General features: G+C 64.6%; 44 protein-coding genes, 1 tRNA gene and 1 CRISPR repeat array (1 of these 46 running past the window's edge). Of the genes, 16 read left to right on the top strand and 29 right to left on the bottom strand.

From position 1 onward, the window contains the following. The 3 genes in view from EPD81_RS06920 to EPD81_RS06910 are tightly spaced (each overlapping or abutting the next) and all read right to left on the bottom strand, a layout consistent with a single transcriptional unit that may run on beyond the window. A protein-coding gene (locus EPD81_RS06920; protein WP_142804730.1) for a DUF3488 and DUF4129 domain-containing transglutaminase family protein crosses the window boundary here: on the bottom strand, window positions 1-1,015 show its 5' portion. The gene continues 1,013 nt to the left of window position 1, outside the view; the window shows 1,015 of its 2,028 coding nt (coding positions 1-1,015); its start codon is at window positions 1,013-1,015; the stop codon falls past the left edge of the window. Beyond that, window positions 1,012-1,995, bottom strand: coding sequence for a DUF58 domain-containing protein (locus EPD81_RS06915; protein WP_142804729.1), 984 nt, complete (start codon window positions 1,993-1,995; stop codon window positions 1,012-1,014). Before EPD81_RS06915 ends, EPD81_RS06920 begins: the two co-directional genes overlap by 4 nt. Next, on the bottom strand, window positions 1,992-2,927 hold the full coding sequence (locus EPD81_RS06910) for an AAA family ATPase (RefSeq protein ID WP_142804728.1): 936 nt from the start codon (window positions 2,925-2,927) through the stop codon (window positions 1,992-1,994). Before EPD81_RS06910 ends, EPD81_RS06915 begins: the two co-directional genes overlap by 4 nt. 110 nt (window positions 2,928-3,037) lie before the next feature. On the opposite strand from EPD81_RS06910, the gene EPD81_RS06905 reads away from it, so the two are divergent. From EPD81_RS06905 to EPD81_RS06880, 6 genes are read left to right on the top strand one after another with little or no spacing between them, the layout of a single operon-like run. Further along, window positions 3,038-3,964, top strand: coding sequence for a histone deacetylase family protein (locus tag EPD81_RS06905; protein ID WP_142804727.1), 927 nt, complete (start codon window positions 3,038-3,040; stop codon window positions 3,962-3,964). A 52-nt stretch (window positions 3,965-4,016) separates the two neighbouring features. Then, a complete protein-coding gene (dapA, locus tag EPD81_RS06900; RefSeq protein ID WP_142804726.1) occupies window positions 4,017-4,907 on the top strand; it encodes a 4-hydroxy-tetrahydrodipicolinate synthase in 891 nt (296 codons plus the stop codon). A 17-nt stretch (window positions 4,908-4,924) separates the two neighbouring features. Further along, window positions 4,925-6,067: an outer membrane protein assembly factor BamC gene (gene bamC / locus EPD81_RS06895; RefSeq protein WP_142804725.1), complete on the top strand. Its 1,143-nt coding sequence runs from the start codon at window positions 4,925-4,927 to the stop codon at window positions 6,065-6,067. Between the two features lie 5 nt (window positions 6,068-6,072). Then, a complete protein-coding gene (rlmD, locus tag EPD81_RS06890; RefSeq protein WP_142804724.1) occupies window positions 6,073-7,380 on the top strand; it encodes a 23S rRNA (uracil(1939)-C(5))-methyltransferase RlmD in 1,308 nt (435 codons plus the stop codon). Window positions 7,381-7,389: 9 nt separating this feature from the next. After that, window positions 7,390-7,782 carry a diacylglycerol kinase gene (locus EPD81_RS06885; RefSeq protein WP_142804723.1) on the top strand — a complete coding sequence of 131 codons (393 nt, stop codon included), beginning with the start codon at window positions 7,390-7,392 and terminating at the stop codon, window positions 7,780-7,782. Window positions 7,783-7,797: 15 nt separating this feature from the next. Beyond that, a complete protein-coding gene (locus EPD81_RS06880; protein ID WP_142804722.1) occupies window positions 7,798-8,598 on the top strand; it encodes an undecaprenyl-diphosphate phosphatase in 801 nt (266 codons plus the stop codon). On the opposite strand, the gene EPD81_RS06875 is transcribed toward EPD81_RS06880, so the two are convergent. From EPD81_RS06875 to EPD81_RS06855, 5 genes are all read right to left on the bottom strand, one after another. Beyond that, window positions 8,583-11,177 carry a [protein-PII] uridylyltransferase gene (locus tag EPD81_RS06875; protein WP_142804721.1) on the bottom strand — a complete coding sequence of 865 codons (2,595 nt, stop codon included), beginning with the start codon at window positions 11,175-11,177 and terminating at the stop codon, window positions 8,583-8,585. The genes EPD81_RS06880 and EPD81_RS06875 overlap by 16 nt on opposite strands. Beyond that, window positions 11,161-11,988 carry a type I methionyl aminopeptidase gene (gene map, locus EPD81_RS06870; protein ID WP_142804720.1) on the bottom strand — a complete coding sequence of 276 codons (828 nt, stop codon included), beginning with the start codon at window positions 11,986-11,988 and terminating at the stop codon, window positions 11,161-11,163. The genes EPD81_RS06875 and map overlap by 17 nt, the downstream gene beginning before the upstream one ends. 17 nt (window positions 11,989-12,005) lie before the next feature. Continuing rightward, a protein-coding gene (gene prfB, locus EPD81_RS06865) for a peptide chain release factor 2 (RefSeq protein WP_142804719.1) occupies window positions 12,006-13,110 on the bottom strand; the annotation gives its coding sequence in 2 pieces (ribosomal slippage) (window positions 12,006-13,028 and window positions 13,030-13,110; 1,104 coding nt in all). 39 nt (window positions 13,111-13,149) lie between these two features. Then, complete coding sequence (recJ, locus tag EPD81_RS06860; protein ID WP_142804718.1) at window positions 13,150-14,868, bottom strand: single-stranded-DNA-specific exonuclease RecJ; 1,719 nt, start codon at window positions 14,866-14,868, stop codon at window positions 13,150-13,152. Then, the gene (locus EPD81_RS06855; RefSeq protein WP_142804717.1) at window positions 14,865-15,893 is read right to left on the bottom strand and encodes a hypothetical protein; all 1,029 of its coding nucleotides are present in this window, start codon (window positions 15,891-15,893) and stop codon (window positions 14,865-14,867) included. The genes recJ and EPD81_RS06855 overlap by 4 nt, the downstream gene beginning before the upstream one ends. A 51-nt stretch (window positions 15,894-15,944) precedes the next feature. Between EPD81_RS06855 and EPD81_RS06850 the strand changes: the two genes are divergently transcribed. After that, the gene (locus tag EPD81_RS06850) at window positions 15,945-17,195 is read left to right on the top strand and encodes a lipoprotein-releasing ABC transporter permease subunit (RefSeq protein ID WP_142804716.1); all 1,251 of its coding nucleotides are present in this window, start codon (window positions 15,945-15,947) and stop codon (window positions 17,193-17,195) included. After that, complete coding sequence (locus EPD81_RS06845) at window positions 17,188-17,889, top strand: ABC transporter ATP-binding protein (protein ID WP_142804715.1); 702 nt, start codon at window positions 17,188-17,190, stop codon at window positions 17,887-17,889. Before EPD81_RS06850 ends, EPD81_RS06845 begins: the two co-directional genes overlap by 8 nt. Before the next feature lie 10 nt (window positions 17,890-17,899). Here the strand turns inward: EPD81_RS06845 and EPD81_RS06840 are convergent, their stop codons facing one another. The 5 genes from EPD81_RS06840 to EPD81_RS06820 are packed head-to-tail and all read right to left on the bottom strand — an operon-like array spanning window position 17,900 to window position 23,987. Beyond that, window positions 17,900-18,493, bottom strand: a complete 594-nt coding sequence (locus tag EPD81_RS06840) for a DUF2062 domain-containing protein (protein WP_142804714.1) — start codon at window positions 18,491-18,493, stop codon at window positions 17,900-17,902. A gap of 7 nt (window positions 18,494-18,500) precedes the next feature. Next, complete coding sequence (locus EPD81_RS06835) at window positions 18,501-19,469, bottom strand: alpha/beta fold hydrolase (protein WP_142804713.1); 969 nt, start codon at window positions 19,467-19,469, stop codon at window positions 18,501-18,503. Next, window positions 19,466-21,904, bottom strand: a complete 2,439-nt coding sequence (locus tag EPD81_RS06830; protein ID WP_142804712.1) for a DNA internalization-related competence protein ComEC/Rec2 — start codon at window positions 21,902-21,904, stop codon at window positions 19,466-19,468. Before EPD81_RS06830 ends, EPD81_RS06835 begins: the two co-directional genes overlap by 4 nt. A 21-nt stretch (window positions 21,905-21,925) precedes the next feature. Next, entirely contained in the window at window positions 21,926-23,125 is a 1,200-nt protein-coding gene (locus tag EPD81_RS06825; protein ID WP_142804711.1) for a DUF2863 family protein, read from the bottom strand. Window positions 23,126-23,147: 22 nt separating this feature from the next. Continuing rightward, window positions 23,148-23,987, bottom strand: coding sequence for a pyruvate, water dikinase regulatory protein (locus EPD81_RS06820; protein ID WP_142804710.1), 840 nt, complete (start codon window positions 23,985-23,987; stop codon window positions 23,148-23,150). A 107-nt stretch (window positions 23,988-24,094) separates the two neighbouring features. Between EPD81_RS06820 and ppsA the strand changes: the two genes are divergently transcribed. Next, a complete protein-coding gene (ppsA, locus tag EPD81_RS06815; RefSeq protein ID WP_142804709.1) occupies window positions 24,095-26,479 on the top strand; it encodes a phosphoenolpyruvate synthase in 2,385 nt (794 codons plus the stop codon). 11 nt (window positions 26,480-26,490) lie between these two features. Here the strand turns inward: ppsA and EPD81_RS06810 are convergent, their stop codons facing one another. Continuing rightward, window positions 26,491-29,673, bottom strand: a complete 3,183-nt coding sequence (locus EPD81_RS06810; protein ID WP_142804708.1) for a translocation/assembly module TamB domain-containing protein — start codon at window positions 29,671-29,673, stop codon at window positions 26,491-26,493. Then, entirely contained in the window at window positions 29,673-31,424 is a 1,752-nt protein-coding gene (locus EPD81_RS06805) for an autotransporter assembly complex family protein (protein ID WP_142804707.1), read from the bottom strand. Before EPD81_RS06805 ends, EPD81_RS06810 begins: the two co-directional genes overlap by 1 nt. A 153-nt stretch (window positions 31,425-31,577) precedes the next feature. Between EPD81_RS06805 and EPD81_RS06800 the strand changes: the two genes are divergently transcribed. Continuing rightward, window positions 31,578-31,654, top strand: a tRNA-Arg gene (locus EPD81_RS06800). Between the two features lie 45 nt (window positions 31,655-31,699). Here the strand turns inward: EPD81_RS06800 and EPD81_RS06795 are convergent. Further along, complete coding sequence (locus EPD81_RS06795) at window positions 31,700-32,548, bottom strand: co-chaperone YbbN (protein WP_142804706.1); 849 nt, start codon at window positions 32,546-32,548, stop codon at window positions 31,700-31,702. 345 nt (window positions 32,549-32,893) lie between these two features. On the opposite strand from EPD81_RS06795, the gene EPD81_RS06790 reads away from it, so the two are divergent. Further along, a complete protein-coding gene (locus EPD81_RS06790) occupies window positions 32,894-34,204 on the top strand; it encodes an AmpG family muropeptide MFS transporter (protein ID WP_142804705.1) in 1,311 nt (436 codons plus the stop codon). Between the two features lie 14 nt (window positions 34,205-34,218). On the opposite strand, the gene cas6 is transcribed toward EPD81_RS06790, so the two are convergent. The 13 genes from cas6 to EPD81_RS06725 form a co-directional block, all read right to left on the bottom strand. Further along, window positions 34,219-35,094 (bottom strand): CRISPR system precrRNA processing endoribonuclease RAMP protein Cas6, encoded by an 876-nt coding sequence (gene cas6 / locus EPD81_RS06785; protein ID WP_142804704.1) that lies wholly within the window; start codon window positions 35,092-35,094, stop codon window positions 34,219-34,221. Further along, the gene (gene cmr6 / locus EPD81_RS06780) at window positions 35,091-36,347 is read right to left on the bottom strand and encodes a type III-B CRISPR module RAMP protein Cmr6 (RefSeq protein WP_142804703.1); all 1,257 of its coding nucleotides are present in this window, start codon (window positions 36,345-36,347) and stop codon (window positions 35,091-35,093) included. Before cmr6 ends, cas6 begins: the two co-directional genes overlap by 4 nt. 2 nt (window positions 36,348-36,349) lie before the next feature. Next, window positions 36,350-36,706 carry a type III-B CRISPR module-associated protein Cmr5 gene (cmr5, locus tag EPD81_RS06775; protein WP_142804702.1) on the bottom strand — a complete coding sequence of 119 codons (357 nt, stop codon included), beginning with the start codon at window positions 36,704-36,706 and terminating at the stop codon, window positions 36,350-36,352. Continuing rightward, window positions 36,703-37,638: a type III-B CRISPR module RAMP protein Cmr4 gene (gene cmr4 / locus EPD81_RS06770; RefSeq protein ID WP_142804701.1), complete on the bottom strand. Its 936-nt coding sequence runs from the start codon at window positions 37,636-37,638 to the stop codon at window positions 36,703-36,705. Before cmr4 ends, cmr5 begins: the two co-directional genes overlap by 4 nt. Before the next feature lie 19 nt (window positions 37,639-37,657). Beyond that, a complete protein-coding gene (locus EPD81_RS06765) occupies window positions 37,658-38,815 on the bottom strand; it encodes a type III-B CRISPR module-associated Cmr3 family protein (RefSeq protein WP_142804700.1) in 1,158 nt (385 codons plus the stop codon). Then, complete coding sequence (gene cas10, locus EPD81_RS06760; RefSeq protein WP_142804699.1) at window positions 38,812-41,895, bottom strand: type III-B CRISPR-associated protein Cas10/Cmr2; 3,084 nt, start codon at window positions 41,893-41,895, stop codon at window positions 38,812-38,814. Before cas10 ends, EPD81_RS06765 begins: the two co-directional genes overlap by 4 nt. Before the next feature lie 3 nt (window positions 41,896-41,898). Continuing rightward, complete coding sequence (locus EPD81_RS06755; RefSeq protein WP_142804698.1) at window positions 41,899-43,077, bottom strand: hypothetical protein; 1,179 nt, start codon at window positions 43,075-43,077, stop codon at window positions 41,899-41,901. Between the two features lie 67 nt (window positions 43,078-43,144). Beyond that, entirely contained in the window at window positions 43,145-44,356 is a 1,212-nt protein-coding gene (gene csx2, locus EPD81_RS06750) for a TIGR02221 family CRISPR-associated protein (protein WP_142804697.1), read from the bottom strand. Beyond that, window positions 44,353-45,516, bottom strand: coding sequence for a CRISPR-associated ring nuclease Csm6 (csm6, locus tag EPD81_RS06745; protein ID WP_142804696.1), 1,164 nt, complete (start codon window positions 45,514-45,516; stop codon window positions 44,353-44,355). The genes csx2 and csm6 overlap by 4 nt, the downstream gene beginning before the upstream one ends. 173 nt (window positions 45,517-45,689) lie before the next feature. Next, a CRISPR array of direct repeats spans window positions 45,690-48,596; the repeat unit is 37 nt; unit sequence GTCTTAATCCCCTATATCTCGGGGCTATCTTTCAGGC. Window positions 48,597-48,814: 218 nt separating this feature from the next. Then, entirely contained in the window at window positions 48,815-49,195 is a 381-nt protein-coding gene (gene cas2, locus EPD81_RS06740) for a CRISPR-associated endonuclease Cas2 (RefSeq protein WP_142804695.1), read from the bottom strand. After that, a complete protein-coding gene (locus tag EPD81_RS06735) occupies window positions 49,192-49,998 on the bottom strand; it encodes a CRISPR-associated endonuclease Cas1 (protein WP_142804694.1) in 807 nt (268 codons plus the stop codon). The genes cas2 and EPD81_RS06735 overlap by 4 nt, the downstream gene beginning before the upstream one ends. Then, window positions 49,995-50,981, bottom strand: coding sequence for a CRISPR-associated endonuclease Cas1 (cas1, locus tag EPD81_RS06730; protein WP_185955382.1), 987 nt, complete (start codon window positions 50,979-50,981; stop codon window positions 49,995-49,997). The genes EPD81_RS06735 and cas1 overlap by 4 nt, the downstream gene beginning before the upstream one ends. Before the next feature lie 10 nt (window positions 50,982-50,991). After that, window positions 50,992-51,276, bottom strand: a complete 285-nt coding sequence (locus EPD81_RS06725; protein WP_142804692.1) for a CRISPR-associated endonuclease Cas2 — start codon at window positions 51,274-51,276, stop codon at window positions 50,992-50,994. 126 nt (window positions 51,277-51,402) lie between these two features. On the opposite strand from EPD81_RS06725, the gene EPD81_RS06720 reads away from it, so the two are divergent. The 5 genes from EPD81_RS06720 (at window position 51,403) to EPD81_RS06700 (ending at window position 57,450) form a co-directional block, all read left to right on the top strand. Continuing rightward, window positions 51,403-52,557, top strand: a complete 1,155-nt coding sequence (locus tag EPD81_RS06720; RefSeq protein ID WP_142804691.1) for an exonuclease SbcCD subunit D — start codon at window positions 51,403-51,405, stop codon at window positions 52,555-52,557. Then, the gene (locus EPD81_RS06715) at window positions 52,554-55,610 is read left to right on the top strand and encodes an AAA family ATPase (protein ID WP_142804690.1); all 3,057 of its coding nucleotides are present in this window, start codon (window positions 52,554-52,556) and stop codon (window positions 55,608-55,610) included. Before EPD81_RS06720 ends, EPD81_RS06715 begins: the two co-directional genes overlap by 4 nt. A 451-nt stretch (window positions 55,611-56,061) precedes the next feature. Beyond that, window positions 56,062-56,271 carry a hypothetical protein gene (locus EPD81_RS06710; protein ID WP_142804689.1) on the top strand — a complete coding sequence of 70 codons (210 nt, stop codon included), beginning with the start codon at window positions 56,062-56,064 and terminating at the stop codon, window positions 56,269-56,271. After that, on the top strand, window positions 56,271-56,549 hold the full coding sequence (locus EPD81_RS06705) for a type II toxin-antitoxin system RelE/ParE family toxin (RefSeq protein WP_142804688.1): 279 nt from the start codon (window positions 56,271-56,273) through the stop codon (window positions 56,547-56,549). Before EPD81_RS06710 ends, EPD81_RS06705 begins: the two co-directional genes overlap by 1 nt. A 385-nt stretch (window positions 56,550-56,934) precedes the next feature. After that, entirely contained in the window at window positions 56,935-57,450 is a 516-nt protein-coding gene (locus EPD81_RS06700) for a hypothetical protein (protein ID WP_142804687.1), read from the top strand. Window positions 57,451-57,503 lie beyond the last annotated feature (53 nt).

Below are 57,503 nucleotides of genomic sequence, written 5' to 3'. Positions count from 1 at the left end.
CTTCGCCCTCGAAAAGGGTACGCTGCAATAGAGGCCGGCGAGTACGCCAGGAACCGGTCGGCATGCGTTCCACGTCCGCCGCGCCGCGCAGCGCATGGGTGCGCTCCAGGGTGAATACCCACGTGAGGTCGGAGGGTTCCTGGAGACTGCGGTAGCGTACTTGAGCTGGCTGGGGCGAGGCGTCGAGCATGGGGTTCGCTGCCCGCCACGAAGAGGGTTTCCAGCTGCGACCGTCGTAGACTTCGAGCACCGGACCTCGCCAGTAGCGAGGGGTGGGTAGCCGTCCTTCCAGGACTTCGACGACGAAGGCGATCTCGTCGGATCGGGCAAGGCTTGCGATGCTGCCCGCTTCCATCGTCTCGGACATTCCGGTGCGTCCGGCACGAGCGTCGGCGGGCAGTCCCCACAGTGGCCCGGGAACGCGCGGCACCAGCACGAACAGAAGCATGGCGAGCGGTAGCGCCCAGAGCATCGCACGGCCGGCGTCCCGATCCGCCAGAGCGAGAGGGGCCGGAAGGATGGGGGAAACCGTCAGTCGGGCGCAGGCGAGCAGGACGAGACCCGCCCCGCTGAATGCCACCAGCGCGTGCAGCGGCGTTTGCCCGCGCAAAAATACGGCCGTGAGCAAAAAGAGAGTGAGTACGGCGACGGTGCGTTCGTCTCGCTCGGTGCGCGCCTCGAGCCACTTGACCCACACCAGCAAGGCGACGAGGGCGACTCCGGGCTCTTGGCCGAACCAGTAGCCATATTGCCAACGCACGACGAGTGCGCAGGCCAAACCCGTCAGCCACAGACGCCAACCGCCGAGTGCTCCCAGCTCTCGGCGCCGGCGCAGGAACCAGACGAAGGCAAGCAGGGCGACTCCGGCTTGGATGCCGAGAGGAAATTCGACGAATTGGCTCCCCAAGGCGAGCACGAGCGCCAGCGCGAGCGGTGCGGCGGCGGTACCGGCAAGGCGGCCTGTGAGCCGGTTCAGTCTGCGCAACAGTCGGGCGATCGGAGCGGACTCGCTCATGAGGTTTCCGATGGAAAAAGTGCCAGACGGCGGAGCACGGCGTGAAGATGGGATTCGCCCCGGTTGGGGGGTACGATGATGCCTGGTAATTCCACGCCGAAAGCCAGTCCTTGGCGATGGGCGGCGAGCACCCAGGCGCACAGACGTGAGAGGCGCGATTCCGTCTCGCCTGCGCTGAGCGTGTCGCTCCAGCGCAGCAACACGGAGCCACTGGCGGGGGATTCTCTGCGGGCCAGCATGCGCGGACCGCCGCGGGCGACGATCTTCCACACGATCCGCTGCAACGGCTCGCCCATCCTCCAAGGTCGGAGGTCGTCGAAGTCTTCTTCCCCGGAGCGAAGGCGTCGAGCGTGTGCGCTCGCTCCGTCGGTCGTGGCCGCAGCGACGCTCCACGGTGGAGCCTCGGGCTCGGGCCGGGGATAGACCCAGGCGGTGACCGTAGGCCAGAGCACCGTCCAGGCGCGGAACCAGCCGAAAGGGTGACGCGTGGCGACGGTGAGGCGTCCAAGGCGACGCAGGCCGCGCTGCCCGGCTTCCTGCTCGAGAAAAACCCGTACGGATCCCGCGGTAGGCGTGAGCACGGCGAAGGCGTGCGCATCGGGTGCACTGAGCGCCAAAGGACGCAAACGCGCCGTGTGGGCGCGTAGCGTGACCGGCCAGCGCACGTGTTCGCCGGCGAAAACGGCTTCGGGTTCGCTCACCTCGATCGTCATGCCACGCAGCGTGGCGGCGGTGGAAGGAATCGCCACGACCGCAACGGCCGCAAGCCAGAAGACGAGGGCGTGACCCAGGGAAAGGAGGTAGTTGATGGAGAGCAGCCAGAGCACGACTAGCGCAAGGGCGAATCCCATCCCGGCCGCGGTAGGGAGGATGTAGAGGGTGCGGTGGGTGACGGTGAGCGTGCCTTCGGAGGCGGAAGCGCGGCGGCGCTGCCAGCGCTCCAGCCAGTTGCGCCAGATCGAAACGGCACGCAGGCTCATGGCACCGGCACCGTGGAGAGAATTCGCAGGGCCGTGTTCGTGCAGGCTTCGCGTTCGCCACTGCGCAGCACCAGGCGATGGGCTGTGGCGGCGACGAACACTGCTTGCACGTCTTCGGGCAAGACGAAGTCTCGGCCCGCGAGGAAAGCATGGGCACGGGCCGCGGCGAGCAGGGCAAGCCCCCCGCGGGGGCTCAAGCCTAGCCTTACGCCCGGATGCGTGCGCGTCTCCTGTACGAGTGAGAGCACGTAGTCGAGGAGCGCCTCGCGCACCGTCAGGGAACGCACGTTGGCTTGCCAGGCACGCAACTCGGTGGCGTCCGCCAACGGGCGCAGGGCGGCCAAGGCCGCGGCGCCGCCTTCGCCGGCCAGCAGGCGTTTTTCTACTTCCGGCGGCGGATAGCCGATTTCCAGGCGCAGCAGGAAGCGATCCAGCTCGCTCTCCGGCAAGGGGTAAGTGCCCACCTGTTCGAGGGGGTTCTGCGTGGCGATGACGCAGAAAGGTTCGGGCAGGGCGTGTGTGACTCCGTCGATGGTTACCTGGCGCTCGGCCATCGCTTCGAGCAGGGCGCTCTGCGTCTTGGGCGAGGCGCGGTTGAGCTCGTCGGCGAGCAGTACTTGATGAAAGATCGGTCCCGGCACGAAACGCAGCTCGCGCCCGACTTCGTCGAAGACCGAAAGACCAAGCAAGTCGGAAGGCAGGAGGTCGTTCGTGCCCTGGACGCGTCCGAAGTCGAGTCCGAAGACACGGGCAAGCGCCTGTGCCAGAGTCGTCTTGCCGACGCCGGGCAGGTCTTCGAGGAGGAGATGCCCGCCGGCGAGCAGCCCGGCGAGCGCCAGGCGAATCGTTTTCTCTTTTCCCAGGAGCACGGATTCCAGGGCGCGACGGATCGTACGAAGACGTTCGTGGAGCGGAGTGGTCGAGGGGCTCATCGGAGGGAGATTGCCAGCCGGGGGGAAAGACCCGATAATAGCCGATACGGACGGGCCAGAGGGAGGAGACGGTCTCGGGAGCTCGTCCGCTCACGGAGGGGATCCCCACGATGACGATGACCGCCCTGATCACCCATCGCGATTGCGCCTTGCACGAGATGGGCTCCTATCACCCCGAATGTCCCGAGCGGCTGGCGGCGATCCAGGATCGGCTGATCGCCACCGGCCTCGACCAGTATCTCGTCTATTACGATGCCCCCCTGGCCGAGCGTGAGCACTTACTGCGGGCGCACACCGCCGAATATCTCGACGCGCTCTTTGCCAGTGCCCCGGAAAAAGGCTTGGTGCACCTCGACCCGGACACCGCCATGAATCCGCACACCCTGCGCGCGGCGTTGCGCGCGGCCGGCGCCGGTGTACTCGCCGTCGATCTGGTGATGAAGGGGGAAGTGGAGAACGCTTTTTGCCTCGTGCGTCCGCCTGGTCATCACGCCGAACGCGCCAAGGCCATGGGGTTTTGTTTCTTCAACAACGTGGCGGTGGCAGCCCTGCACGCGCTGGAAGCCCACGGGCTCGAACGCGTGGCCATCGTCGATTTCGACGTGCACCACGGCAATGGCACCGAGGACATCTTCCGCGACGATCCTCGGGTGGTGATGGTGAGCATCTTCCAGCATCCGTTCTATCCCTATAGCGGTACCGAGGACACGCCCAAACACATGGTCAACGTACCGGTACCGGCGGGAACCCGGGGCGACGCCTTTCGTCAAATCGTTTGGGACCTTTGGATACCCGCTTTACGCGAACACCAGCCGCAGATGATCTTCATCTCGGCCGGGTTCGATTCTCATTACGAAGACGATATGGGCAGTCTGGGGTTCGTCGAGAACGATTACGCATGGGTGACGCAACAACTCGTCGATGTCGCGAAGGAGTGTGGGCATCGGCGCATCGTCTCGACGCTCGAAGGTGGGTACAATCTATCTTCGCTCGCACGCGCGGCCGTCGCCCATATCAAGGCGCTCGCGGAAAGCTGAGTCTCCAACGTACAATACAACCTTTGCGCAATTCTTTGCAGGAACCGCTCGCATGAACCGCATCACCGGCTCACTGGTCGCGATCGTCACCCCCATGCACGAAGACGGCAGCCTCGACTGGGAGCGATTCAAATCCCTGATCGATTGGCACATCACCGAAGGGACCGACGCCATCGTCGTGGTCGGCACTACGGGCGAATCGCCCACCGTGTCGTTCGAGGAACACGTCGAGCTCATTCGTGTGGCCGTGGCGCACGCCGCCGGGCGTATTCCCATCATCGCCGGTACGGGGGCCAATTCCACGAGCGAGGCGATTTACCTCGCCCAGGCGGCGCAGGAGGCAGGAGCCACGGCGCATCTCTCGGTCGTGCCGTATTACAACCGTCCGACGCAGGAGGGGCTCTACCGCCATTTTCGTGCCATCGCGGAAGCGGTGGATCTGCCGATGATCCTCTACAACGTGCCGGGGCGCACCGTGGCCGATCTGGCCAACGACACGACTTTGCGTCTGGCGCAGATTCCCAACATCGTCGGCATCAAGGATGCCACCGCCAACCTGGATCGTGCGTGCGATCTCATCGACCGGGCGCCCGAGGGGTTCCTCCTCTACTCGGGCGACGACATGACGGCGATGGCTTTCATGCTGCTCGGCGGCCACGGCACGATTTCGGTCACTGCCAACGTCGCCCCCCGCTTGATGCACGAGATGTGCACGGCGGCGGTGGCGGGCGATGCCATACGGGCACGCGAGTGCAACCGCCGCCTGGTCGGCCTGCACCGCGACCTCTTCTGCGAGGCCAATCCCATTCCGGTGAAATGGGCGCTGGCGCGCATGGGTCGGATCGCCGATGGCATCCGTTTGCCTCTCACCACGCTCTCGCCGGATTACCACGACCGCGTCCGCGCTGCCCTGGCGCGCGCTGGCATTACTCTCTCGCTTTGAATTCTGGAAACGACTGCATGAAGCCTTTCTTCTCACGCGAACTGGCCGGCTCGCTCGCGGCGCTGGCGGCCGTCGGCGTGCTCTCCGGTTGCAGCAGCAATGAGCTGCTCCAAGGCAAAAAAATCGATTACCGCAGTGAGCAGAAGGTGGCACCGCTCGAGGTGCCGCCCGATCTCGTCTCTCCGGCTAAGGAAGACCGTTTCGTCGTGCCGACCACGGCGGGAAAGGGGGGGGCCACGTTCTCGACCTACGTCGCCGAGCGCAACGCGCCCAAAGACGCCTCGCAGCGCGAAGTGCTGGTCGAGCCGAAGGCGGGGATGCGCATCGAGCGCGCCGGCACGCAGCGCTGGCTCGTGGTCGAGGGCACGCCCGATGCACTTTGGCCGAAACTGCGGGATTTCTGGCTCACGATGGGCTTTTCGCTGGCGGTCGACCGGCCCGACATCGGCGTGCTCGAAACCGATTGGGCGGAGAACCGCGCGAAAATCCCCCAAGACTTCATCCGCAATACGCTCGGCAAGCTCATCGACAGCCTCTACTCCACGCCCGAGCGCGACAAATTCCGCATGCGCATCGAACCGGGCAAGAAGCCGGGTGAGATCGAGATCTACATCTCGCATCGCGGCATGCAGGAGATTTACCCGACCGAGGCCAAAGACCGTACCATCTGGCAACCGCGTCCGCCCGATCCCGATCTGGAGGCCGAGATGTTGCGCCGCCTCATGGTCTACCTCGGAGTCAAGGAAGAGCAAGCGCAGCAGATGCTGGCGCAAGCTCGGCCCAACCTGCGCGCGCGGCTCGAAACCGATGGCAATGTCGCCCGCCTCGTCGTCGACGATAACTTCGACCGGGCATGGCGACGCACGGGGCTGGCGCTGGATCGGATCGGCTTTACCGTCGAGGATCGCGATCCGGCGGAGGGTATCTACACCGTGCGCTATCTCGATCCGGACTTCGATAGCGGCCAGAGCGGTGGCTGGCTATCGCGTCTGGCCTTTTGGCGAGGCAGCGACAAGCCGCAGCAGAATACCCAGTATCGGGTGAGCGTTTCCGGGCAGGGGGACAAGTCCGTGGTTCAGGTACTGACTCTGGACAGCCAGCCCGATACCTCGAAGACGGCCAAGCAGATCCTCGAACTGCTCTACGAAGAACTGCAGTAGGGTCGATGGATCGGGTCCGCATCGAATCGCTCGACCTCGAGGGCCGTGGCGTGGCGCACGTCGAGGGCAAGGCCGTCTTCATCGAAGGGGCGCTGCCCGGCGAGCTGGTCGAGTTCACCATAGTGCGGCGCCGTCCGAGCTACGAGCTGGGGCGGCTCACGCGGGTGGTTCGCCCTTCCAGCCAGCGCGTGGCGCCGCGTTGCCCGCACTTCGGCGTGTGCGGCGGCTGCGCCTTGCAGCACTTCGAACCGGCGGCGCAGGTGGCGGCCAAGCAGCGGGTGCTGGAAGACGCGCTGTGGCACATCGCTCGCGTGCGTCCCGCCCGGCTGCTCGCGCCGATCCACGGGCCTTACTGGGGCTACCGTAGCCGCGCGCGCATCGGGGTGCGCTTGGTGCCGAAGAAAGGCGGCGTGCTCGTGGGGTTTCGCGAGCGCAAGAGTAGCTACATTGCTGACATGACGCGCTGCGAGATCCTGCCGCCGCACGTCTCGGCGCTGCTGCCGACGCTGCGCACCCTCATCGGCGAGCTCTCTTGCCCCGACCGCATCCCCCAGCTGGAAGTGGCGGTGGGGGACGACGGGACCACCGTCCTCGTCTTTCGCCATCTGGTGCCGTTGCTGCCGGTCGATTTGGAGGCACTCCGCGCCTTCGGGGCGCGGCACGGGGTGCAGGTGTGGTTGCAGCCGAAGGGGCCGGATTCGATCGTCCCGCTCTTCCTCGGCGAGGGGCGGCCTCTGGCCTACCAGCTGCCCGAGTTCGGCCTGACGCTGCGGTTCACGCCCACCGATTTCACCCAGGTGAACGTGGCCGTCAACCGCTTGCTGGTGCGCCGCGCGATCGACTTGCTGGAGCCCTGCCCGGGCGAGCGCATCGCCGATTTCTTCTGCGGGCTGGGCAACTTCAGCCTGCCGATCGCCCGCCGGGGCGCGCAGGTGCTGGGCATCGAGGGTTCGGAGGCGCTGGTGGCGCGCGCCCTGGAGAATGCGCATACGAACGGCCTGGCCGAACGCTGCCGGTTCGATGCCGCCAACCTCTTCACCGTCACGCCCGACAGCCTCGCCGCGCTCGGTGCCTTCGACAAGTGGCTGGTCGATCCGCCGCGCGACGGGGCGATCGAGCTCGTCAAGGCGATCGATCCGGCCCGGGGGCCGCGGCGCATCGTCTATGTCTCGTGCAATCCGGCCACGCTCGCGCGCGACGCGGCGGTGCTGGTGCATGAGAAAGGCTATCGGCTGGAATCGGCCGGGGTGGCGAACATGTTCCCGCACACGGCGCACGTCGAGTCGATCGCGCGCTTCGAGCGGGAAGGCTGAGGGCAGGCGGTGCAACGGGAGGCGGCGCGGCGCAAGAACGAGGGGGGATGGCGACATGCCTTCGTCGCCTTCGTCTATTCCTGGCGAGGCTTGCGCGCGGCTTGGTGCCACGAGGTGGCGTTCCGCCAGGAGGTGATCGTCTTTGTGCTCGCTTTGCCGGCGGCCTGGCTTTTGGGCCGCACTTCGTCCGAGCGGGCGTTGCTGGTTGCCGTGACCTTGGCGGTGCTGGTCGTGGAGTTGCTCAATTCGGCGATCGAAGCGGTGTGTGATCTGGTGCATCCCGAAGCCCATCCGCTGGTGGCGCGGGCGAAGGATCTGGGAAGTGCCGCCGTGCTGCTGTCGATTGCGTGCGCCGCACTCGTATGGGGTGGGGTGCTGTGGCTGAGGTTCGTGGGTGGGTGACGGAAGGGGATATCGATGGCGGGGATGACTTGGTGGGAAGCGGCGCTCTTGGGACTGGTGGAAGGGGCGACGGAATTCTTGCCGATCTCGTCGACGGGACACCTCATCATCGTGCAGGATCTGCTGGGACACACGGACGAGGCGAGCAAAGTTTTCAACGTGGCGATCCAGCTCGGGGCGATTCTGGCCGTGTGCTGGTATTACCGCGATCGGCTCTTCAGAGTGGCCCGGGGCGTGGGGCATGATCCCGCTGCACGGCGTTTCCTCGTCAATCTTTGTGTCGCTTTTTTGCCTGCGGCAGTGATCGGGCTCTTGGCGCACAAGGCGATCAAGGCGCATCTCTTCAACCCTCCGATGGTGGCACTCGCGCTGGCGTTGGGGGCTGTGATCATCTTCGTGGTGGAGCGATGGCGACCCGCACCGCGCATCCATAGCGTCGACGACATGCGGATACGCGATGCCTTGAAAGTGGGGTTTGCGCAGAGCTTGGCCTTGATCCCGGGCACCTCGCGCTCGGGGGCGACGATCATCGGCGGAATGGCGTTCGGTCTGTCGCGCCGGGCAGCGACGGAATTCTCGTTCTTCCTGGCGATCCCGACGATGTTCGCGGCGGTGATCTATGATGTGGCGAAGAACTGGTCGATGCTCAACGCAGACGATCTCGCTGCGATCGCCGTGGGTTTTGCCGTGGCCTTCGTTTCGGCCTTGGCGGCGGTGCGCTTCCTGCTCGGATTCATCGCGCGTCACTCGTTCATCGGTTTCGCGTGGTATCGCTTGGCGTTGGCTTGCGTGGTTTGGGTCTATTTTGCCGCTTGAGACAAGTCGATCGCACGGGTGAGTTCGCTTACCAGCGCGTGGCGTCGTTGCGCAGATTCGAGCGCCTCGCCGCGAATGAGGAAGGTGTCTTCGGCACGCTCGCCCAGCGTGTCGATGCGTGCCATGTCGATGGCGATCCCGTGACGTGCCAGGGTGCGCACGATTTTATAGAGCAGCCCGGGCTGATCGATGGCGGTGACGTTGAGGACGTAGTGTAGACCCCGTTCGTCTGGATTGAGGTGGATTTGCGGGGTAAAGGGGAAGTGGCGTACCAGCCGTGGGAGGCGCCTGCTGCCGAGATCGGGCTCGGGGGGAGAGCCCGGCTGGCTCAGCCGACGCGGGAGCTCGTATTCGAGTAAGGGCAAGAGTTCGCGCGCCGGCAGATCGTTCGGAGGCCGTAGCACGAAGCTGTCGAGCGCGTGGCCGGCATGGGTGGTGTGGATTTTCGCTTCCCAGACTTCGAGCCCGAGCTGAGCGAGGTAGGCGATGAGCCGCAAGAGCAGCTCGGGGGCATCGCGCGTATAGACCATGAGCTGGATGCCGCTGCCCTCGCCGTCGGGCAGCAGCCGGGCGCGCACCACCGGTGCTTCCTGTTGGAAACGGCCGTAGAGGATGCGGGTGTGCCAGGCGATCTCTTCGGCGGAATGACGTAGGAAGTAGGCGGTGTCGAGCGTGCGCCAGAAAGGGGTCTCGGCTTCCGGCCGAAGGCCGTGGAAGCGCAGCAGGCGGCGGGCTTCTTCGAGCCGGACGGTGAGCGGATCGTGCGCGAGCCCCTGACGGCGCTGGCGCAGATGGCGGCGCGTCGCTTCGAACAGATCGTGCAGCAGGCGCTCTTTCCACGGAGTCCACACTTTGGGGCTGGTGCCGCGGATGTCGGCGTGGGTGAGGAGGTAGAGGGCGATGAGGCGACGTTCGTCCCCCACCAGGGCGGCGAAGCGCGCCACGACCTCCGGATCGCTGATGTCTTCTTTTTGCGCGGTGCGCGACATGTCCAGATGATGGCGCACGAGCCAGACGACGAGTTCGGCGTCTGACGAATCGAGCCGGTGTTCGCGGCAGAATCGTTCGGCCTCTTCCGCGCCGATGAGACTGTGATCCCCGCCCCGTCCCTTGCCGATGTCGTGAAAGAGTGCGGCGAGATAGAGTAACCAGGGTTGCCCGAACTCGAACATGAGCGCGTTCATCGCGGGGTATTCGTGCGCGTGCTCGCCCATGGTGAAGCAGCGCAGGTTGCGCACGACCATCAGCGTGTGGGTGTCGACGGTGTAGGCGTGGTAGAGGTCGTACTGCATCTGGCAGATGATGCGCCGCCAGGGTGGGAGGTAGCGCGAGAGAATGCCGAATTGGTTCATCCTCCGCAGGCCATGCACGATGCCGCGGCGCTGGCGCAGCAGGTCGAGGAAGAGTGCCTGGTGGCGGGGTTCGAGGTGATAGGCGTCGTCGATGAGCTCGCGGTGTGCCCACAGCAGACGCAGGGTGCGGGCGGTGAGGTCGGTGAGCTCGCTTCTTTGGGCGAGCAGCAGGAAGACTTCGAGGAGCGCTTCCGGGTGACGTACGAAAGTGTCCTCGCTCACCACGTCGAGCCGGTCGCCCCGCTGCTGGAACCGCTCGTTGATGGGGAAGGGCAGGCGCTGGCGTTCGGGAAAGAGCGCTTCGGCGAAAGTAGCCATGAGGATGGCGTTGACCTGTAACACCTGCTTCACGGTGAGGTAGTACCGCTGCATGAAGACTTCGGCCGGGCGACGACCATCCTGTCCGGCAATGTCCAGGCACTGTGCGAGTTTTTCTTGATGATCGAACAATAAGCGGTCTTCGGCGCGGCGTGCGAGTAAGTGTAAATGGATGCGCACACGGGCGATGAAACTCTGGCAGCGCGACAGCGCCTGCGCTTCGGCGGAGGTGAGCAGACCTTTGGTGGCGAGCGCCGCCCAGCCGCCCCGATAGCCGAGCGCCCGGGCGATCCAGATGAGGAGCTGCAGGTCGCGCAATCCGCCGGGGTGTTCCTTGCAATTGGGCTCGAGCGCGAAGGGTGAGCCGAGCATGCGGGCGTGGCGCTGTTCCTGTTCCTGGCGCTTGGCTTCATAAAAGGATCGTGGGTCGAGCCAGGTACGGTAGCGTTCGCGGAACGCGTGGTAGAGCGTGCGCGAGCCGGCAAGCAGCCGCGTTTCTAGGAGCGTGGTGGCGACCGTGATGTCCTCGTCGGCGAGCGCGAGCGACTGCTCGATCGTGCGCACGCTCGCCCCGACCTGCAAGCCCACGTCCCACAGCGCCGCCACGAGCGCGTGCACCCGTGCCTCGTCTTCGGCATCCGCCGTTTGGGCCAGCAGGATGAGGACGTCGATGTCGGAGTGGGGATAGAGTTCGCCGCGGCCGTAGCCGCCCACGGCCAGGAGCGCCGCGCCGCGCGGCAAGGGGTGGGTTTCGAGTAGGCGACGCAGGGTTTCGTCGACCAGGTGCGCATGGCGCGCGAGGTAGCGCGCCGGGGAGAGGGTGGATGCGAGAAAGGCGCGTGCGAGCGCTTCGCGCCCGCTGGCGAGTTCATCCTTGAGCGGGGCGAGGTTTTCAGCCGATGAAACCATGGCCAAAACGCTCGCGCACGATCTCTGGTGGCGGCGGACAGCCGGGCGAGACGGTGAGCACTTCCACGCCGGTGTCGGTGACCAGCACCGCGTGTTCCCATTGCGCCGAGAGGCTGCGATCCTTGGTGATGACGGTCCAGCCGTCGGGCAGCACCGAGGTGGCCGCGCGTCCGGCGTTGATCATCGGCTCGATGGTGAAGATCATGCCAGGCTCGAGTTCGATGCCGGTGCCGGGTTTGCCGTAGTGCAACACCTGCGGGTCTTCGTGGAACTTGCGCCCCACGCCGTGGCCGCAGTATTCGCGCACCACGGAAAACCCATGGCGCTCGGCGTGGCGCTGGATGGCGGCGCCGATGTCGCCCAGGCGCGCGCCGGGCCGTACCTGGGCGATGCCCAGCCACATGCATTCGAACGTCACTTCCACCAGGCGCTTGGCGAGGATGCTCGTCTCGCCGCCTACGACGAACATGCGGCTGGTGTCACCATGCCAGCCGTCCTTGATGACGGTGATGTCGATGTTGAGGATGTCGCCTTTTTTCAGTTTCTTCGGCACGGGGATGCCGTGGCAGACGACGTGGTTGACCGAGGTGCAGATCGACTTGGGGTAGGGCCGGCTGCCGCCGCCGGTGTAGTTGAGCGGCGCCGGGATGGTGCCCTGGACGTTGACCATGTAGTCGTGGCAGAGCCGATCGAGCTCTTCCGTGGTGACGCCCGGCTGCACGTAGGGGGCGATGTAGTCGAGCACTTCGGCGGCCAGGCGCGAAGCGAGTCGCATCTTTTCGTGGTCTTCGGGATTGGTGTAGATGGCCATCGTTGGTTCGTTTCCGGTCAGACGCCCTGTTTGAGCGAGGCTTCGATGAATCCATCGAGATCGCCGTCGAGCACGGCCTGGGTGTTGCCCACCTCATAGCCGGTGCGTAGGTCTTTGATGCGCGACTGATCGAGCACGTAGGAGCGGATCTGGTGCCCCCAGCCGATGTCGCTTTTGCTCTCTTCGAGCTTTTGCTGCTCCTCGCGGCGCTTGCGCAGTTCGTGCTCATAGAGGCGGGCGCGCAGCATGGACATGGCCGCGGCCCGGTTCTTGTGCTGGGAGCGGTCGTTCTGGCATTGGACGACGATGCCGGTGGGCAGGTGGGTGATGCGTACGGCCGAGTCGGTCCGGTTGACGTGCTGCCCGCCGGCGCCCGAGGCGCGGTAGGTGTCGATGCGCAGATCCGCCGGGTTGATTTCGATCTCGATGGAGTCGTCGACTTCGGGGTAGACGAAGACCGAGGCGAAGCTGGTGTGACGCCGGGCGTTGGAGTCGAACGGGCTCTTGCGCACCAGCCGGTGTATACCCGTTTCGGTGCGCAGATGCCCGTAGGCATAAGGGCCGTTGACCTTGATGGTCGCGCTTTTGATGCCGGCCACTTCCCCTTCGGACTCTTCGAGCAGTTCGGTCTGGAAACCCTTTCGTTCGCAGTAGCGCAGGTACATGCGCTCGAGCATCGCCGCCCAGTCCTGGGCTTCGGTGCCGCCGGCGCCGGCCTGGATCTCGATGAAGCAGTTGCCCGGATCCATCGGGTCGGAGAACATCCGGCGCAGTTCGAGCTCGTGCAGCTTCGCATCCAGCGCGTCGACCTCGGGGATGAGCTGCTCGAGCGAGGCCTCGTCGTTTTCTTCATTGGCGAGTTCGAAGAGCTCGGCGAGCGCCTGGGCCGAGTCGGCCACTTCGTCGAGCGTCAGGACGACGTCTTCGAGTTCGCGCTTTTCCTTACCGAGTTTTTGGGCCTGCTCGGGGTCGTTCCACACCGCCGGGTCTTCGAGGGCGCGGTTGACTTCTTCGAGCCGGCTTTTCTTCTCGGCGTAGTCAAAGATACCTCCGTAAGTCGGCGCCGCGCTCGGCGAGGCCATGGATTCGGGCTTCGAGTTCGTTGATCGCTTGGGCGTCCATCGTTTCTCCTGGAAAATGAGTAAAAATTTTGCTCGGGGATTATACGCTGCCGGCTTCGACCTCGGCCGGACGGGCGAGTTCGATCTGTAATCGCAGCCGCTCGACGCCGTTCCACGCATCGCGTATGGGACGGTAGGCGAGCTCGACCTCGGAGGGCAGCGGTTCGGCATGGCCGAAGAAGATCGCCTCGCACGATTGGCGGGCACGGCGCAGCTTGAGCTGCAGGTGCGCGTCCTTGAGGAGGCGCTGTTCGGTGACCGTGAAGGCGTCGAGAAAGACCGGCGGGGGGAAACCCTGTCCCCAGACTTCGCCCTCGAGCCGGCCGACGGTGGCGAGCGTGAGCGCTTCGAGCGGAAGCGACCCGTCGGTGGGCAGCTCCGCCACGCCCAGCGCTTCGGTGCCGATCGTGTGCGCCGCCTCTTCGAACGCCTGCTCGAAGCGGGCGAGGTCGGCGGCGCGCAGGGTCACCCCGGCGGCCATGGCGTGTCCGCCGAAGCGCAGTAACAGCCCGGGGTGTTTCTTGCTGATCCAGTCCAGCGCATCGCGCAAGTGCAGTCCGGGGACGGAGCGCCCGGAGCCCTTGAGCAGATCTTCATCGCCCGGAGCGAAGGCGAAGACGGGGCGATGGTAGCGCTCCTTGATGCGCCCGGCGACGATGCCGATCACGCCCTGATGCCACTCGGGGTGGAAGAGCGTGAGGGTGGCGCGTCCCTCGAGCGCGAGGGCATCGAGCGCGAGCTCGGCCTGCTCGCGCATCTGCGCTTCGATGCCGCGCCGCTCCCGGTTGATGTCTTCGAGCCGCTGGGCGAGTTCCAGCGCGCGGCTCGGGTCGTCCTCGAGCAGGCAGGCAATGCCCAGGCTCATGTCTTCCAGCCGTCCGGCGGCGTTGAGGCGGGGGCCGAGAAAGAATCCCAGATCCTGGGCGGTGGCGCGGGCGGGGTCTCGTCGGGCCACCTGGAAGAGGGCGCGCATGCCCGCCTGCATCCGGCCGGCGCGGATGCGGCTCAGCCCCTGGGTGACGAGGATGCGGTTGTTGTGATCGAGCCGTACGACGTCGGCGACCGTTCCCAGAGCGACGAGGTCGAGCAAGTGTGCAAGATTGGGTTCGGGGCGGGCCGCGAACGCGCCGCGGTGGCGCAGCTCGGCGCGCAGGGCCAGCATCACGTAGAAGACGACTCCCACGCCGGCGATCGCCTTGCTGGGGAAGTCGCAGCCAGGCTGATTGGGATCGACGATGGCGTCGGCTTCGGGCAGGACGTCGCCGGGAAGGTGGTGGTCGGTGATCACGAGGCTCATGCCGAGCGCCCGGGCGGCCGCAGCCCCTTCGACGCTGGCGATGCCGTTGTCGACCGTGATGAGCACGTCCGGTGCGAAACGTTCGGCGGCGAGCGCCACGATCTCGGGCGAGAGCCCGTAGCCGTAGGTGAAGCGGTTGGGAACGAGGAAATCGGCCCGGGCCCCTAGGGCGCGCAGCGCGCGTACGGCCACGGCGGTGGCGGTGGCACCGTCGCAGTCGTAGTCGCCGACGACCACGATGCGCGCCTGTGCTTCGATTGCATCGGCCAACAGCTCGGCCGCCTCGCGCGTGCCTTTCATCGCCTCGGGCGGCACGAGGCGTGTGAGCGCCGTGTCGGTCTCGGCGGGGTGCTCGATGCCGCGGGCGGCGTAGAGGCGGGCGAGCAGGGGGTCGATGCCGGCTTCGAGCAGTCGCTCCAGGGCGCGGCGCGGCGTGGGGCGGACGGTGGGACGGGGGGTCATTGGGCGGTTTCCTCCAGCAGCCGCGCGAGTGTGTGCGGGCGGCGAAACAGGCGGCGCAAAGGAGCGAGGCGGCGGCGCGATGGGGTGATCTCCAGGCGCACACTCGCCTTGTCGCCGGGCAGCAGGAGCGAGAGGCGCGGCAGGCGGGCTTCGAGCCCGGCGAGCCAGTCGCGATCGAGGGTGGTGAGGGCCGTGCGCCAGGCGGTGAGGTCGAGCCGGCGGCAAGGGGCTTCGGCGGCATCGAGGAGCGCCACGTCGAATTCCTGCCCCGTGTCGTGCCCGGCGAGCACGAGGTCGTGTCCGGCGGCGCTCGCCCAGCCGCGTGCGAGGGGATCGAGCGTATCCATGCCGAGCACGCGGCGGAAGGGGACGGCGTTCGCCGCGGGCTGTTCGTTGCCCCACAACCACAGAGAATCGAGGGTGGGCCATCCCCGGCGGCGGCGTTCAGCATTGACGGGATGTGCGTGCAGCCAGACCTGGATTTCGTTCATCAAGCGTCGCCAGCGCCGGGCGTCTTCCCCTTGTGGTAAAAGGAGGTCGAGCGAGCGGCCGGAGGCTTCGTCGAGCGGGACGAAACGCACCCCCTCGGCAGGAGCGGCGAGCCGCAAGTAGCCGCACTGCGGCGTGGCGAGCTCGAATCCCAGGATCCACTCTGGAGCGAGCTGCGTGAGCCAGGCAGAGAGATCGGAGGCCAGGGCAGCGGCTTCTTCAGAGTCGAGTCCCGCTTCGCTCGGCTCGGTGACGACAATGCGATCGCGCGCGAGCGTCAGCGTCACCGGGTCGGCGCACAGCAGGAAACCGCCGGGGGGCGCCCCTGCGTCACCCCGCCAGCGCAGCTCGGCGAGCGGGGCCGGTGCCGGTCCCAGCACGGTGGCAAGCGTTTCGCGGTATGATCTCGGCGATTCGCGACGGCAGGCGCCCACGGCGAGCCAGCGTTCGAGCGTGGGGTGCGCAACGCCGTCGAGCAGGCCGTGCGCGCCGGCATTGGGCCAGAGCAAGCCGGGGAGGACGACGGTCGGAATCATGGGGCGATTGTACCGTCGACGACGTGCCCCACGGAAAACGGAAAAGGAACGATGTACGAAGGGTTCATCGGCTGGCGCTATACGCGTCGGCAACGCGGCACGCGCGGGCGCAACGCGTTCGTGTCGTTCATCTCGCTGGTCTCCATGCTGGGCCTGATGCTGGGCGTGGCCGCCCTCATCGTGGTGCTGTCGGTGATGAACGGGTTTCAGGACGAACTGCGTCATCGCATCCTGGGGGTTGCCTCGCACATAGAGGTGTCGTCCCAGAGGGGGATGCTCGAAGCCTGGCCGGCGGTGCTCGATCGGGTGCGGCGTCATCCGGAGGTGCTCGGGGCTGCACCCTTCATCCAGGAACAGGCGATGGTGAGCGGCAATGGCCGTGTGCAAGGGGTAGGCGTGCGGGGCATCGAGCCCTCGCTCGAGCGTGGCGTCGCCCAGTTCGACGATTATCTGCGGGCGGGCAGCCTGGATGCCTTGCAGCCTCATTCCTACGGGATCATTCTGGGCACGGATCTGGCGCGACGCCTGGCCGTGGGGATGGGCGACGAGGTGACGCTGATCGCGCCCACGGCAACGACGACGATTGCGGGTGTCATGCCACGGGTGCGCGCCTTTCACGTGGTCGGACTCTTCGAGTCCGGCATGTATGAATACGACTCGGGGCTGGTGCTGGTGCATCTGCGCGATGCCCAGGCGCTCTATCGCTACGGCGAGGCGGTTACCGGGGTGCGCCTGAAAGTGCGCGACCTCTTCGCTGCGCCGGCTGTGGTGCGTCAACTCGCTCCGACGCTGCCCGCCGGCTTGTGGCTGCGCGACTGGACGCAGACGCACGCCAATTTCTTCCGCGCCGTGCAGCTGGAGAAAACGATGATGACCCTCATCCTCTTTCTCATCGTGGCGGTGGCCGCGTTCAACATCGTCTCGACCCTGGTGATGGCAGTACAAGACAAAACCGCCGACATTGCCATTCTGCGCACCCTCGGTGCCAGCCCGGCTTCCATCATGGCGATTTTCATCGTGCAGGGCACGACCATCGGCGTGCTGGGGCTGACGGCGGGGCTCGCGCTGGGGCTGGCGATCGCGCACCACCTCGACGTGGTGGTGCCGGCGCTCGAACATCTCACCGGGGCAACCTTGTGGAACAAGGAGATCTACTTCCTGAGCGAGCTACCCTCGAAGGTGCTCGCTGCCGACGTGCTGCGCGTGCTCACCGGTTCTTTCGTGCTCACCTTGCTCGCCACCCTCTATCCCAGCTGGCGCGCTTCGCGCCTGCAACCGGCCGAGGCGTTGCGCCATGAGTGAGACGACGATGACGCCCGACGCCCCGGTGCTGCAGGCGCAGGGGCTGAGCAAGGTGTACCTCGACGCCGGCGCACCGCTCACCATCCTCGAGGGCGTGGATTTGTCGGTTCAGGCTGGCGAGCGGGTGGCCATCGTCGGCGCCTCGGGCTCGGGCAAGAGCACCTTGCTGCACCTGCTCGGCGGGCTCGATCGACCGAGCAGCGGAGAAGTGCGCTGGTCGGGGCGGGCGGTGTTCGCGCTCGACGAGGCGGCACGCGGGCGGTTGCGCAATGCCATGCTCGGTTTCGTCTATCAATTCCATCATCTGCTGCCGGAATTCACCGCGCTCGAGAACGTGGCGCTACCGTGGATGATCCGGCGCCGGCCGAAGGCCGAGGCACTGGAGCGGGCCCGCGCGCTGCTGTGTGAAGTCGGGCTGGAGGCGCGCCTCGCGCATTTCCCGTCCCAGCTCTCGGGCGGTGAGCGCCAGCGCGTAGCGATCGCCCGGGCGCTGGTCACCGAGCCACTCTGCCTGCTCGCCGATGAGCCCACCGGCAACCTCGACCGGGCGAATGCCGAGCGCGTCTTCGAATTGCTGCTCGCGCTCACCCGCACGCGCGGCATGGCGCTGGTGGTCGTCACCCACGACGAGCGCCTGGCCGCCCGGCTCGACCGCCGGCTCGTGCTGGAAGCGGGGCGGCTGGTAGCAGTATGATGTAGTGATGTCAGCTCATCCCTGCTTCTTCCTGCTTCTTTTTAGGTGCAAGGGAAGTCGTCGCCATGCGATGGCGGCTCTGGCGTCGTTGCCACTGGTGAATCAGATGCCAGCGCCACCAGGCGCGCACGAGGAAATAGCCTGCAATGGCAAGCGTGCTTGCCAGCACGAAGAGGCCGAGAAAAAGCGGTGTCCCCAAGGAGGCCACCCAGGCGAACGCCTGATCCATCCATTCACCCAGGCTTTGCTCACCCCATTCGGGCGCGGGCTGGAATCCGCCGTTTTCTCGTCCGAGCAGGAAGCTTCCGATCTGGAAGGCGGCGAAATAGATCACGGGGATGGTGAAGGGGTTCGTATAGAGGGTGGTGAACACGGCGACCGGCAGATTGGCGCGAAAGAGGACGCACAGGAGCGCGGCCGTGAGCATCTGGAACGGTCCGGGGATGAGACCGCACCACAGGCCGATGGCCACACCCGCCGATACGGAGCGGCGGTTGATGTGCCACAGGCGCGGGTGGAGCAGGGTGTTGCGGAAAGGACGCAGCCAGCGGTTGTCGCGCACGACTTCGTGATTCGGCAGAATGCGTTTGAACCAGCGGCGCATGGGAACCTCAGGGCGAGGAGCGATCGAGCAAAAATTCCTCGACGATGGCGATCTGTTCCCGATCCATCAGCGCCGGGGCGTGGCCGACGCCGGGGATCTCGACCAGCTTGGCGCGCGGGCCGCGGCGGGTCATCGCCTCGGCGGTCTCGTGTGTGAGGAGGTCCGATTCGGCGCCGCGCAGCACCAGGGTGGGGCAGCGGATGGCGTCCCACAAGGCCCAGAGGTCGACGTCGAGTGCCGGCTGCGTCTGGAAGGGGACGGCAATGCCCGGGTCGTAGCGCAGCACCCAGCGGCCGTCCACGTCCTGGCGCACCGAATGTAAAGTGAGATGCCGCCACTGCGCGTCCGTGAGCGGCCCGAAGGGAGCGTGGATGCGCCGCAGGTAGGCTTCGGCCTCTTCCAGGCTGGCGAAGCGGGGCATTTCGCCCACGTAGCGCCCGATGCGTTCGAGCGAGGCGGCCGAGAGCACGGGGCCCACGTCGTTGAGCACCAGCTTGTCGATCGGGCTCATGGGCTGCGCGGCGAGCGTCATGCCGATCAATCCCCCCATGGAGGTACCGACCCAGTGCAGGGTCTTGGGGCGGATCTTGCCGAGCAGGGTGAGCATGTCCGAGACATAGAGCGGGATCGTGTAGTCGGTCTTCACGGTGAGCCAGTCGGAGAGCCCCCGGCCGACTACGTCGGGGCAAATGACCCGATAATAGGGTGCGAGCGCGCGGGCGAGTTCGTCGAAGTCGCGTCCGGTGCGCGTGAGACCATGCACGCACAGCAGCACCCTGGGGTTGGTAGGGTCGCCCCATTCGTAGTAGACCATACGGTGGATGCCGTGCGGGCCGACGCACATGATGTGATCGGTGCGCATTTCGGTGGGGTGGTCGGTGCGGCGCGGCGCAAATCCGCCGTCGGGGGTACGTGAGGCGGGGCGCGCGCCGGCGAGCCAGCGCTTGGCGCGTTCGAGCCAGTCGGCCAGACTCATGGGGAATGCTCCTCTTCGCAGGAAGGTTCTTGCCAGAGAGAATACCAGTAGCGCTGGGTTTGCGCACGCCAGGCACGCACCGTCGGCTCGTTCCTGCCGAAGAAGGCCGTGATCGCACCGTCGCGGTCGCTGCGCCACGCTCGTGCGCCGGCCTGACGCCAGGCCGTGGCGACCTCACAGGCTGGATGGTGGAAGCGATTGCGGTAGCCGACGGCATAGACGACATGGTGCGCACCCGTGGCCTCGATCCATTCGGGGGCAGAGCTCGTCTTGCTGCCATGATGCCCGGCGACGATGATCTCGGCGCGCAGCGCTTGCGCCGGCAAGGTGGCGATCAGATGACGTTCGCCGCGCAGGCTCAGGTCGCCCGACACGATCGCCGCACCGGCTTTCGTCTCTACGCGCAGCACGCAGGAGGCATCGTTGTCCCCGCGCCCTTTCCAGGGGTCGGCAAGGTCGGGATGGAGGATGGCAAAGCGCACGCCGTCCCATTCCCAGCGATCGTCGCGGCTGCAGGGTAGCGCCAGCGGATGGAGCGCCGCGAGGCCCGATTCATCCATGCCGCCGGCGAGCACGGAGGCCACGGGGACTACCCGCGCGAGCGCAGGCCAGCCGCCCACGTGGTCGTTGTCCGGGTGAGAGAGGATGACCCGATCGAGCCGGCGCACGCCTTGGGTGCGAAGATAGGGGACGAGCACGTGGCTGCCGGCGTCGAACCCGCCCTGCCGCGGGCCGGTGTCGAAGACGAGGTCGTGCGCGGCGGTCTGCACGTGTACCGCCAGCCCCTGTCCGACGTCGAGCACCGTGAGGCGTGCCTCTCCCGGTCCCGGGCGCGGCGGCTGCCAGAGGAAAATCAGGGAAAATCCGGCGAGCACGGCGAGCGCGCGCGCCGGCGTGCCGCGTGGCAGGAGCGCCCAAGCGATTGCGGCGGTAGCGGCGAGCACCACGGGCCACGGCGGAGGTGGCAGGCTCAGCATCGCACCGGGTATCGAGGCACAAAAACGCAACACCGCTTCGAGCGCGGCAATGCTCGCATCGAAGACGCCGACGAAAAATCCGGTGGGAAAGACGAGCACCAGCAGCGCGAGCGGGGTGACCACCCAGCTCACCCAGGGAATGGCGACCAGATTGGCCAGTGTGCCGAGTGCGGCGACGTTGCCGAACCAGCCGAGCACTACGGGCGCCAAAAGTAAGGTCATGCGCCATTGCAGCAGGACGAGGTCGCGGCCCGAGGCGAGCAGGGAGCGGTACCACGGTGGGGAGCCTACCAGGCTTGCCGACTCGGGCGCGAGCAGGTCCTGCGTCGAGGGCGAGCCTTGGACGATGATCGCGCCCATGGCGAGGAAAGAGAGCCAAAAACCGGGCGCGCCCACCGCCCAGGGATCGAAGACGAGCACCGCCCACAGGCTCAGCATCAACACCGACCAGGAAGAGACGAAACGTCCGCTGGCGAAGGCCAGCGCCGCCGCCATCAGCATCGTCACCGTGCGCTGCGTGGGTATTCCCAGGCCGGAGAGCGCCGCATAGGCGAGCGCCGCGAGCACGCCGGCGATCAATCCTACTTGCCGTGCCGGCAAGCGCAGCAGACGGGCGGGATCGCGTCGCCACAGCGCCGCCGCGATGCCGCCGGCGAGCAGCGCCACCAGCGTTACGTGGAGCCCCGAGATGCTGACCAGGTGCGCCGTGCCGGTGGCGGCGATCGTCTGCCAGGTATCATCGTCGAAACCGCCCCGCTCGCCGATCGCCAGCGCACCCAGCCAATCGCCGTGGCGCGCCCCCGTGCGTTCCAACCGTTGCCGTGCCGCCTCGCGCCAGCGCTCGAGCAGCACCCGCGGGGTCCAGACGGTGCCGGGAAGGGCCGTGGGCGGTGCCGTCACCCGGCCGGTGGCGCCGATACCCCGGGAAAACCAGAAAAACTCGCGATCGAAAACGCCGGCATCGGCGAGTCCGTGCGGCGGACGCAGGGTCACCCGCAGCCGCCAGCGCGAACCGGGCTGCCAGAAAGCATCGGGAAAAGGCGGGGCGTTTCGCGCCGCAGGAGCGAGTAACCACAGGGTGGACGGAACGCCCGCCGGAGCCTCGTCGACGGCGAAGGCGAAACGGCGACCGGTTTCATCGGCCGCCCCCAGAGCGCGCACGTAGCCCTCGACTGCGAGCTCACGCTCGGCGAGCGCTTCCGGCAGGCGGTCGGCCAGGCGCACCGCGCTGCGCCAGCCGCTCGAGGAGAAGGCGAGCAGGAAGGCGGCAAGCAGAATCAGCCCGTGCGCGCGCAGATCCGGCGCGTCGGGTGCTTCGCGCCAGCGCCGCCACCCCAGGACGAAGGCGAGCGCGCCGGCAAGGAACAGGGCCGAGAACGTCCCCCGGCCCGGCAGCGCCGGCAACAGGTGCAGCGCGACGCAACCGAGCAGCCAGCCGGGGGCGAGCGTGGCGATCACGGCTGACCATCCCGCCGGCGGTCAATGCAGGTAGCGTGGACCCGACGGCGTGTGATTGAGATCGTCGCTCTCGTTTGCCTCCTGGGCGGGCAGCTCGGCGTGTACCAATTCGCCCTCGGTATTGGGAAAGAGCGGAGCGCCGCAGTCGTCGCAGAATTCGAGCGGCAGGGTACGGCGCAAGGTCACGATGTCGTGGATGCCGACCGCCTTGAGGGTCTCCTGGATCTGCCGCTCCGCTTCGGCTTCGGTTTCGTCGGCGCCGAGCAGAGGCCAAGGAATGCCGTGCACCACCTGGCCGCCATGCTTGAGCGCGAGTCCGATGCGGTATTCGAATTCACCCTGGCTTTCGCAGGGTGCGACCACGGCGCGCAGATGGCTCGCGGCAATATTGGCTTCGGCGGCAAGAAAAGCGATCGCGGCGTGGATCGCGAAGGGGCGGGCGTCGCGGTTCGCCTTGCGCGATGCGGTGAAGTACGCGTCGGGCAATTCCGGTTCGGTGCCGCAGCCGGGCATGAGCTGGGCGAGCACCGGCCCGGCCTGTTTGCGCCATTGGGCAAACGCGAAATCCCGGTCTCCCTCTGCTTCCTGCCAGGTGAAGATGGGGTTTTCCTTGGGCACCGCAGCGGCCACCAAGACGTAGCGGATGTCGGAAAGAAAGACGGCCGACTCGGGCAGTGCATCGCGATCGACGGCATGATCGCGCTCGGCGAGCGCATCCTTGCCAGCAGCCAGCAGCCAACGCCGTGTGGCGACGAATCCCTCGGGCAGTTGGTCCGGGCTGAAGAGATAGTCGAAGATCGCGAATTTCACCCCGGCGGCGAAGACGTGCGCTCCCAGGTGTACCCGAAGGTTCTCGCGAACGGCCTGGGGAATGGGGCGGGCAGGGATCTGGAAACGTGACCAGGCGAGCACGGGAGCGGCTACCAGCACCAGGTCGTGGTTCTTGTCGAAGGCGGTGAGCGTTTCGGCCTCCGAGTCGAGCACGTCGCTCAACTCTTCGTAAGCCTGTAGCTCACTTTGGTAGAGGTGGTCGAGGGCGCGTTCGATCGCGATTTCGTTCCCGGCTTCGAGCAAGGCGCGTACCGCTTCGCCGAGCAGTCGTTCCCAGTAGCGATCTTCGATGCGGCTGCCAGAATGGGCCAACCCTTTGGCGAGCCAACTCAGGCGCTCGGCTTCGCGCGGCAGGCCACTCGGGCGGGGAATGCGGGTTTTCTTCTTCATGGTGTCGCTCCAAAAACCCGTCTCACAGATCGGCGTATTTTTGCATTTTTTGCAGGTGCTGCATGATCACGGCAGCGATTTCCTCGATCGATTTGGTCGTCGAATCGATCCATGGAATCCCTTCGCGGCGCATCAGCGCCAAGGCTTCTTCCACTTCCTTGCGGCAGTTCTCCAATGAAGCATAGACGCTGTTGGGACGTCGCTCCTCGCGGATCTGCGCCAGACGCTCCGGGGCGATCGTCAGGCCGAAGAGCTTGCGTCGATGGGTCTTGAGCGGCGCCGGCAGGGCTTTGCGCTCGAAATCCTCGGGGATGAGGGGGTAATTGGCCGCCTTCACCGCATACTGCATGGCCAGGTACAGGCTCGTCGGCGTCTTTCCCGAACGGGATACCCCGATGAGGATGATGTCGGCGTCGTCGAGCGTGCCGTCCTGCACGATTCCGTCGTCGTGCGAGAGAGCGAAGTTGATCGCCTCGATCCGGCGCTGGTAGCTGCGATTGTCGAGGATGCCGTGGAAACGCCCCACCGCGTGCGTGCTCGGCATGCCCAGCTCGCGCTCGAGCGGTCCGAGAAAGGTGCCGAACAGATCGACGATGTGCGCTTCGGCCCGGTGCAGTACGGCCACGACGGCAGGTTGCACCAGGGTGCTGAAGACGATGGGACGTATTCCCGTGCGCCGCTTCACGCGCTGGATTCGCTCGACGAGGTCGCTCGCCTTCTCCGGTGCATCGATGAAGGGGGCGCGTACTTCGTCGTAGTCCAGATCGGGGAATTGCGCGAGCAGACTGTGACCGAGCGTCTCGGCGGTGATGCCGGTGCCATCGGACACGTAAAACACGGTACGCTTGGTGGATTCGAGCATGGGCAGAAGGGATGCAGGCGCCGGGCGGACGTCTCGTGCTTACCAAAACGGAAGAAAACGCTTAGAATACCATCTTTCCGTGCCTCACGAACTCAGGAAAGGCTACGATGACTCGATACGTGATCCCCTTCAACGAGCTGCGCATGACCGACGTCGGCATCGTCGGCGGCAAGAACGCTTCGCTCGGCGAGATGATCAGCCAGCTGCCTGCGGACGTGCGCGTGCCGGGCGGTTTCGCCACCACCGCCGAGGCCTACCGCCTGTTCCTCGCGCAAAATGGCCTCGCGCAGCGCATCCACGATGCGCTCGATGCGCTCGACGTGGACGACGTCACGGCGCTGGCCAAGACCGGCGCCGAGATCCGCCGCTGGATCATGGAGACGCCTTTTCCTGCCGAGTTCGAAGCCCAGATTCGCGCCGCGTACGCCGAACTCGTCGCGCGCGAGGGCGAAGGGGCGAGTTTCGCCGTGCGCTCGTCGGCCACCGCCGAGGATCTGCCCGATGCCTCCTTCGCCGGCCAGCAAGAAACGCTCTTGAACGTCTCCGGTATCGAGAACATCCTGCATGCCATCAAGGAAGTCTTCGCCTCGCTCTACAACGATCGGGCGATCGCCTACCGTGTGCACAAAGGATTCCGCCACGCCGAAGTCGCGCTTTCGGCCGGCGTGCAGCGCATGGTGCGCTCCGACGTGGGTGCCTCCGGCGTGATGTTTACCATCGACACCGAATCCGGTTTTCGCGACGTCGTCTTCATCACCGCCTCTTATGGCTTGGGCGAGATGGTAGTGCAAGGGGCCGTCAACCCCGACGAATTCTATGTCCATAAACCCACCCTCATGCAGGGAAAGCCCTCCATCATTCGCCGCAATCTCGGCTCCAAGCTCATCAAGATGGTCTTCGGCGAACCGGGAGAGGGCGTGCGCGTGAAAGTGGTCGACGTGCCCGAATCCGATCGCAACCGCTTCTGCCTCGAAGACGCCGACATCCTCGAGCTCGCTCGCTACGCCGTCGTCATCGAACGCCACTATGGCCGTCCCATGGACATCGAATGGGGCAAGGACGGCATCGACGGCAAGATCTACATCTTGCAGGCGCGTCCCGAGACGGTGAAGTCGCAGGAAAGCGGCCGCGTCATGGAGAAATACCGCCTCAAGCAGCACGGCAAGGCGCTGGTGCATGGGCGCGCCATCGGGCAGAAAGTCGGCGTGGGACCGGTGCGCATCGTCACCGACCCCAGCCAGATGGACCGCGTGCAGCCAGGCGACGTGCTCGTCACCGACATGACCGACCCCAACTGGGAGCCGGTGATGAAACGCGCCGCCGCCATCGTCACCAACCGCGGCGGGCGTACCTGCCACGCCGCCATCATCGCCCGCGAATTGGGGATCCCCGCCATCGTCGGCTGCGGCAACGCCACCGAAGTGCTACAGGAAGGGGAAGTGGTCACGGTCTCCTGCGCCGAAGGGGATACCGGCTACGTCTATCGTGGCAAGCTCGACTTCGAAGTACAACGCACCGACCTCGGAACGCTGCCCGAGCTGCCGGTCAAGATCATGATGAACGTGGGTAATCCCGAACTCGCCTTCGAGTTCGCCCAGATCCCCAACGCCGGCGTGGGTCTCGCCCGGGTGGAGTTCGTCATCAACAACGTCATCGGCGTGCATCCGCGGGCCATCCTCGAATTCGACCAAATTTCGGCCAAGCTGCGTGAGGAGATCGCTCGCCGTGCCCGCGGTTACGCCAGCCCGCGCGCCTTCTACGTCGAGAAGCTCGCCGAAGGCATCGCCACCATCGCCGCCGCGTTCTATCCGCAGCCGGTGATCGTGCGCCTGTCGGATTTCAAATCGAACGAGTACCGCAAGCTCCTGGGCGGCGAGATCTACGAGCCCGAGGAAGAAAACCCCATGTTGGGCTTTCGCGGCGCGGCGCGCTACATTGCGCCGAGTTTCCGCGAATGCTTCGAGATGGAATGCGAGGCGGTGAAGAAAGTGCGCGACGAGATGGGGCTCACCAACGTCAAAGTGATGATCCCCTTCGTGCGCACAGTGGGCGAGGCGGAGCGTGTGGTCAAGCTCCTGGCGGCCAACGAGCTCGAGCGCGGCAAGAACGGGCTCGAGCTCATCATGATGTGCGAGATTCCCTCGAACGCGCTGCTCGCAGAGGCGTTTCTCGAGCACTTCGACGGGTTCTCCATCGGTTCGAACGACCTCACCCAGCTCACGCTGGGCCTGGATCGCGACTCGGGGCTAGTGGCCGAATCCTTCGACGAACGCGATCCGGCGGTGCAAGTCCTGCTCGGCATGGCGATCGATGCCTGCAACCGGCTCGGCAAATACGTCGGCATCTGTGGTCAGGGGCCGTCGGATCATCCAGATCTGGCTGAATGGCTGATGGAGCGCGGTATCCAAACGATCTCGCTCAATCCCGACACCGTCATCGACACCTGGTTCAAGCTCGGTGCGCGACGCCGAGAGGGCGCCGAGGCTCGCTGAGCCTCGCTCGATCAGCGCTCGATGCGATAGATCAAATCGCCTCCCTGTGACGTCGGGCTCGAGAAGAGCTCGATGCGCAGGTGGCGACTCAAGCGATACTCCGTGATCACTTTGCCTACGCCGTCGGTCACGCCGATGGCGTAGCGCACCAATAAGTCGGGCCCCAGGCGTTTGCCCAAGGTGAGCTGGCTGCTGCCGTTTCCCGACCCGTTCGACAGTCCCACTTCATCCAAGCCCAAGGCCAGTCCGATCTCGCGCGCGATCTGTTCCCCACGGTTCACGCCCAGGCTGGAGAGGGCGCCGAGCAGGAGCTGTGCTTCACCTCCACGCACCTGAGACAGACGATGTCCCGTGAGCAGTAAGCTCAAGGCCTCGGCTTCGGGCAACGCGGGTTGGGCATAGACTCGGCTGCGGGGTTGTTGCAGGCTGCCCAGTAGTTCCAATCCCGCAAGATACGCACCGACCGTGCGTTCGGCGCGTACTTCGAGGATGGGGTTGTCGAGAGCGCCGGTAAAGAGGAGCCGTCCGCGGGCGATCTGCAGCGCTTGGCCATAGGCCTCGTAGCGCCCCTCTCGCAGCGAGACTTCGCCGAAGGCGGCAAGCGGCAAATGGCCATCCCCACGAAGGCGAAGGTTGCCGGAAAGTTTGGTAGAAAAACCGAACCCTTCCAACGAGACCCGCTCTCCCAGCACCACGTCTACATCGACACCGAGGGGGTAGGGAGCAGGGGGCGGACTTTGGCCGACGACTCGCAGATCCGCGCTCTCCTTCACGGCGCCTTCGGGAAGGGTACGGATCTTGGCTTCGGCCCGGGGCAGCAACAAATGGCCGCGAAGGAGCGCCATGCGTTCGTCGGCCGTCAAACGCAAGTTCGGGCTGGCATCCACCGTGAGTTCGGGCGTACGGAGCACGGGCAGCGCTTCTCCTTGGAGATCGAGCCGTGCCTGCCACTGGGGCAGATCGGCGAGCAGCGCGACGCCGTTCAGATGCAACGACCCGCCGCTCGCCCCGGCGAGGCTGCCTTCGAGGGCAACCCGGCGGGAGGGATCCACCCTCAGGTGCAAGCGGCCATCGACGTAGCGCACGCCCGTGGGGGGCAATTCCAGCCGGGATAGATCGAGCACGAATTCCGCTTGTGGAAGGGGCGTGTCCACGGTTCCGCTCATGCGCACCGAGCCATCGAGCGAACCGTCGAGCGCGATTTGCTCGGGGGCGAATTCGCCCAGCCAGGAAAGCTGCGGCGCACGCACCGACAAGAGCCCTTCCAGCGACCGACGCCCTTCCAGCTGCGCCTGAATGTTCCCTTCCAGGAAGAGGCGTTGGGTGAGCGTGCCAGTAAACTCGAGCTTCAAGCGTTTGTCTCGTACCGTCAGGTGGGCGGCGACGTCACGATAGGGTAGAGCGAGCGGTTGGGAGGCGGGAGCGTGTAGGTGCACTTCATCGTCGGGAACGTGCACTTGCACATTCAGCTCCGGGGTCGGCCCCAGTTCCGCCTCGGCCCGGAGCGAGGCCGACGACGACGGTAAGCTCAAGGTGGGCGGTAGGAGCGCGTCGAGGAGCGCCAAGGGCAGCGTGGCCTCGAGCAGGGCACGCTGCTGGCCGTCAGCCTTCGTTTCCGCCATAAGACAGAGTTCGCTCTTGCGCAGCGTCTCTGCCGAGGCCGCGAAAGGCAAGTTGGTCGGGGCGAAGCAAGCCGGTCTCAGAGAGACCCGCAAGGCGTGCATGCGCAGCGAAGCGGGCGCTTTCAGGTGCCAGTCCCCGCCTGGGGTGCCGTTCAGGATCAGCCGCTCGAGCGTGCCGTTCCAGCGATTTTCCTGCAAGGCGCCCTGCAGGCCCAAGGCGACTCGGCCCACGTCGCTATCGAGTGTGAGGGTGAGGGCGTGCCCCGCCATCCGCCCTCGAGCAGAGAGGCTCGCCGAGCGCACATGTCTGCCAGCTCCCTTCAAATCACGGAGTGTGGTAGCAAGCTCCAGGCGATCTTGCCGGACCTCGGCTCGGAGCGAGAAAGCGGCCAGGGTCCACTCCGCCAAGGACAGCGCACGCCCTTCGAGCTGCCCCTTCACCTCGGGTCGATCCAAGGTTCCTGCGATCCGCCCTTCGCCCGCAAGCGATCCCTGAATCGGGGGAATGAGTCCGCCGGGTAGCGGCAGGGCTGCCAGTTGCGGCAGCCGTAGCCGATAGGCAAGGTCGAAAGGCGGGCTGGCGGTGCCTTCCAGCCAAACCGAGTTCTCACCCAAGGTGAGTTCGGCCGGCCGCAGACGCAAGCGGTCGCCTTCGAGGTCGAGTTCCATCCGTCCGGCGAGGGGACGTCCTTCGATTGCACCATTCAGCTCGGAAACCGATAGCTGCACCGCCAGCGGCGCTGTGCCCCAGTAACCCCGAGTCGTCAATTTCGCGCCGATCGATCCGTTCAGTGGGGATGCCAACCAGGGTCGCAGGGCCGCCAGGTCCACAGCCGAGAGTTCCATGGCGGCATCCCAGGCGATACCCTCGTCTCGTGGTTCGGCATCGAGGCGAGCCGAAATGCGTGCACCCAGGATGGTGCCAGCGAGATCATCCATCCGGAAACGCTGCCCGTCGCCCGAGACGGTGGCCCCTAGTTCGGCGAAATGCACGCCGCTCACTTCTCCTGCCAGGCCGTCGAGGCGGGCATGATAGAAAATTGCCCCGTCGGCCTCCCAGCGTAACCGGGCTCCGATCGACGCGAACTCGAGCGTTTCTCCGGAAGGCAAGCGCACGAGCAGCGATGCCACGTCGATGGCCGGTAGCGACACGGGCAGCGGTGGGGCGGGCAAGGTGAAGACAGGCAGGACGAAGGGCTCGTCTTCGTTCGTCTGCGCTTCGCCCTGGGGCAGATCGACCCGTACTCCCGTCAAGGCGAGCGTACGCAAGCGGGCGAGCGGCGCGCGCAGTGCAGGCCAATCCACGGCCAAGACGATTTCCTGCGCCGTCACCCTCAGACCGGCGTCGTCATCGTACGCCACCCCCTTCAGGCGCATTCCTTGCCATAGGGAGCCTTCGACCGCCTCGATCCTGAGCTCCGGAATCAGGCGTACCCCCATCCGTACTACGATCTGGGTGCCGCTGGTGGTGAAGAACACCCAGGCGAGGGCGAAGAAAATCCCCGGTACGAGCAAACCCAGCGCCCAGGAAAAGGAGCGCGCCAGCCGTATCCAGTGTTTCCGTGCCGCCATCAGAACGAGGCTCCGATACCGACGTGCAAACGAGGAGAAGGCGAATCCATGTCGAGGGGGTAGGCCACGTCCAGGCGCACCAGTCCCAGCGGTGAGCGCCAGCGCACGCCTACTCCCACGCCCGTCTTCAGATTCAGGTCGCTACGCCCGTCGAAGGCGTCGCCGCTGTCGACGAAAAGGGCACCGTACCAGTTGTTGGCGTGAATCGGGTGCATCACTTCGGCGCTCACCGTAAAGAGGTAGCGCCCTCCCACCACCTGACCACGCTCGTCTCGGGGGCCGATTTTCTCGAACCCGTAGCCGCGCACCGAATTGTCTCCTCCAGCGAAGAAGCGCAAGGATTTCGGCAGCCGTGCGAATTCATCCATCCACGTGAGCCCTAGATCCATCCGCCCTTTGAAGATGAAACGTCCCACGGAATGCGCGCCTACCCCACGCGTCACGATCTGCACGAAGTCGGTGGCACTCAAGAGTGCCTCGCTCGCGCCTTGCAGGGTGAAGTCCAGAGAATGCCCTCGAGTGGGAAAGAGTGGATCGTCGAATCGGCGATGCCCGAGCTTGACGCCGGCGAGCACGAAACCGTCTCCTCGTCGTGGCTGCCGGCCATACTCGGTACGCTCGTAACGATACTCACCAAAGAGCGCCTGCGTCCACCCATTACGCAAACGCGCGTACTGAGCCCCCAGCCGGGCCGAGTCGGAGATGATGTCGTTGGCGTCTTCCCGGTCGAGGCGGGTGTATAAGTCGAGCGAATCGGTCAGTGGCGAGCGCCCCGGAATGGTGTAGTTGCTCTCGATGTGCTGCAGCCGCGGAGAGAACTCCACGTTGCCCTTCCACTGATGCCCGCGGCGATTGACCCAGCGTCGCGTCGCGTCTGCTCCCAGTCGCGGTCCGGTATCGGTGGCGAACCCGACACGCAGGCCGTAGGCGGTGCGCTTGTTGGGCGTGAGTGCGACGTCGACGGGCACGGTCTGCGCCTGGCGTTGCTCGGTGAGCGGGTCGATGCGCACCTCGGCGAAATAACCACTGGCGCTCAGATTGCGGTAGATCTCGGCCAGCGCCTCGCCGTAGTATGGGTCGCCTTGGGTCACCGGCAACAAGCGCGCGACGAAGTCTTCGTCCAAGATGTCTTGCTCGACGCGGATCGTCCCAAAGTAATAGCGTGGTCCCGAGTCCAAGTGTAAGCCGATGCGGGCCGTGTTCGTCGCGGGATCCACCCAGAGTTCGCGCCGCCGGTAGTGCGCGTCGAGATAGCCTGCCGAACGGGCGCGATTGAGCAGCGTGTCGCGGATCTCTTCATAGAGCCCCTGATGCAATCGCGAGCCCTTTGCCAGCGGAAGCTCGTCGAGATAACGCCGTATCATCGGATCTCGTGCGAATTCGCCTTCGATCTCCACCTCCAGCACATCGATGAGCGTGGGCGGGCCCGGCTCGATTCGCAACACGGGCCGTTTGCAGTCCTCGGTGTGCTCCAAATCGGCCTCGATCGTCGCGTTGAAATGCCCCAAGGCGCGCAGCGCCGACGTAGCCGCGGCGCGCGCTTCGCGCAGATAGGCGCGCCAGCGCACTTCGGGGGCATCGCACGCAAGGCTCGAGGGGGGCGCCAGCTTCATCACGTTGGCAGCCAATTCTGGGTGTGCTTCTAGGCCGACGACGCGCAAGCGAGAAGGCGCGGCATCTGGTTGGGCTGGCACGGCATGGCGCGGAAAGAGCACGGCGAAGAACACGACCAAGGCGGCCAGAATCGGCAAACGATACGGCGCGTCGATGATGCGGCTCCAAACGGACGATGAGGGCGATGATAACCCGGTGGCAACTCACGAGGGAGTGTTCGTTCGCGAAACGAAGCGTTGCCGGAAGCTTGACATGCATCGGAGAATGGCTATAATTTCAATCTCCGTTGCGCGCCCGTAGCTCAGTTGGATAGAGTACCTGGCTACGAACCAGGGGGTCGTGGGTTCGAATCCTGCCGGGCGCGCCAAGAATCGGAACCCGGAGCCGCCGGCGCGGCTTCGGGTTTTTTTCCTCAATAGAGCACGCTTGCCAGCTTGCGCCGATACTCGGCCACGAGCGGGTCATCTCCCAGCAGCTCGAACACGGAAAGCAGCGTCTTGCGCGCTGCCTCGTCGTTCCAGCGTCGGTCGCGACGAATCATCTCCAGCAATTCATCCATTCCTTGCGCATAGTGCCCCGCTGCCACCAGATGTTTGGCAAGCCGCAGTCGCGCTTCCATGTCGTAGGGGTTGCGGGCGAGGCGCTCGCGTAGCGCCATTTCGTCTTCCGCCGCCGCGCGGGCGAATTCGAGTCGCGTGATGAGCCGTTTGGTCGCCTCGTCGAGTCGCCCAGGCGTAGAGATGGCATCGAGCTGCGCTTGGGCCTCTTCGAGTCGGCCGAGCTCGATCAGCACCTCTGCCAACGCGCGTTTGACTTCATCGTCCTCTGGTGCGAGTGCCGCTGCGGCTTCCAGGCGCTGCAGGGCGGCAGCCAAGTCGCCGCGTCCGCGTAGCTGCGCTGCCTCGCGCAGTAGATCGTCGGCTGGCGAGGGGAGCAGTCGCTCGATGAATTCTCGTACCGCCCGCTCCGGCATCGCTCCGGTGAATTCGTCGACCAGTTCGCCATGGCGAAACGCCTTGACGTTGGGTATGCCGCGCACGCCGTAGCGAGCGGCGAGCGCCGGGTTCTCGTCTGAATTCACCTTGGCGAGCAGGAAACGGCCACCGTATTCCTCGGACAGCTTTTCCAGGATGGGCTTGAGTACCCGACAGGGGCCACACCATGGCGCCCAGAAGTCGACCAAGACGGGAACCTCGTGTGAGCGTTCGAGTACGAGAGCGGGAAAAGTACGTTCGTCGACGTCGAAAGAAAATTGACTCATCGTTTCCTTTCCTGATGTTCGACAAAGGATGACAGGGAGAGCTCATTGAGCGCCGGATATGCCCATATGAGGATGAAACCTGGCTGCGACAAGGATGAAAACGAATGCAAAGCACAGAGCACGCCCAGCTCCATCATAGTCCAAAAACCTTGGAATCCGCCAGGCAACACGAGGGTGCGCAGGGCGTCGACCAAATCCGAAAATCGCCGCTACGGTGTCGCCGGAGAGCCTCGGATCGACACCCAGCACCAATGCCCAGCCGGGGGCGAGGCTGAACAAGAATCGTGTTTGCGCAACACCGCTTTTGCAGCGGCATAATGTGTGTTCCGTTCGGCTGACTACCCCATGACCGCGCCCGCCTGGCTTGCCCCGCTCCTCACCCGCAAGATGCTGGTCTGCGTCTTCACCGGCTTTGCCTCGGGGCTGCCGCTCTACCTGCTCGTCAATCTGCTGCCCGCTTGGCTGCGCAGCGAAGGCGTCGATCTCACGACCATCGGCTTCTTCGCCCTGATCCAGTTTCCCTATACCTGGAAATTCCTCTGGTCGCCCCTGCTCGACCGTTTCGCACCACCGCTCGGCCGGCGGCGCGGCTGGATGCTGATCACCCAGATCGGCCTCTTGTTTTGCATCGGCGGCCTGGGCGGTTTCGATCCGCGGACGCACATTTTCGCTATTTCCTGCCTCGCCGCGCTGGTGGCGCTCTGTTCCGCCACTCAGGATGTGGCGCTCGATGCCTTTCGCCGCGAACTGCTCGCCGAGGCGGAATTGGGCTTGGGCAATGCCGTGCATGTCAATGCCTACCGGCTCGCCGGCCTCGTTCCCGGTTCGCTGTCGCTGATCCTCGCCGACCACCTGCCATGGAATGTGGTCTTCTGGATCACGGCGCTGTTCGTGCTGCCGGGCATGGCGATGGCGCTCTTCATCCGCGAACCGGCCATCGTCGACCGGCCGCACACCCTGCGGGCGGCCTGCATCGAACCCTGGCAGGAATTCATCGGCCGACGCGGCTGGCGCGATGCGTTGTGGATCCTGGCTTTCCTGTTCTTCTACAAGCTGGGCGACTCGCTTGCCACCGCCTTGTCGACGCCGTTTTACCTGGACATGGGCTACGGCAAGACCGACATCGGCCTGATCGCCAAGCACGCCGGTCTGTGGCCAGCCATTCTCGGCGGCTTGGCGGGCGGGCTGTGGATGGCACGCATCGGTATCGATCGCGCCCTGTGGCTCTTCGGCCTGGTGCAGATGCTCACCATCCTCGGTTTTGCCTGGCTCGCCTGGCTCGGCCCTTTTGCGCACATCGGCACCTTCGAGCGCGCCGCGCTCGCCGGCGTGATCTCCGCCGAATACCTGGGCGTGGGCCTGGGCACGGCGGCCTTTACCGCCTTCATCGCACGCGCCACCCATCCGGCCTACACCGCCACGCAGTTCGCGCTCTTCACGAGCCTTGCCGCCGTGCCGCGCACCGTGGTCAATGCCTTTGCCGGCGTACTCGCCGAGCACCTGGGTTGGGTGAGTTTCTTCTTCTGCTGCGTGGCGCTGGCCGTGCCGGGGATGCTCTTGCTCGGGAGGGTCGCGCCTTGGCGTCGTTGTTCCCCGGCTTCGGCGCGACGAGGCGGAAGCGATTGCCCCATCATCGGGTGGAAAAACGGGGAATGAGCATCACGGAAAACTTATCCGGACCAACGCAGGCGGAACCGCCCCAGCCCGAACGCAGTGCGCTTGCCCAGGTGCAGGCGTTCAGCGTGCCTGAGCAGAGGCAGCAGGGTGCGCAGGCTTTCGCGGGGGCCATGCACTTCGAGGGGGCCGAGCAGTCCGCCGAGCGGATGACTGCGCCCTTGGCTGCGACTGTAGCGGTGCAGGTCGACGGGGAAGAGGCCGCGTGCGTCGATCGTGATCGCCTGCCAGAGGGTAGGGTCGGCGGTGAGGGTAGATAGGCGCTCGCCGCTGAGCTGATCCCATTGCTGCAGCCGGCGCACGAGCAGGCGGGCGAGGTCGGCCGGACGTAGCCGTTTGGCATCGGCAACCACCGAGCCGTGCTGCTCGACACGCAGGGGGGTGTCGAATTCGAGTACGAGGCGCTCGCCGATCGTTTCCTCCGGCAGTTCCCTTGCCGGAGGCAAGAGTGTTCGCTCGATCGGCCCGTTCGCCTGGCAGCCGCTGCACAGGCGGGGGTGGTTACCCCAGGCCCGGCGCAGCGCCCGCTCGATGATGTCGGCGTGGGGAATCGCCGGTGGCAGCAAGGTGAGGGCAAAAACGATCGGTTCTTGCACCGATCGGGGGGCATAGGGGGGTGGCTCCACCACGTAGGCTGGAATGCCGTCGCGCAGGGAGGGGTGTAGGGGAGCGGGGGGAGCTTCGGGATCGAAGACCACGCCATAAGCACAGCGCCGGCGCACCGGGCAACCTTCACAGGAAGGCGCTGCCGTGAGGCAGGAGAGCCGCCGCAAGGCTTGGCCGAAAGCACCGCGCAGCTCATTGCCGAGAAATCGGCCGCGGGGGGGCTGGACGAGCCGCACGGGCACGCGCAGGTGGAGCATTGGGCTCATTGTTGGGTTGGTGGAGCGAGTTTGTCGAGTTCGAGCTTCTTGCGGATGTCCTTGAGAGAGATATCCGCAAGGCGGGGAAGGTAGGTTTCGATTGCTTGCCGGGCAGCGGCGCGATCCTCGGGGCTCCACTCGGGGGCCAGAGCGTCCTTGGCGAGTTTCTGGGCTTCTTGGTAGTCTGGTTGCCCGATCTTGCTCTTGGGGCGAGGGGAACGCGCCAGTTCCTTCTCGGCGTAGTCGATGAAGGCTTGGATACGTTGGCGCTGGGGTGACAAGGATTCTATTTCGGCTTGCTTGCGCGCCGCTTCTCTGGTGGCTTGCTCTTGGGCGTAGTGTTTGGCTTCGGCGGCAGGGTCCCGCTGCATCGCGCCGTAGCCCACGGAGGTTTTGGCGCCGAAACCGAGCCAGTCGAAGGCGTGCGCGAAGGCGACTTCCAGGAGTGCCTGCCACCGCGCCTTGCCTTCGCCATCGACGGCGAGCAGCGAGGGGGCGTCAGGACGGGGCTCGCGGGTGAGCCGAGCGAGGTGTGCGGTGTGGCAGCGTAGGCGAAAGACGAAGCGTGCGCCCGGGGCGAGCGTGAGAAAGGGGATGGGAATGGGGTCGGCGCATTCGTGCGGGGGTTCGCCATCTTGGTAGTAATGGGATTGGTGCGGCGTCATGATCTCGACGAGGAGGGAATTCCCTTCGATGAGCGGAACCACGTCCCAGAAGTCGAGTGCTCCGCGAACGTGTTCACCGTCCCCTGCGGCGGGTTCGCGGCCGAAGAGCACGTCGATCACGGACAGGGAGAGGTTTCGTGATTTCAGCGTGAAGGAAGGCCGATCCAGTCCAAACCAGGGGGTGTCCTCGCCCCAGTCGCCGCGGGCGAGCTCTTGTGCTGCCCGGCGCAACACGCCTTTGACGCCACTGCCGGCCAGGTAGGGAATGCCGTAGGGGAAGAGGAAGGCGAACCCGTTCTCCAGCGGATGCTCGTTGCCCAGCCCCGTGGTGAAGGGGGCGGTGGACACGGCTTCGAGCCGCAGACGGGACGAGTCGGGCAGGGTGGAGGCTAGCGCATCGAATCGCTGGTTGATGGCCTCCATCACCTCGCCCTCGCCGGCGCTCAGCCGTGTGACCTGCCGCCAAGCATCGCGCGCGGCGGCATCGTTCTTGTTCCAACGGTCGGTCCAGATCGGGAGATAGAGGCCGAAGCGCAGGCCGGAAGAAGCCTGACTGAAATCCTGCCCCAGATAACGGGGGACGGCGGCAAGAGGCATGATCAGTCTCCTTGCTGGGCGCTTGCCATCTGGCGCAGCCACTTCAGCCAGGCCAAGGACTCGGTGGTGATTCGTTGGAAGTCGCGGGGCGAGGCTTCGAAGAACGCTTGCATGCAGTTTTCGAAATCGCGGGGAGTACGGAGATGGTCATGGAGCCAGTCGCGCAAATGCATGGCCAGCTGCTCGTGCGCGCCTCCTTTCTGGTGCAAGAAGGCGAGCGTCTGCATCAGCCCGGAATTCATGATGAGGGCGGGCAGACCCTTGGCGACGTTGACGTAGTCCTTGCCATGTTGCTGGATCCCTTCCTGGGCTTTTTGCCAGGCATGGCGCGCGCGCCGTTGTTCGAGCGTCTCTTTCATCGTGATCCCTCCTGCCGTTGGTCGAGCACGCGGGCGAGCACCAGGCCGCGGCCGGTGGTGGCATCTCCGCCGATTTGCAGCAGGCGGCCATCGAGCGCGGTGCGCAGTTGTTCCATCACGTCGTCGGCTCCGAGCTCTTCGCCGCCGGTGCGGGTGCGGCTCGCGAGCACCGGCGCGAGCAGCAGGCTCTCGGGGGGGAGGTTTTCGGTGTAGAAGAGTCCGCCGTCGGACGCGGTGCCGGTGTCATCGTCGATGCGCACGTGGGTCTCCACCAGGGTGGCATTCTCGGCGAAGTAGGCGAAATCACCGTCTTCGAGGACCACGAGGTGACGGGCGAGTTTGTTGCGGAAAAAAGTGTACGGATCCGGGGAGCCGCCGGCTGGTGGCAAGGCATCGGTCGCGAGCGCCGTGCCCAGTTCGGCGAGTTTCTCATTGATCCGGGCGTCGTACTCGAAGGCTTCGAGGTGTAGTTTGTCGCCGGAGAGCAGCGCCGGGTCGGCGAGCAGGCATTGACCTTCTGCGAGATCCGGCAGCTCGGGCCAGGTGGGGGTGAGACCGAGCAGGCTCAGCAGACGGCGGGCTCGGGCGAGGGCGGTGGGACAGGTGGCGTAGACGTAACCGCTTTTGTGCGAGCGCACGGGGAATGCCACCAGTTGGGCATCGCCGAAGCTCACCGCGCCGGCGTGCAGTGCATTGCTGCCGGCCTCGGGGCCAAAAAGGGCGGTGAGGTGCGTCTCGATCGCCGAGGTCTCGGTGGCGAGCGCTTTCCAAGCATGGCGTACCGCCCCTTTGAGGCCGGAACCGGCAACGCAGGGGTGGTTGGTGTGGCGTTCGCGCTGGATGGGGTTGTCGATGACGCCGACGGCTTGCCCGGCGCCCATATGGACGGGGCTGACGGCGTAGAGGAAGAGGGCGGCATGGCGTTCGAACATGGTGCGGTCCTTGGTCGGGTCAATCGTTCCACAGGGCAAAGGCGATACGGTTGTAACCTTCGGCGCGGCGGGGATCTCCATCGTACTGCGCCTCATCCCATAGTCCTTGCGCGACAAGCTTGGCGTAGGATTCAGGGGGGATGCCTGCGTCGAGCTCGAGCCACCAGACGCTGCCCGTGGGGACGCTGCGCAGGGCGGTCTTGGGGCGCCAGCGGGCAAGATCCCATCCGGAGACGACCTGTCCGCGAGGCAGCGCCGCGGCGACGATCCAGCCCTGCAGGCCATGCAGGGCAAAACGCACGGCGCCGTCGTTGCGGCGTTCGGCAGGATCGGCTCCGGTGGGAAGCCAGCCGTGGGGAAAGAGCCCGGGGGTGGTGAGTACCAGACGGCAGCGCCGTGCTTGCTGCATCTGGTCAGGATCGGGTTGCGGCAGCGGATCGACGGAAACCGCTTCGGCAATGGCGGCGCGGCCATCTCCGCCCAGACGCAGGGACAGGCGCTCGGGGAATGCCGCCCCTTCGGTTTCGGCGAGGTAACCGACTTCGCGGCCGTCGTGGCGCGGAGCGAGCGCTTGCAGCGAGAAGAGCTTGCCATCGGCTGCGGCGCGGCGCCGTTCGTCGAGCCCGATGCCGACGCGCTCGTCCAGGCGCCACAGCGCCTCGTCGGAGACCAGATGCTGCGGCGGGATCGACTCGCCGCGTACGTAGGCAGCCCAGCCGGTTTCATCGAGCCAGTAGCCGCTCTCGGGCTTGATGCGCCGGGTCTCGGCCAGTACCGCCACGCGCGGCAGGGGAGTGCTGGTGGCAAGCTTGGGGTACAGGCTCACGGGGCGAAGCTTGCGTACGACGAGTTCCTGACCGTGGCGCTGCACCACGAGATCGGCAGGCAGGGGCAGGAGTCGTTCGAGGTGCGTTCCTTTGCGCCAGGCAGGGGTCCAGCCGCGTAGGGTGAAGCGGCCGGGGCAATCGGGCGTGCCGAGTTCCGGGTCGGGTTCCGTCCACCCGTCGCGCGGCGTCGGCTTCAAATCCTTGCGCACGAGCAGGGCCGAGCGCAGCGCCCCGGATGCCACCGAGGGCCAGGGCAGACGTTGGGTCTGGCCGTAGCTGCCGGGGTCGCCGAAGCTCTGGTTGCCACGAAAGTGCAGGACATCGAGGGCCCGAAGGAAAAAAGCGCTCATACGACCTCCTGAGGCGAATGGGCGTGGATCGGAGTGCCCGCGGGCGTTCGTGCCCGTACTTGACGGGCGAGGAATTCGGCCACTGCGAGGTAGTTGGCGAGCCAGTTGCCTGCCTCGCCTGGGCAGATCGTGGCGAGGTGGGTGATCCCTTCAGCCAACTCGTTCGCTCGGGCTCGCCAAGCCGGACCGGACTGACGGACGAACTGGTAGGCGAGCAGGGCGCGGAACATGTGCGGTTCGGCGCGCGGGTCGGGGAGATCGGCGAGCCAGGTGAGTGTGTGATAGACCGCCCGCCGTGAGACGTCTTCGTGGGCGAGAAAATCGCGCAGGGCGAGGAGCAGGGCGAGGGGCTCGCCCCAAGGGGCGATGAAGCGCAGCGCGCCGCCCGAGCGCTTGAGAATGGAGAGAGAAAACGCGTTGCGGCCGCCCTCGGTCTTGGCGCGCCGCTCGGCCGACCTCAGCTCGCGCAGCACCGCCGACAGGGGGGCCTGGTGATGGGCGATGACCACCCCACAGGAGGCCGTGGCGCGCTCGCCCATCATGCGCATGAGACGACCGCGTAACCAGGCGAAACCGTTCTTGCAGTGTAACCCGGCCGGGTCTTTGGCGAGGTCGCCCCAGTCCATGTCGGCGTCTTCCGGCAGAGTGCCGCTATAGGCATGGCGCAAACGCTGGGCGCAGGAAAGCACATCGGCCACTGGCAGCATGGCAAGCACGTCGTCGCCGCCGGCATAAAGAATGCGGCCCAGGTGTTCTTCCTCGACGACGTGGCGCGCCACCGTCTGGGCGAAATCGCCGAGCGCGGCGGAAATGGCGAGGTGCCGGCCGGGTGAGACGGGCCGCCGTTGCTTGCCGTAGCGCTCGAGCGCGGGATGCTGGCTTGCGCGTGCGTCGAAGGCTTGTCGTACTTGGGGATGGAAACTCTCGCGAAAGGGGATGGCGGTGCCGGCTTCGGCCTCGCCGGAGAGAATCGCGCCCATGCGATCCCCGTCCATCAGCAGGAGGGCGTAGTAGGTTTCGAGCGGGGCCTCGTTTCCGTCTTCAGCCAGCACCCGTCGCAGCAGGCGCTCGCGTTCGGCCGCTTCCTTGGCCGCGGCCTCGTCGTTTGCCTCGTCCTCGAGCCCTTCGAGCAGGGCGGGCAGCAACCCGGCCAAAGGAAATGCTTCATTTTTGCCATAGCGACGGGCGAGACGGCGCGGCAAGGCCACGGCTTCGAGATTGCGACGCCGTTCGATGTCGGTGCGCAGGGCTGGATCGATTTTGCCGCCGGCTTCGAGCCAGCGCTCGAGCTGATGCGCGAGCGCCATGGTGTGGGTGGTGACGACGAAGCGCGCCGGCACATGATGCAGCACGTCCTCGACTTCCTCGGCAAAGCGGGTCGGCCACAGGCGCTTGATGGTCCCGAGTGCTCCGAGCCGTTCGTTCCTTTTGGCCCAGGAGGGTTTGCGCTGTGCGACTCGAGCCCACAGGGAAGTGTCGTTTTGCCGATCGGAGAGCTCTTCCTTGCGCAGTGCCAGCGGTTCGGACTCGCCCGTGAGCGAATCACGCCAGCCTCTTTGTTCCAGCTGATCGAATGCGCGCAGGGATTTGGTCGCGGCCAACGCCCGTTCGCCGAGCTCATAGAAAGCGGGGTAGAGCGCGCCGGGATTGGGCGCAAAGAACGTGAGTTTTCCTCGGTCACTGGTGAGCTCGATGCCGCCGGACAAAAGCCGCCAGGCGTCGGAAGCGAGAAAGCCGGCGGGTTCTTCGGGCGTCGTCCCGTAGAAAGGAGCCATGGCCTCCTGCAACTCGCGAGTGTCGAGGTCGCGTTGACGCTCGGGGTCGCGGCAGTGCACGAGCGAAAAGGGGACCGCCGACCAGTGCACTTCGGGAAAGCCTTTGAGCTGATCGCGAACCTGGGCGTAGGCGTGGGCTTGGAATTCCTGGCGGACGGCGCCGGTCGCTTTCTCACCGATGGCTTCGAGCAGCCGGTCTACGCTCGCCAAGCCTTGTTCGAGCAGCCAGGCGCGCGCCGCATCGCGGCAACGTTCGGCCAGTTCCCGGGCCTTGGAAGCCGGCACCAGGGCGACGAATCGGTTGGGCAGCGCCGCGGCGAAGAGAGGATTGGCGTCGGTAGCGCCTTGCCGCCATTCGCAATGCTCGAAGAGCGAAGCGGGCAGCCCTTCGTTTTGGATCAGCCAGCGATCGACCAGCGCGATGCCACGCAAGCGAGGAAAGAGGATGGCATCGGGCCCGAGCGCCTCGCAGAGGGGACGCATCGCTTCCCAGGACAAGCGCGAGAGCAGGTGCGAACCGGCCCACAGGTCGTCCATCTTGCGCGCGGCGGCAATGAACTCCTGCACCGGTCCCAGGGAAAAGGAGAGTAGCGCCGGCGTTCCATCGGGGTCGCTGGCAAAAGCGCCGGCAAAGGCGCTGGTGAGATCGAGATGATCCCAGATGGTGTGATCGGGTATGCGCGTGTCGGCCGGCAGCATGCCCCACAACGGTCCCACCCGGTGATTGTCCTCCGCATCCGAATTGGTGACGTCGAGCTCCGGGCCGAAACGCCAGAAAGCGAGCAGGATTTTCTTCCAATCGGGCGCGTCCGCTTCCTTGGCGCCGAGCGTGACGAGCAGGCTCGAGAAGTGATCGAAGGCACGTTGCTTGAACGCCTCGATCTCGGTCGTCACAAGACTGCCCAAGTCGAGGGGCGCGCCGCTCAAGGGGTGGATCAGGATGGGCTTTTTGGTCCAATGGACCTGCGCCCAGGAAGCCACGGCCAAGGTTTTGCGTTTTCCGTCTTTCGTTGGTACTTCGATTTCGTCGAGGGGCCACTGCGGCCGGTCGGCGGCCGCAGCCCACCAGTCGGCACGGCGGATCAGCTCGTAGGTGGAAGGCTCGAGTGCACGGCGCAGGACCGTGCGCGTCAGGGCGGCGTCTTCCAGATCCTGCGGCGAGGGGGCGAGCCCCGTGAGGCGGGCAAGCGCCAGCGAAGTGCCATTCTCGTGTCCGGCCGGGTCGCGCAGCAGCACGAGCGCTTTTTCGGCGGGGTCGTGGATACGGGCCGCGAGTTTGGTTTCCCAGATCTTGTCGTCGTTCATGGGTTACTCCTTCACGCGCTGCAGGCGGAGGCGCTCGAGAGTGGGCTTGAGCGCCGAGCGGCGCTGCTGGTCCTGGATCGAGGCATAGGTGCGCTTGCCTGGTTCCCGCGATAACTCGTCCAGCAGTTCATATACGCGCTGCCAAACGCCTTCGATGGCCTTGCGACTGGGCTGAAACTGTGGCGGCGGCAAACAGGGAACGTGGAAGATCGTGCCGACGAGTTTGCCGTTTGGCAGCGCACGGATCTTGAAATGCAGGGTGTTGGGCAGACGGCTGCTCTTACCCCACGACTGAACCGAGTGATTCGTTACGGGATAGCTCAGCCAATGACGATCTTCAGGGGCAGGGGCGTTCCTGCCGGTTGTAAAAACGAATTGTGTGCGCAGTCCGATCTTGATCTGTGCCAAGGTCTGCATGAGCGCTTGCCAATTTTCATGCGGTTGAGTCTGCCAGATCAAGGGGCCTCTATCATCTGTGCCAATGGCATGGGGCCAATCTCGGTCCAAGCAATCTTTCCATGGCCGCAGAGGCAGACTTACTGTCAGCAGGCTAGTGTCGCTCTCCGGTATGAGTACGAAAGAGCCCCAACCGTTGCGGCTGCGCCCGCCAACCGTACCGAATCGATGCATCAGCGCAAGCGCCCGTTCAATGCCCGGCGCCGCATCCTGCGGTACGGCGAGCGCAAAGCCCGCCGATTCGCCCGCCTGGAGAGCGGCGTTGGCTTTGAGCGTCGTTGCGCGGCGATCCTTATCGTAGATAAGCGGCCCGAATCCTTGATAAAGCGCACTGCCGACTGGTATCGCTCGTCCTTGAGGATTTTGAACCTCTGGGTGAAACACCGTGCCGTCCGACGGCCATGAGTTTTTCTTCAATTTCCCTTCATCCCACCGATCCAGCCGCAAGCGCACCAGACTCTTGCGCGCCGTCGTCGTCACCCATCGACCGTCGCGCATGAACCTATCGTCCTTCAACCAGGCATGGCCGAACAATAATCCTTCTTCACGTCGCATCGCTCTGATGTCGTTGGAAAAACCATGCTCGGCCGCCCATTGCACCCGCCACCATTGCCGCAGCAGATGTTTGAAAGGGGGCGTGCGCCAGCGGGCACTTTGCTCAGCATCACCCAGGAAAGCCGGGGTGAGCAGGCGCACGGTGAATCGGTGTTGTGTCATCTTCGTCATGTCGGGCTCCAGAAAGACGAAGCAATCATAAACGGCGGCGTCGAGGGAAAGGAGGATGGCAAGCTTGTCAGGGATTCGCTTGGGTGAGGCGCTGGATTTCGGCCTGGAGACGCTGCCCCAGCCGTTCGGGGTCGGCCAGAAAGTTTTTGACCCAGTCAAAGGAGGGAGGAACGCCGTGCGCCATGGCGTTGCGCAGATTTTTCAGGGTCCAGTAGGCTTGTTTTTTCCACTCGGGATGCTCGCCTTGGCGCAGTTCGTTTTGCAGGAGTTCATCGGCCGCGGTGCGATCCTGGTAGTTGTAAGGATCGCGCCCCAGTTCGAGGCATTGCAGGGTGATGGTGGCTTCCAGCCCCAGGATCGCCGCCCGCAGGTAGTCGCGCCGGGCGAGCGCCCGCAGGGCGAGCAGACGCTGCTGCTCGGCGAGGCTTCTTCCTTGTGCCCATTGCAGCCGTTCGCGCAGGCGATCACGGAAGAGCTCGGAGGCGCCCTTGAGCGGGGTGTCCAAGGCTTGCAGAACGGTTCGCAGTTGCTGCGCGGCCGGGGGGATTTGGGTGGTGCGTTCGAAGAACGCTGCCCTGACGAGACAGCGTGCCTTGTCGGCAGGAAAACCATCGGCCTCCAGGAGCGGAGCGAAAACCCCATAATCGCCGCTCGCGTCGAAATGCGCCAGCGCCTTTACCCAGCGCGCAATGGCGAGCAAGCCGTCCAGGCGCAGCACCGGGGTGAGACCTCCTTCGCTCATGTCGAAGGCGCCGTAGTACACGGCCGAGATCGTGGCATCGCGCGTGGATTCGAGAAACTGGGCCGCGGTAAGCGCCAGCATCCCCAGGTGACGATAACCGTGCGTGACGTCGAAATGCAATACTTCCTTGCGTGATACCCACAGGGCGAGGCGCTGAAGGATGACCTGTTGTTCGTCGAGGTCGCGCGCCGCTGGGATCACCGAAAGCTGCACCGGCCGGCCGAGCGCACGTTCGATCATCGGGTGAACCCGATCGAGCAATGCATCATCGACCGTGCCGCGCTGCACCTGCTCGATCAGTTCGAGTCGCAAGGATTCTTCTTCCCCTTCGGCGGCGTGATGCTCCACCAAAACGTCCCACATGCTCGAACTCGTACCCAGTACAATCAGGCGTTCGACCTCGAGCCAGCGCGCCAGAGCCAAGCCGAGATAGGGGGTTTGCGCGGTGCTGCCATCGGGGAGACGGTAGGTGGCCTGACGGTAGCCCTTTTGCGGGTCGAGGGCAGATTTGCCGAGAAAGGTGACGAGGCTCGTCATGGGCGTTTCCCTTCTTCGAGGATGACGATCTGCTGCGGCTCGAGCCGCAACTGGAATTGGGCGTTGCGCCGCCGTCCCTCCAAGGTTTCGAAGAGATAGGGTTCGGCCCGGCGCAGCCCCAGCTCACGCTGTAGGCGGTGCTTCAGGGCACTCTTGCGCTCGTCGATGAAGGTGGGCTCCATGCCTTCTTTCAGGCGATGGTGGGTGGACGTGTCGCGGTCGTCCGGGTCGGTGCGCAGGCGCTCGTATTCGCGCAGGTATTCCTGCGCATCGAGCAGGGCGGCTTCGCTGCCCGCCTTGCGGCGGATCGGCCGTCCGGCGAGCCGACGCCGCGCTGCCCACAGCAAAAAGGCGAAATCGGCGGGTTTCAGAGCAATGCGCTGTCCGGCGGCCACGATCGTGTGGGTTTCCGGTTCGAGCACGAGGCGGGTGGGCGCCAGCCGTTCTTGGACATTGCGCACTGCGTCGCTGAACCGGGTTCCGGGACGGAAGAGGCGCTCTTCGGGCAGCTCGTCGCGCAGGCGCACGAAAGGGATGTCCCCCAGCCAGACCGTCGCATCTGCGGCGTCGATCATCTCGCTGGCGCTGCCGGGGCGCGGGATCGGGTTGGAATAGGGCGTGGGGTAGAAGAAATGCGGGCTCGACTCGTAGGGCGCCGAGACGAGTACGTGGCTCAGCCGATCTTGGTCGCGTCCGAAAAGGCTCATCGCGTAGCCGAGGAAGAAACCCATCGTCTTGCGCCCGCCGGCGATCGACGCATGGATCTGGCTCGACGGGTCGGCCGTGAGCAGGCGCACGCGCTCGACGATGGTGTCTGCCGTGAGCGCATTGTCCGTGTCGTCGCGAATGTCATCGAGCGGGGTGCCGTCGGGCCGTTCGATCAGATGGATGTGCGATTCGTCGAAAGCGATTTCCGGCAGTTGGTAGTCGGCGCGCAGGCGATGGAACCAACCGGTCTTGGGATGAAGCAACTGCAAGCGGGCGTTGTCGGCCCCGCGTGTGGTCGTGATGATGCGGATCTCGGTCGGTATCCAGCGCGGCGAGGATTTTACCGCCAGCGCATAGAGCGTTTCAGTGACGATCTGCGGCGACAGACCGGTGACCGCCAACAGAATGCGGCGGGGGAACTCGGTCAGCGGATCGGTTGGTTCCTGGGGCATGACAGATGGGCCGTAATGAGTGACGAACGAATTTTGGCATAGTCCGGGAGAATTGCGCCGGTCGACAAGCTTGTCGTTCGGAAAAAATTGCACAGAGCTGCCCAGCTTCAACCAGTAAGGTCTCATCACCTGTGCTCCGGGTGCATCCTATCGCACTCGGTTGTGGTGGTTTTGGGGCGATCCCCTATATATCGGGGCTATCTTTCAGGCTCCTCGGGATGCGTTACAGCCCGTAACGGATAAAGTCTTAATCCCCTATATCTCGGGGCTATCTTTCAGGCGTAGGCAGACGGCGAGATTCAGACTGGATTCCGTCTTAATCCCCTATATCTCGGGGCTATCTTTCAGGCGAGGGCAGGGAAGTTACCTATGACGACTTCCTGAGTCTTAATCCCCTATATCTCGGGGCTATCTTTCAGGCGAGGGCAGGGAAGTTACCTATGACGACTTCCTGAGTCTTAATCCCCTATATCTCGGGGCTATCTTTCAGGCAGTACGTGCAAGCAATGCACGAACAGCGGCTAAAGGTCTTAATCCCCTATATCTCGGGGCTATCTTTCAGGCGACACGCTCCGGGAGGCTTACACCTGGCTGACCAGCGTCTTAATCCCCTATATCTCGGGGCTATCTTTCAGGCGAAGCGCCGGTGAAGGTTTGCGACAACTGCGGCGAGTCTTAATCCCCTATATCTCGGGGCTATCTTTCAGGCAAACCTTGGATAGGGAGGAAGAGGAAAATGAAATGTCTTAATCCCCTATATCTCGGGGCTATCTTTCAGGCGAAAAACTTGCGGCGTTCTTGCCGCAAGACAAGTTGTCTTAATCCCCTATATCTCGGGGCTATCTTTCAGGCTCATTGATTCGATGAAAGACAAAAACATTTTTGTCATGTCTTAATCCCCTATATCTCGGGGCTATCTTTCAGGCCGATTATGTTCGACTATCCTCGCCTGAATGAGGCGTCTTAATCCCCTATATCTCGGGGCTATCTTTCAGGCGCACGCCGGCACCAGCAAGATCGAGTCGGAAACGCTGTCTTAATCCCCTATATCTCGGGGCTATCTTTCAGGCGCGCGCCCCTGACCATCGTCGGGAAGAGCGATCTTGTCTTAATCCCCTATATCTCGGGGCTATCTTTCAGGCACGAAGATGAATGGCGATGCAGTGGTAATCAAGTTCGTCTTAATCCCCTATATCTCGGGGCTATCTTTCAGGCATCACCCACGAGGAATTCCTTGCCGCCGCCCTGCCGTCTTAATCCCCTATATCTCGGGGCTATCTTTCAGGCGCCGCCATTAGGGCGGCATTGAAGCTGACATAAGAGTCTTAATCCCCTATATCTCGGGGCTATCTTTCAGGCAGGGTAAAACAAACCAAAAAAAAATCGTAAGCCATTGTCTTAATCCCCTATATCTCGGGGCTATCTTTCAGGCATCACCCACGAGGAGTTCATTTCGGCCGCCCTGCCGTCTTAATCCCCTATATCTCGGGGCTATCTTTCAGGCTCGGCCGCCCTGCCGGAGTGGACGGAAGAAGGGAAGTCTTAATCCCCTATATCTCGGGGCTATCTTTCAGGCTCAAGGAGGCGGGGAGCTATATCTTCGTCGAGTTGTCTTAATCCCCTATATCTCGGGGCTATCTTTCAGGCTTCTGGCGCAGGTCGCGTTGCGAAGCTGCGCGTCGTCTTAATCCCCTATATCTCGGGGCTATCTTTCAGGCTCACTAAGGAGCAACAATCATGACTGAGAAAACGTCTTAATCCCCTATATCTCGGGGCTATCTTTCAGGCGCAGTTCATTTCGGCCGCCCTACCTGAATGGGTAGAGTCTTAATCCCCTATATCTCGGGGCTATCTTTCAGGCGTCGTTATGCCTTTGAATAATTGCCCTGGACTCGCTGTCTTAATCCCCTATATCTCGGGGCTATCTTTCAGGCTGCGCCCGGTCGAGGCCCTGGGCAAGGGCCGAGCGTCTTAATCCCCTATATCTCGGGGCTATCTTTCAGGCTGTAGAGATCGTCCTATTCGCCCCAATTGAACAGTCTTAATCCCCTATATCTCGGGGCTATCTTTCAGGCGCCACCGGGAAGGTGGCCTCGGTGGTGGCCAAGATGTCTTAATCCCCTATATCTCGGGGCTATCTTTCAGGCTCATCCCCACCAGTGCGATAAAGGACATCAAGCGGTCTTAATCCCCTATATCTCGGGGCTATCTTTCAGGCGACCGCCCAAGATAGGCAAAGAGGAGCGGCTCGGTCTTAATCCCCTATATCTCGGGGCTATCTTTCAGGCACGCGACCGCCAATGATGTTTGGAATCACGGAAACGTCTTAATCCCCTATATCTCGGGGCTATCTTTCAGGCCCGATCGGATGGGCGGAGGTGCGGCGATGAGCCCGCGTCTTAATCCCCTATATCTCGGGGCTATCTTTCAGGCCTGAACTGTGGGGATACCATGAAAGTCGAGTTCAAAGTCTTAATCCCCTATATCTCGGGGCTATCTTTCAGGCAGTTCTGTTCGAGTAGATTTTTATCTTCCTGGTAATGTCTTAATCCCCTATATCTCGGGGCTATCTTTCAGGCATCATGAAGGCCAAATTTACCACTGACGAGGGTCTTAATCCCCTATATCTCGGGGCTATCTTTCAGGCGAGCACGCCAGCAACAAAAATTTCCATCGACGGCGTCTTAATCCCCTATATCTCGGGGCTATCTTTCAGGCCTAACCGGATCAGACGAGGCCAAGCGCTACCAGTCGTCTTAATCCCCTATATCTCGGGGCTATCTTTCAGGCAAGCCTACGCCGAAGCGGTGGCTGAGGCGGTGGCTGTCTTAATCCCCTATATCTCGGGGCTATCTTTCAGGCTCTACGACCACCTGCAAGACCTGATCGAGCTGCCGCCGTCTTAATCCCCTATATCTCGGGGCTATCTTTCAGGCATAAGCGTGTTCGGAAAGCTGGCTGGAATCTGCAAGTCTTAATCCCCTATATCTCGGGGCTATCTTTCAGGCGTCCCCGCGCGTGAAGGTTATATTTTTTACGCTTTGTCTTAATCCCCTATATCTCGGGGCTATCTTTCAGGCTGCATCCTAAAACTAATTTTTAAAAAACAATGACTTAATGAAGCGGTTCGCAATTTTTTCGACCATGCGCATGCTGAGGGTCTGGGCTGGTCTGGGATGTAGGTCTAGTGTGCATTATGGACACTGGATGTGAGGTGTGTCAATCCGTGCAGTACCTGCGAATGGATGATCTACTGGCAAGCAGGACGAGCCGCCAGGGCAATGACAGAGGCGATCGGTCAAGGTGCATGAGCCGTGTCTTCGACGATCAGTCGGTCGAGGATTTCGTCGGTGAGGACGGCGGGACCGTCGGTGAATTGTCGTCCGAGGCCCCAGATTCGAGTGTCTTTCCCCAGGGGGTAGCAGCGTACGTCGTCGACGCGTTCGTCGAGATAGGGACGAAGTCCGGCGAGAGTGCGTTCAATCGTTTCGCGGGTCCCTTTGAGGAGGAAGGCGCTGTATTGCAGAGGTAGGCCGTGTTTGCTGACATAGCGGTGTACGCGCTGCAGGCGCCGGGGGTCGCGGATGTCATAGCACAGGATCCAGCGCGTGGGTTTGTCTGGCAGAGGATCCTTGGGCCGTGTGGGGAAACGCAGGTGGCGTTTGGGCTTGCGGCTCATGTCCAGTTCTCCCGTATGAAGTGTTCGAAGGCGTAGAGGAGGCGCACGGTTTCGTTTTGCCAGCGAGTGCGTTCGGCGTGATAGGCGGCCAGTGCCCAGCGTTGTGGAGGGTGTTGCAGCGGTTTGTGGGCGAGATGGAAGACGGCATGGGCGTGTAGGGCGACGATTTCTCCCAGTTCTTCGAGCAGGTGCATCCAGGTTTCGGCCCGCCAGGCGGAGCCTTGGGTACCGAGCCAGCGCGAGCCGTCGGCCATGAATTCGGTGAGGACGATTTCGCGCAGGGCGGCGATCCATTCGTGCCCGGGTTGGCCGTGTTTGCGGCGATGGGATGCTTCCAGGGCGATGTCGGGCGCGCGGCGCAGGGCGGCATCGGGCAGCAGGCCGCAGGCGAGCGCGACGCGCGAGAGGGCGCCGAGGCGGTGGTTCTCATACCAGGCGCCGTAGCGTTCGGGCCAGTCTGGGTCGTCGAGGGCGAAGGAGAGGAGCGTGGCGATTTGAAGTGGGTTGGTGGCAAGCGGGAAGAAGAAAGCGCGGCGTTTTTGGCGCCCGTCGACGAACGTGATGGCGATGCCGCGGCGGGCACAGGCGTCGAGGGCGGCGCCGGAGAAGGTGACGTGCGGGTTGGCAGTGATGCTGCGCACGTGGCGCAGGGGTACGGCGTGACGGGTGTTCCCATCGTAGGCGCGGAGGACGAGGCGCTCGGTGCCGTCGAGTTCGACGGTGACTTCGTCGTTGGGCAAGATGAGGAGCGGACGGCCGAAGGCGTCGAGCGCGTCGGGGGCGGGATGTGGGGTGTCGTTCATGAGGATTCCCAGTCGTCGAGGAGATCGAAAGCGGGACTGCGTTGGGCGAACTCACGGGCGAGGTGTTGGGCGTAACGATCGAGCAGCCGTTGCCAGCGTCGGCTGCGCCATTCCCATTCACGCCAGAAAACGCTGCGGCCGGCTTTGCCGAGCAGGCAGGCGCCGCTGCCTTCGACGCCGAAGTGCTCGGGGCGTAGGAGCTCACGACGGAAGAGTTGCCAGATCCATTCGTCGATCTGACCGCGCAGGGGTTCGACGAGGTCGCAGGCAAGAGCCGCGCGGCCGTGGACGGGGGCGTGCAGGGCGCCGAGGCCGGGGTCGAGCCCGGCGCTCCAGCAGGCGTTGACGGCCAAGCCGTAGAGCAGGGTGTAGCCGAGCGAGAGGGCGGCGTTCACGGGATCGCGCGGTGGGCGCCGGTTGCGCGCCGTGGGGCGGATGCGCGGAGGGAAAGCCTGGAAGAATGCGGGGAAGTAGGCCGCGGCGGCGGCGCCTTCGCAGCCGCGCAGGGTGTCGAGGGGCAGGGCGGGGTCGTCGTGTAGGCGACGTTCGATCGCTTGCAGTGTTTGGCTGGCATCCCAGATGGGTTTGCGCAGGTCGGGTCGGGCAGAGCCGATGACCATCAAGGTGCGGCGCTGACGGCGAATCTTGGCATGCACGAAAGCGCGCGCGAGGGTGGCGGCAGCATCAGGTTCGGCGAGGGTGAGGATTTGTCCCCAACGGCGACGGGCATCGTTGTGCGGGGCGCCGACCCAGTGGGCGAGCCGTCGTCCGGCGCGGCCGTCGAGGATGAGGACGGGGACTTCGTGGCCCACGAGGTTCGCCAGGGTGCTGCTGTCGAAATAGCAGCGGGCGCGCATGACGACCCGTTCGAGGAATTTGATGGGGATGCGCCGTTCGAGTCGGCCCGTGGCGTCGCGCAGCTCGAGGACTTCGCCCGAGGCTTCGAGAATCGTGCCGCTGCGGTCGAGGTAGAGGGTGGTCATGGACGTAGGCTCATGTGATGAGGAAGTAGTCACCGTGGTCGATCGGCGTGGCGCTGCCCAGGCGCAGGGATTCGGTGCCGGCATGAAGCAAGATGAAAACGACGCGGTCGGTCTCGGGGTCGATGAGGCGACGCAAGGCTTCGCGCGTCTGCTGTAATTCCTGGGTGGTGAGCCAGCATTCGTAGAAGGATTTCTGGCCACCAAGCGCATGGCAGCGTACGAGCTTGAGCGCTTTGACCAACCGCGCCGGATCGCTGATGTCGTAGCCGATGAGGAAGAGGTGCCATCCGTTCATGCGCTCAGTATGGCGCGGAGACGCGAGGGCGGCGGCGATGGCAAGCTTGTCGGGAGGGCCATTGGCTCGAGATTCCACCTATATAATCGGGCGCGAACGAACCGAATTTCGATGGAATGGATGCACATGAGGATCCTTCACACCGCCGACTGGCATCTCGGCCGCGTCTATCACGGTGTCTCGCTCCTGGAAGATCAGGCGTACGTGCTCGATCAGTTGGTCGGGCTCGTGCGTTCGGAGCGCCCGGACGTGGTGTTGATCGCCGGCGACGTCTACGACCGCTCGATCCCGCCGGCCGAGGCCGTTCGCTTGCTCGACGAGACGCTGACCCGGATCGTGGTGGGGGAGCACACGCCGGTCATCCTCATCGCCGGCAACCACGACAGCCCCGATCGGCTCGGCTTTGGCGCGCGCCTGCTGGCCGACGCCGGGCTTACGATCCGGGGGCTCGCGGCTGCCGACGCATCTCCCGTGGTGCTGCGAGACCGCCATGGGGAGGTCGCATTCCATCCGCTGCCCTATGCCGAGCCTTCCGTGGTGCGCCAGTCTCTGCAGGACGAGTCGATCGCGGATCATCACGCGGCGATGAGGGCCCAGGTCGAACGCATTCGACAGCTCCACGATCCGAGCCGCCGTTCGGTGCTCATCGCTCATGCGTTCGTCCAGGGTGGAACGGAGAGTGAATCGGAACGCCCTCTGTCGGTCGGAGGGACGGGTGCCGTCGGGGCGGAACTCTTCGAGGGATTCCACTTCGTGGCGCTCGGTCACCTGCATCGCCCTCAGAGCTTGGCTGGCGGTCGTATCGACTATGCCGGTTCGCCCTTGAAATATTCCTTTGCTGAGGCTGGTCACGACAAGAGCGTTTCCCTGGTCGAGCTCGACGCTCAGGGCCGGGTACGCATCGAACGCCTGCCGCTCACCCCGCGGCGGGACTTGCGCCTCCTCACGGGCACCCTCGATGAGATCCTGGCTGCCGCTGCGACCGATTCCGCCCGGGACGATTACGTCCTTGCCCGGCTCATGGATACGGGGGCGATCCTCGATGCGATGGGGAAACTGCGCACGGTCTATCCCAATGCGCTCGCCATCGAACGTCCGCGATTTACGGGAGCGGGGGCGGGGCTCGAAGCAGGCACCGATCACCGCAAAGTCGGGCTGGACGAACTCTTCGAGGCTTTCTACCGTGAGATGGCGGGCCGCGCACTCAATGAGGACGCCAAGTGCCTGCTGCACGCCGAGATGACTGCCCTATCCCAACAGGAACGCGAGGTGGCTCCATGAGACCGCTACGTCTGGTCTTGACTGCCTTTGGCCCCTTCGCCCGGCGCGAGGAGATCGACTTCACGCGCTTGCCGCCGGATGCGCTCTTCCTGATCCACGGCCCCACGGGGGCAGGCAAGACCTCGATCCTCGACGGCATCTGCTACGCCCTCTATGGCGAAACCTCCGGCAGTGAGCGCAGCGCCAAGGAGATGCGTAGCCACCATGCCGCGGACGACACGCTCACCGAAGTCGAATTCGAGTTCGCACTGGGGCGCAAGCGCTATCGCGTCAGGCGCTCGCCCGAGCAGGAACGCGCCGCCCTGCGGGGCAAGAAGGAGCAGCGGGTGAAGATTCCGGCACGGGCCGAACTCCAGGTGTGGGACGACGAGGGTTGGATGCCCGTCGTCAGCAAGACCACGGAGGTCACGGATCACATCGAGGCGATTCTCGGTTTCAAAGCCGACCAGTTCCGCCAAGTCATTTTGCTGCCGCAAGGGCAGTTCCGCAAACTCTTGACGGCCGACTCCAAGGAGCGGGAGCAGATTCTGGAGACGCTCTTCGCCACCGAAACCTGCAAGCGCTTGCAGGAACGGCTCAAAGCGGCGGCGAACGCCCTGGAGCGGCAGGCCGAAGAAGCCAAGGCCCGGAAAAAGACGCTGCTCGAACAGGCCGGGGTGGAGTCGGAAGAAGCGCTCGGTGCCCGGATCGAGGAAGCGACGGCACGGCGCTCGCTCCTGGCGGAGGAGGAACGACGTCGCCGCACCGAAGAGGCGAACGCCACCGCCGCGCTCGCGGCCGCTGAGGCTCTGGCGCGGCAATTCGAGGAACGAGATGGCGCTCGCGCCGCCCTGGACAAGCTGAGCGCAGCTGCCGCCGCGATCGCAACCCGACGCCGTGAGCTGGATGCCGCCTCGCGGGCCCAGTTCGTCTGTGCGGCCCATGCGAACTTCGAGGAAGCTGCTGCGCAACGGCAACGGCTCGCCCAGCAGTTGGCGCAGGCCGAGCGCGAGGTCGAAGCTGCTGTCCGCCAGCTCGCAGCGGCCGAATCTCGGCTGCAGGAAGAGCGCGCTCGAGCGCCCGACCGGGAACAGGCCATTCGCGAGCTCGAGCGGCTCGAAGGCTTGCGCGAGGCCGTGCGCACGCTCGACGAGGCGCGGCGGGAAGCGGAGAAGCACGCCCGTTCGGCCGAAGCGGCTGCGACCGAACTCGCACGCCTGCAAGGAGAAGCCAACGCCCTCACCGAAAAACGTGCCCGGCTGCAGCGGGAGATCGAAGACTACGCCCCGCTGGCTAACCGGGTCGAAGCGATGCGGCGCGATCTCGCCCAGCAGGAGCAGTTGCTCCAGTTGCTGCGCAAGCTCGCGCAGGCCAAAGCCGCCCTGTCCGCTCACCGTGCCGAAGAAGCCAAGTACCGCCAAGCCTTGGAGGCCGCGCAGACGGAGCGGCTCGCCGTCCTGGCGCGCAAGGAGGACTTGGAATCGCGCTGGCGCAGTGGCCAAGCCGCCGTACTTGCCCGGCACTTGAGCGAAGGTGCCCCGTGTCCCGTCTGCGGCAGCCTGCAGCATCCTGCCCCGGCGATGGCGGGCGAGGCCGTGCCGAGCGAGGAAGAACTGAATGCGGCCGCCAAGGCCCTGCAGCAGGCCGAAGCCGCCTTGGAATCCGCTCGTGCCGAGCATCAGGCCGTTCTGAATCGGATCGTGGGGGCCGAATCCGCCGTCTCGACCCTGGAATCGAGCCTGCCGCCCGATCCCCCCAGTCTCGAGCAGGTCAATGCACGCCTGGCTGACCTCGAACGTGACCTGGTGAAAGCGCTCGAAGCGGCCAAACGGCTCGATGCAGCCAAGGCCGAGTTCCAAAGCTGCGAGGAGCGTCTCGCCGCGCTTGGTCCCGCGCTGGAACAGGCGCGCAGCCGCACCGAGACCCTCAGGATCCAAGCCGCGACGGCTGCGGCCCAAGTCCGCGAACGCTCCGACCGGGTCCCGGAACCTCTGCGCGACCTCCGCACGCTCGAGCAGGCGATCGACGCTGCCCGCAAGCAAGTGGACACGCTCGCCGACCGGCTCAAAGCGGCCGAGGAGGCGTACCAGCAGGCAAGCGCCGCGCATGCGGCCGCGTGCTCGAAGCGGGAGACGCTCGCCGAAGCGCTCGCCGTCGCCTCGTCGCGCTTCGATCAGTCTTACGCAGCCTTCCTGCGCGCCCTGCAGGAACAAGGATTCGCGGATGAAGCCGCATTCCGCGAGGCCATGCGTTCGCCCGAAGACATTGCCGCTTTGCGCGCCGAGATCCAGTCCTACGACGAATCCGTGGCGGCGGCCAAGGAACGCCTGCAGCGCGCCGAACATCAGGTCGACGGCAAGACGCCACCGAATCTCGCCGCGCTCAAGGCCGCCCAGGAAGAGGCCCGGCGCGCCGTCGAGGACCTCGTCGCCCAGCAGAAGGGACTCGAAGAACGTATCGGGCAGGATCGCAAGACGCGTGAAGTGCTCGCGGCCATCGGACAGGAGCTGAGCGAGATCGAGTCGCGCTATGAAGTGATGGGGCACCTCGCTGGCATCGCCAACGGCGACAATGGCAAGAAGCTCACTTTCCAGCGATTCGTGCTTGCGGCACTGCTCGACGACGTGCTGCGTCAAGCCTCCCTGCGCTTGCGCACCATGAGCCGTGGCCGCTACAGCCTGCAGCGGCGCGAGGACGTGGCCGATGCGCGCAGGGCTTCCGGCCTCGATCTCGAAGTCTTCGACGAATACACCGGTCGAACCCGACCCGCCAGCACGCTCTCGGGCGGCGAGAGTTTCATGGCCGCCCTCTCGCTCGCGCTGGGGCTGTCGGACGTGGTGCAAGCCTACGCGGGCGGCATCCAGCTCGACACTCTCTTCATCGACGAAGGCTTCGGCAGTCTCGACCCCGAGTCGCTCGACATGGCCATGAAAGCCTTGGGCGAGCTGCGGCAGAAGGGACGAATGATCGGCATCATCTCCCACGTCGACGAGCTCAAACGCCAGATCGACGTCGGCATCGAGGTGATCCGGGGGAGAAGCGGCAGCCATGTCCAGGTCGGAGCGGTGGGGTGATCGCGGCAGGACTCGGTCCTAACGATTTGCGAAAAGGCTCGCCTGACCGCGGAAGAGATTGACGGCTCGATGGCTAGCGAGCGAGATTGCTTACCGTACCCGAAGACGAAGGGATCGGGCAGGAAAAGATTTGCGCAGTAATTGCTTGATTTCATTGGTGGTTTGGTGGAATCCTGCAACAAATCTATGTAACTCAAATTCTTAGAACATCTGCGAACTCCTACGTGTCAGAGTCCAGTCCTATCTGCCCACAATCCTACCCGTTGAGTCTGGTCGAGGTCATCATTCAGGCACATCGGGCAGGTCGCCAGTTCGATTTCCATTTTCGTGATCCCCTGCGAAATCACGGAACTGAGCATCGAAGAATCCCTGGCGGTCTGATCAATCACATGAAACAGGTTCCATTTTGGTCCATCATGGGCTAGAATAGCGCATTAGTCGGAGGTTCGCTATGGCCGTCAACGTCAAACTGTCCGAAAGCTTGGTCGAAAGTGCCAAGCGCTACGGCACCATCGAGCACCGCTCGGTCCCCAAACAAATCGAATACTGGTCACAGATCGGCAAGATCGCCGCTGAAAACCCCGATCTGCCCTTCAGCGTCATCCGTGACATCCTGATCGCGGACCAGGAAGAGCCGGTGGGTGAGTATCGATTCGGCTGATGCGTATCCTTGTCACCCCGACTTTCGAGCGCACCGTCAAAAGACTGCACAAGCAGCAGAAAGCCGCGCTCGACGAGGCGGTACGTACCATTGCCCGGCAACCCGAAGCGGGTGAAGCCAAAGTCGGCGACCTTGCAGGCGTGAGGGTCTACAAGTTCCGCATGGGCGGCTTGCTCTGCCTCCTGGCCTACCGGGTCCTCGACGAAAATACGCTCAAGCTGCTGATGGTGGGGCCGCACGAAAACTTCTATCGCGACCTCAAGCGGCTGGACGGATGACAGACAATTGGCTAGCGCCTTCTATCTGCGCAGATCTGCTCCAGGCAAGCGTTTTCACCGTGCCTCCCTTCGGTTCAGTCCGATTCCGCTTGGTATGGCACGATCGGCAAACTGTGATGTACACCGCATTGCTCGCAATCTCGCCAAGATGCAAATCCTACAGCGCATCGCTGAGGAAGAAGAAGCCGAACAGCCCGGCAAGCCGTTCAAGTGGCGCACATCTCATGGTCTGCTATCTCGCGGAGAGCCTGTTTGCAGAGAGACGATTGGGCGGAGCTTCGCCGCGCCGTGCTCGCCGATCCTGCTCTTGGAGAGAAAGTCGATCGCGTCTGCCGTGCGTATATTTCCGATCCCTACTCGCAGCGCCATCGTTTCTGGATGAACTATGTCCGAGCGCACCGCGCGTCCTGAACGGGAGCAGGGCTGCCCCGACGGAATCGAGACCTGCGTGGTGCACCGTCTCGTCCGCCAGGGGACGCCCGAGCCGAGCGAAGAAGAATCGCTTCGTCTCGTCGCCGTGCGTATCCTCGAACGCAACGCCCTGCGCGACTACTTCGACTTTGCCACGCTTGCCGTGCGCGCGCTGCAGCCGTTCGATCGGCTCTATCCGCTGAAGAACGGCGAGTCCGCACTCCAGCAATTGCTCGTCCAACTCGCCCACGCTATACCCTACGATGCGCCGGAAAACGATGCGTACTGGCAGAACGTCAAGGCCGCCTGCGCACGCATGGCAGTCGTGCTCTTTGACCGGGTATGCGACACCTACTCAGCGTTCCGCGCGTGTTCGCGGGGTCTGGGGGAAGCGGATAAGAAAAAACCCCAACCGAGCGTAGTTGGGTTGTGCAACCTTTTTTCTGTAAATTTCCGTGGTGTTGGTCATGACGCCGGGGTTACGGGTTGAGGTTGAGATAGACCTTGCCGGTCATCCACTCGTCGTCGAGTTCGGCGAGCAGC

This window comes from Tepidiphilus sp. J10, from assembly GCF_006980785.1.
In the GTDB taxonomy this organism is placed as follows: Bacteria; Pseudomonadota; Gammaproteobacteria; order Burkholderiales; family Rhodocyclaceae; genus Tepidiphilus; species Tepidiphilus olei.
This window is presented reverse-complemented; position numbering and strand designations above follow the sequence as displayed.

Bases quoted from the DNA above. Each gene is read 5' to 3' on its own strand.
- EPD81_RS06915 (WP_142804729.1), bottom strand. From the start codon at position 1,995: ATGAGCCTGCGTGCCGTTTCGATCTGGCGCAACTGGCTGGAGCGCTGG.
- EPD81_RS06910 (WP_142804728.1), bottom strand. From the start codon at position 2,927: ATGAGCCCCTCGACCACTCCGCTCCACGAACGTCTTCGTACGATCCGT.
- EPD81_RS06905 (WP_142804727.1), top strand. From the start codon at position 3,038: ATGACGATGACCGCCCTGATCACCCATCGCGATTGCGCCTTGCACGAG.
- dapA (WP_142804726.1), top strand. From the start codon at position 4,017: ATGAACCGCATCACCGGCTCACTGGTCGCGATCGTCACCCCCATGCAC.
- bamC (WP_142804725.1), top strand. From the start codon at position 4,925: ATGAAGCCTTTCTTCTCACGCGAACTGGCCGGCTCGCTCGCGGCGCTG.
- rlmD (WP_142804724.1), top strand. From the start codon at position 6,073: ATGGATCGGGTCCGCATCGAATCGCTCGACCTCGAGGGCCGTGGCGTG.
- EPD81_RS06880 (WP_142804722.1), top strand. From the start codon at position 7,798: ATGGCGGGGATGACTTGGTGGGAAGCGGCGCTCTTGGGACTGGTGGAA.
- EPD81_RS06875 (WP_142804721.1), bottom strand. From the start codon at position 11,177: ATGGTTTCATCGGCTGAAAACCTCGCCCCGCTCAAGGATGAACTCGCC.
- map (WP_142804720.1), bottom strand. From the start codon at position 11,988: ATGGCCATCTACACCAATCCCGAAGACCACGAAAAGATGCGACTCGCT.
- recJ (WP_142804718.1), bottom strand. From the start codon at position 14,868: ATGACCCCCCGTCCCACCGTCCGCCCCACGCCGCGCCGCGCCCTGGAG.
- EPD81_RS06855 (WP_142804717.1), bottom strand. From the start codon at position 15,893: ATGATTCCGACCGTCGTCCTCCCCGGCTTGCTCTGGCCCAATGCCGGC.
- EPD81_RS06850 (WP_142804716.1), top strand. From the start codon at position 15,945: ATGTACGAAGGGTTCATCGGCTGGCGCTATACGCGTCGGCAACGCGGC.
- EPD81_RS06845 (WP_142804715.1), top strand. From the start codon at position 17,188: ATGAGTGAGACGACGATGACGCCCGACGCCCCGGTGCTGCAGGCGCAG.
- EPD81_RS06840 (WP_142804714.1), bottom strand. From the start codon at position 18,493: ATGCGCCGCTGGTTCAAACGCATTCTGCCGAATCACGAAGTCGTGCGC.
- EPD81_RS06835 (WP_142804713.1), bottom strand. From the start codon at position 19,469: ATGAGTCTGGCCGACTGGCTCGAACGCGCCAAGCGCTGGCTCGCCGGC.
- EPD81_RS06825 (WP_142804711.1), bottom strand. From the start codon at position 23,125: ATGAAGAAGAAAACCCGCATTCCCCGCCCGAGTGGCCTGCCGCGCGAA.
- EPD81_RS06820 (WP_142804710.1), bottom strand. From the start codon at position 23,987: ATGCTCGAATCCACCAAGCGTACCGTGTTTTACGTGTCCGATGGCACC.
- ppsA (WP_142804709.1), top strand. From the start codon at position 24,095: ATGACTCGATACGTGATCCCCTTCAACGAGCTGCGCATGACCGACGTC.
- EPD81_RS06810 (WP_142804708.1), bottom strand. From the start codon at position 29,673: ATGGCGGCACGGAAACACTGGATACGGCTGGCGCGCTCCTTTTCCTGG.
- EPD81_RS06795 (WP_142804706.1), bottom strand. From the start codon at position 32,548: ATGAGTCAATTTTCTTTCGACGTCGACGAACGTACTTTTCCCGCTCTC.
- EPD81_RS06790 (WP_142804705.1), top strand. From the start codon at position 32,894: ATGACCGCGCCCGCCTGGCTTGCCCCGCTCCTCACCCGCAAGATGCTG.
- cas6 (WP_142804704.1), bottom strand. From the start codon at position 35,094: ATGAGCCCAATGCTCCACCTGCGCGTGCCCGTGCGGCTCGTCCAGCCC.
- cmr6 (WP_142804703.1), bottom strand. From the start codon at position 36,347: ATGCCTCTTGCCGCCGTCCCCCGTTATCTGGGGCAGGATTTCAGTCAG.
- cmr5 (WP_142804702.1), bottom strand. From the start codon at position 36,706: ATGAAAGAGACGCTCGAACAACGGCGCGCGCGCCATGCCTGGCAAAAA.
- cmr4 (WP_142804701.1), bottom strand. From the start codon at position 37,638: ATGTTCGAACGCCATGCCGCCCTCTTCCTCTACGCCGTCAGCCCCGTC.
- EPD81_RS06765 (WP_142804700.1), bottom strand. From the start codon at position 38,815: ATGAGCGCTTTTTTCCTTCGGGCCCTCGATGTCCTGCACTTTCGTGGC.
- cas10 (WP_142804699.1), bottom strand. From the start codon at position 41,895: ATGAACGACGACAAGATCTGGGAAACCAAACTCGCGGCCCGTATCCAC.
- EPD81_RS06755 (WP_142804698.1), bottom strand. From the start codon at position 43,077: ATGACGAAGATGACACAACACCGATTCACCGTGCGCCTGCTCACCCCG.
- csx2 (WP_142804697.1), bottom strand. From the start codon at position 44,356: ATGACGAGCCTCGTCACCTTTCTCGGCAAATCTGCCCTCGACCCGCAA.
- csm6 (WP_142804696.1), bottom strand. From the start codon at position 45,516: ATGCCCCAGGAACCAACCGATCCGCTGACCGAGTTCCCCCGCCGCATT.
- cas2 (WP_142804695.1), bottom strand. From the start codon at position 49,195: ATGAGCCGCAAGCCCAAACGCCACCTGCGTTTCCCCACACGGCCCAAG.
- EPD81_RS06735 (WP_142804694.1), bottom strand. From the start codon at position 49,998: ATGAACGACACCCCACATCCCGCCCCCGACGCGCTCGACGCCTTCGGC.
- cas1 (WP_185955382.1), bottom strand. From the start codon at position 50,981: ATGACCACCCTCTACCTCGACCGCAGCGGCACGATTCTCGAAGCCTCG.
- EPD81_RS06725 (WP_142804692.1), bottom strand. From the start codon at position 51,276: ATGAACGGATGGCACCTCTTCCTCATCGGCTACGACATCAGCGATCCG.
- EPD81_RS06720 (WP_142804691.1), top strand. From the start codon at position 51,403: ATGAGGATCCTTCACACCGCCGACTGGCATCTCGGCCGCGTCTATCAC.
- EPD81_RS06715 (WP_142804690.1), top strand. From the start codon at position 52,554: ATGAGACCGCTACGTCTGGTCTTGACTGCCTTTGGCCCCTTCGCCCGG.
- EPD81_RS06710 (WP_142804689.1), top strand. From the start codon at position 56,062: ATGGCCGTCAACGTCAAACTGTCCGAAAGCTTGGTCGAAAGTGCCAAG.
- EPD81_RS06705 (WP_142804688.1), top strand. From the start codon at position 56,271: ATGCGTATCCTTGTCACCCCGACTTTCGAGCGCACCGTCAAAAGACTG.
- EPD81_RS06700 (WP_142804687.1), top strand. From the start codon at position 56,935: ATGTCCGAGCGCACCGCGCGTCCTGAACGGGAGCAGGGCTGCCCCGAC.